58 protein-coding genes (1 of these 58 only partly in view) are annotated in these 55,665 nt (G+C 62.6%); 25 read left to right on the forward strand and 33 right to left on the reverse strand.

From position 1 onward, the window contains the following. Positions 1–88 precede the first annotated feature (88 nt). Genes ACMGE0_RS23085 through ACMGE0_RS23120 form a run of 8 tightly spaced genes read left to right on the forward strand, consistent with a single transcriptional unit; the run spans position 89 to position 7,952 of the window. Positions 89–1,036, forward strand: a complete 948-nt coding sequence (locus ACMGE0_RS23085) for a dihydrodipicolinate synthase family protein (RefSeq protein WP_436818241.1) — start codon at positions 89–91, stop codon at positions 1,034–1,036. Further along, positions 1,033–1,965: an ABC transporter permease gene (locus tag ACMGE0_RS23090; protein ID WP_436818242.1), complete on the forward strand. Its 933-nt coding sequence runs from the start codon at positions 1,033–1,035 to the stop codon at positions 1,963–1,965. Before ACMGE0_RS23085 ends, ACMGE0_RS23090 begins: the two co-directional genes overlap by 4 nt. After that, positions 1,962–2,828 (forward strand): ABC transporter permease, encoded by an 867-nt coding sequence (locus ACMGE0_RS23095; RefSeq protein ID WP_436818243.1) that lies wholly within the window; start codon positions 1,962–1,964, stop codon positions 2,826–2,828. Before ACMGE0_RS23090 ends, ACMGE0_RS23095 begins: the two co-directional genes overlap by 4 nt. A 41-nt stretch (positions 2,829–2,869) precedes the next feature. After that, a complete protein-coding gene (locus ACMGE0_RS23100; protein WP_436818244.1) occupies positions 2,870–4,372 on the forward strand; it encodes an ABC transporter substrate-binding protein in 1,503 nt (500 codons plus the stop codon). Further along, positions 4,369–5,205, forward strand: a complete 837-nt coding sequence (locus ACMGE0_RS23105) for an ABC transporter ATP-binding protein (protein WP_436818245.1) — start codon at positions 4,369–4,371, stop codon at positions 5,203–5,205. Before ACMGE0_RS23100 ends, ACMGE0_RS23105 begins: the two co-directional genes overlap by 4 nt. A gap of 11 nt (positions 5,206–5,216) precedes the next feature. Beyond that, positions 5,217–5,993: an ABC transporter ATP-binding protein gene (locus ACMGE0_RS23110; protein ID WP_436818246.1), complete on the forward strand. Its 777-nt coding sequence runs from the start codon at positions 5,217–5,219 to the stop codon at positions 5,991–5,993. Position 5,994: 1 nt separating this feature from the next. Next, entirely contained in the window at positions 5,995–6,978 is a 984-nt protein-coding gene (locus tag ACMGE0_RS23115) for a Gfo/Idh/MocA family protein (protein WP_436818247.1), read from the forward strand. Then, positions 6,975–7,952 (forward strand): Gfo/Idh/MocA family protein, encoded by a 978-nt coding sequence (locus tag ACMGE0_RS23120; RefSeq protein WP_436818248.1) that lies wholly within the window; start codon positions 6,975–6,977, stop codon positions 7,950–7,952. The genes ACMGE0_RS23115 and ACMGE0_RS23120 overlap by 4 nt, the downstream gene beginning before the upstream one ends. A gap of 121 nt (positions 7,953–8,073) precedes the next feature. Here the strand turns inward: ACMGE0_RS23120 and ACMGE0_RS23125 are convergent, their stop codons facing one another. The 7 genes from ACMGE0_RS23125 to ACMGE0_RS23155 are packed head-to-tail and all read right to left on the reverse strand — an operon-like array spanning position 8,074 to position 14,022. Further along, complete coding sequence (locus ACMGE0_RS23125; protein WP_436818249.1) at positions 8,074–8,727, reverse strand: flavin reductase family protein; 654 nt, start codon at positions 8,725–8,727, stop codon at positions 8,074–8,076. Beyond that, a complete protein-coding gene (locus ACMGE0_RS23130; protein WP_436818250.1) occupies positions 8,724–9,518 on the reverse strand; it encodes a GntR family transcriptional regulator in 795 nt (264 codons plus the stop codon). The genes ACMGE0_RS23125 and ACMGE0_RS23130 overlap by 4 nt, the downstream gene beginning before the upstream one ends. Then, positions 9,518–10,015, reverse strand: a complete 498-nt coding sequence (locus ACMGE0_RS23135) for a nucleoside deaminase (protein ID WP_436818251.1) — start codon at positions 10,013–10,015, stop codon at positions 9,518–9,520. Before ACMGE0_RS23135 ends, ACMGE0_RS23130 begins: the two co-directional genes overlap by 1 nt. Positions 10,016–10,038: 23 nt before the next feature. Then, positions 10,039–11,118, reverse strand: coding sequence for an ABC transporter ATP-binding protein (locus ACMGE0_RS23140; protein ID WP_436818252.1), 1,080 nt, complete (start codon positions 11,116–11,118; stop codon positions 10,039–10,041). Positions 11,119–11,123: 5 nt separating this feature from the next. Continuing rightward, on the reverse strand, positions 11,124–11,936 hold the full coding sequence (locus ACMGE0_RS23145; RefSeq protein WP_436818253.1) for an ABC transporter permease: 813 nt from the start codon (positions 11,934–11,936) through the stop codon (positions 11,124–11,126). Then, on the reverse strand, positions 11,936–12,865 hold the full coding sequence (locus ACMGE0_RS23150; RefSeq protein ID WP_436818254.1) for an ABC transporter permease: 930 nt from the start codon (positions 12,863–12,865) through the stop codon (positions 11,936–11,938). The genes ACMGE0_RS23145 and ACMGE0_RS23150 overlap by 1 nt, the downstream gene beginning before the upstream one ends. Positions 12,866–12,888: 23 nt before the next feature. Further along, a complete protein-coding gene (locus tag ACMGE0_RS23155; protein ID WP_436818255.1) occupies positions 12,889–14,022 on the reverse strand; it encodes an ABC transporter substrate-binding protein in 1,134 nt (377 codons plus the stop codon). A 528-nt stretch (positions 14,023–14,550) separates the two neighbouring features. Here ACMGE0_RS23155 and ACMGE0_RS23160 point away from each other — a divergent pair. Together ACMGE0_RS23160 and ACMGE0_RS23165 are read left to right on the forward strand one after the other, a co-directional pair. Continuing rightward, positions 14,551–15,237, forward strand: coding sequence for a fumarylacetoacetate hydrolase family protein (locus tag ACMGE0_RS23160; RefSeq protein ID WP_436818256.1), 687 nt, complete (start codon positions 14,551–14,553; stop codon positions 15,235–15,237). Positions 15,238–15,260: 23 nt separating this feature from the next. Then, positions 15,261–15,788, forward strand: coding sequence for a gamma carbonic anhydrase family protein (locus ACMGE0_RS23165; protein WP_436818257.1), 528 nt, complete (start codon positions 15,261–15,263; stop codon positions 15,786–15,788). A 12-nt stretch (positions 15,789–15,800) separates the two neighbouring features. Here the strand turns inward: ACMGE0_RS23165 and ACMGE0_RS23170 are convergent, their stop codons facing one another. The 3 genes from ACMGE0_RS23170 to ACMGE0_RS23180 are packed head-to-tail and all read right to left on the reverse strand — an operon-like array spanning position 15,801 to position 17,930. Further along, entirely contained in the window at positions 15,801–16,223 is a 423-nt protein-coding gene (locus ACMGE0_RS23170; RefSeq protein ID WP_436818258.1) for a Fur family transcriptional regulator, read from the reverse strand. Then, the gene (locus ACMGE0_RS23175) at positions 16,220–17,047 is read right to left on the reverse strand and encodes a metal ABC transporter permease (RefSeq protein WP_436818376.1); all 828 of its coding nucleotides are present in this window, start codon (positions 17,045–17,047) and stop codon (positions 16,220–16,222) included. The genes ACMGE0_RS23170 and ACMGE0_RS23175 overlap by 4 nt, the downstream gene beginning before the upstream one ends. Continuing rightward, positions 17,040–17,930, reverse strand: coding sequence for an ATP-binding cassette domain-containing protein (locus ACMGE0_RS23180; protein WP_436818259.1), 891 nt, complete (start codon positions 17,928–17,930; stop codon positions 17,040–17,042). The genes ACMGE0_RS23175 and ACMGE0_RS23180 overlap by 8 nt, the downstream gene beginning before the upstream one ends. 95 nt (positions 17,931–18,025) lie before the next feature. Between ACMGE0_RS23180 and znuA the strand changes: the two genes are divergently transcribed. Then, complete coding sequence (gene znuA, locus ACMGE0_RS23185) at positions 18,026–19,000, forward strand: zinc ABC transporter substrate-binding protein ZnuA (RefSeq protein WP_436818260.1); 975 nt, start codon at positions 18,026–18,028, stop codon at positions 18,998–19,000. Positions 19,001–19,093: 93 nt separating this feature from the next. Here znuA and ACMGE0_RS23190 read toward each other — a convergent pair whose 3' ends face one another. The 10 genes from ACMGE0_RS23190 to ACMGE0_RS23235 all read right to left on the reverse strand — a co-directional run bounded on the left by ACMGE0_RS23190 (position 19,094) and on the right by ACMGE0_RS23235 (position 31,219). Next, a complete protein-coding gene (locus ACMGE0_RS23190; protein WP_436818261.1) occupies positions 19,094–19,435 on the reverse strand; it encodes an RcnB family protein in 342 nt (113 codons plus the stop codon). A 128-nt stretch (positions 19,436–19,563) separates the two neighbouring features. Beyond that, positions 19,564–21,174 (reverse strand): glycoside hydrolase family 43 protein, encoded by a 1,611-nt coding sequence (locus ACMGE0_RS23195; RefSeq protein ID WP_436818262.1) that lies wholly within the window; start codon positions 21,172–21,174, stop codon positions 19,564–19,566. Positions 21,175–21,348: 174 nt separating this feature from the next. Further along, entirely contained in the window at positions 21,349–22,392 is a 1,044-nt protein-coding gene (gene mgrA / locus ACMGE0_RS23200; protein WP_436818263.1) for an L-glyceraldehyde 3-phosphate reductase, read from the reverse strand. Between the two features lie 95 nt (positions 22,393–22,487). Further along, positions 22,488–23,621, reverse strand: a complete 1,134-nt coding sequence (locus ACMGE0_RS23205; protein WP_436818264.1) for a Gfo/Idh/MocA family protein — start codon at positions 23,619–23,621, stop codon at positions 22,488–22,490. Between the two features lie 22 nt (positions 23,622–23,643). After that, a complete protein-coding gene (locus ACMGE0_RS23210; protein ID WP_436818265.1) occupies positions 23,644–24,405 on the reverse strand; it encodes a sugar phosphate isomerase/epimerase family protein in 762 nt (253 codons plus the stop codon). 22 nt (positions 24,406–24,427) lie between these two features. Beyond that, a complete protein-coding gene (locus ACMGE0_RS23215; RefSeq protein ID WP_436818266.1) occupies positions 24,428–26,860 on the reverse strand; it encodes a beta-mannosidase in 2,433 nt (810 codons plus the stop codon). 61 nt (positions 26,861–26,921) lie between these two features. Then, positions 26,922–28,034, reverse strand: a complete 1,113-nt coding sequence (locus ACMGE0_RS23220; protein ID WP_436818267.1) for an ABC transporter ATP-binding protein — start codon at positions 28,032–28,034, stop codon at positions 26,922–26,924. Between the two features lie 6 nt (positions 28,035–28,040). Further along, positions 28,041–28,985: a carbohydrate ABC transporter permease gene (locus ACMGE0_RS23225; RefSeq protein ID WP_436818268.1), complete on the reverse strand. Its 945-nt coding sequence runs from the start codon at positions 28,983–28,985 to the stop codon at positions 28,041–28,043. Beyond that, on the reverse strand, positions 28,978–29,880 hold the full coding sequence (locus tag ACMGE0_RS23230; protein WP_436818269.1) for a carbohydrate ABC transporter permease: 903 nt from the start codon (positions 29,878–29,880) through the stop codon (positions 28,978–28,980). Before ACMGE0_RS23230 ends, ACMGE0_RS23225 begins: the two co-directional genes overlap by 8 nt. A 103-nt stretch (positions 29,881–29,983) precedes the next feature. Next, complete coding sequence (locus tag ACMGE0_RS23235) at positions 29,984–31,219, reverse strand: ABC transporter substrate-binding protein (protein ID WP_436818270.1); 1,236 nt, start codon at positions 31,217–31,219, stop codon at positions 29,984–29,986. Between the two features lie 408 nt (positions 31,220–31,627). On the opposite strand from ACMGE0_RS23235, the gene ACMGE0_RS23240 reads away from it, so the two are divergent. Then, positions 31,628–32,677 carry a LacI family transcriptional regulator gene (locus ACMGE0_RS23240; RefSeq protein ID WP_436818271.1) on the forward strand — a complete coding sequence of 350 codons (1,050 nt, stop codon included), beginning with the start codon at positions 31,628–31,630 and terminating at the stop codon, positions 32,675–32,677. A 74-nt stretch (positions 32,678–32,751) separates the two neighbouring features. Here ACMGE0_RS23240 and gnd read toward each other — a convergent pair whose 3' ends face one another. After that, positions 32,752–34,182, reverse strand: a complete 1,431-nt coding sequence (gene gnd / locus ACMGE0_RS23245; protein WP_436818272.1) for an NADP-dependent phosphogluconate dehydrogenase — start codon at positions 34,180–34,182, stop codon at positions 32,752–32,754. A gap of 187 nt (positions 34,183–34,369) precedes the next feature. On the opposite strand from gnd, the gene ACMGE0_RS23250 reads away from it, so the two are divergent. The 3 genes from ACMGE0_RS23250 to ACMGE0_RS23260 all read left to right on the forward strand — a co-directional run bounded on the left by ACMGE0_RS23250 (position 34,370) and on the right by ACMGE0_RS23260 (position 35,981). Continuing rightward, positions 34,370–35,140: a helix-turn-helix domain-containing protein gene (locus tag ACMGE0_RS23250; protein ID WP_436818273.1), complete on the forward strand. Its 771-nt coding sequence runs from the start codon at positions 34,370–34,372 to the stop codon at positions 35,138–35,140. A gap of 66 nt (positions 35,141–35,206) precedes the next feature. Beyond that, positions 35,207–35,614, forward strand: coding sequence for an SRPBCC family protein (locus tag ACMGE0_RS23255; RefSeq protein WP_436818274.1), 408 nt, complete (start codon positions 35,207–35,209; stop codon positions 35,612–35,614). Positions 35,615–35,624: 10 nt separating this feature from the next. Beyond that, the gene (locus ACMGE0_RS23260) at positions 35,625–35,981 is read left to right on the forward strand and encodes a VOC family protein (protein WP_436818275.1); all 357 of its coding nucleotides are present in this window, start codon (positions 35,625–35,627) and stop codon (positions 35,979–35,981) included. A gap of 3 nt (positions 35,982–35,984) precedes the next feature. On the opposite strand, the gene ACMGE0_RS23265 is transcribed toward ACMGE0_RS23260, so the two are convergent. The 9 genes from ACMGE0_RS23265 to cobU form a co-directional block, all read right to left on the reverse strand. Then, positions 35,985–36,698, reverse strand: coding sequence for a PAS domain-containing protein (locus ACMGE0_RS23265; protein ID WP_436818276.1), 714 nt, complete (start codon positions 36,696–36,698; stop codon positions 35,985–35,987). Between the two features lie 184 nt (positions 36,699–36,882). Further along, positions 36,883–37,812, reverse strand: coding sequence for a lipid A biosynthesis lauroyl acyltransferase (locus tag ACMGE0_RS23270; protein ID WP_436818277.1), 930 nt, complete (start codon positions 37,810–37,812; stop codon positions 36,883–36,885). Between the two features lie 11 nt (positions 37,813–37,823). Beyond that, positions 37,824–38,852, reverse strand: coding sequence for a zinc-binding dehydrogenase (locus ACMGE0_RS23275; RefSeq protein WP_436818278.1), 1,029 nt, complete (start codon positions 38,850–38,852; stop codon positions 37,824–37,826). Positions 38,853–38,911: 59 nt separating this feature from the next. Next, entirely contained in the window at positions 38,912–40,198 is a 1,287-nt protein-coding gene (locus ACMGE0_RS23280; RefSeq protein WP_436818279.1) for a beta-ketoacyl-ACP synthase, read from the reverse strand. Positions 40,199–40,208: 10 nt separating this feature from the next. Next, a complete protein-coding gene (locus ACMGE0_RS23285; protein WP_436818280.1) occupies positions 40,209–41,411 on the reverse strand; it encodes a beta-ketoacyl-ACP synthase in 1,203 nt (400 codons plus the stop codon). Positions 41,412–41,501: 90 nt separating this feature from the next. Next, positions 41,502–41,975 carry a 3-hydroxyacyl-ACP dehydratase FabZ family protein gene (locus tag ACMGE0_RS23290; RefSeq protein ID WP_436818281.1) on the reverse strand — a complete coding sequence of 158 codons (474 nt, stop codon included), beginning with the start codon at positions 41,973–41,975 and terminating at the stop codon, positions 41,502–41,504. A gap of 30 nt (positions 41,976–42,005) precedes the next feature. After that, positions 42,006–42,290, reverse strand: coding sequence for an acyl carrier protein (locus tag ACMGE0_RS23295; protein ID WP_003495848.1), 285 nt, complete (start codon positions 42,288–42,290; stop codon positions 42,006–42,008). A gap of 120 nt (positions 42,291–42,410) precedes the next feature. Continuing rightward, a complete protein-coding gene (locus ACMGE0_RS23300; RefSeq protein ID WP_436818282.1) occupies positions 42,411–43,382 on the reverse strand; it encodes a nucleoside hydrolase in 972 nt (323 codons plus the stop codon). Positions 43,383–43,507: 125 nt separating this feature from the next. Beyond that, positions 43,508–44,029, reverse strand: a complete 522-nt coding sequence (gene cobU / locus ACMGE0_RS23305) for a bifunctional adenosylcobinamide kinase/adenosylcobinamide-phosphate guanylyltransferase (RefSeq protein ID WP_436818283.1) — start codon at positions 44,027–44,029, stop codon at positions 43,508–43,510. A gap of 733 nt (positions 44,030–44,762) precedes the next feature. Between cobU and ACMGE0_RS23310 the strand changes: the two genes are divergently transcribed. From ACMGE0_RS23310 to ACMGE0_RS23325, 4 genes are all read left to right on the forward strand, one after another. Next, the gene (locus ACMGE0_RS23310) at positions 44,763–45,758 is read left to right on the forward strand and encodes an ABC transporter substrate-binding protein (protein WP_436818284.1); all 996 of its coding nucleotides are present in this window, start codon (positions 44,763–44,765) and stop codon (positions 45,756–45,758) included. Between the two features lie 264 nt (positions 45,759–46,022). Further along, positions 46,023–47,075: a quaternary amine ABC transporter ATP-binding protein gene (locus tag ACMGE0_RS23315; RefSeq protein ID WP_436818285.1), complete on the forward strand. Its 1,053-nt coding sequence runs from the start codon at positions 46,023–46,025 to the stop codon at positions 47,073–47,075. Positions 47,076–47,169: 94 nt separating this feature from the next. After that, positions 47,170–48,183: a betaine--homocysteine S-methyltransferase gene (bmt, locus tag ACMGE0_RS23320; protein ID WP_436818286.1), complete on the forward strand. Its 1,014-nt coding sequence runs from the start codon at positions 47,170–47,172 to the stop codon at positions 48,181–48,183. A 17-nt stretch (positions 48,184–48,200) separates the two neighbouring features. Further along, positions 48,201–48,551, forward strand: coding sequence for a hypothetical protein (locus tag ACMGE0_RS23325; RefSeq protein ID WP_436818287.1), 351 nt, complete (start codon positions 48,201–48,203; stop codon positions 48,549–48,551). On the opposite strand, the gene ACMGE0_RS23330 is transcribed toward ACMGE0_RS23325, so the two are convergent. Then, positions 48,548–49,225 (reverse strand): ferredoxin, encoded by a 678-nt coding sequence (locus tag ACMGE0_RS23330; protein WP_436818288.1) that lies wholly within the window; start codon positions 49,223–49,225, stop codon positions 48,548–48,550. The two genes, ACMGE0_RS23325 and ACMGE0_RS23330, sit on opposite strands and share 4 nt — an antisense overlap. A gap of 101 nt (positions 49,226–49,326) precedes the next feature. Beyond that, positions 49,327–50,901: a trimethylamine methyltransferase family protein gene (locus ACMGE0_RS23335; protein WP_436818289.1), complete on the reverse strand. Its 1,575-nt coding sequence runs from the start codon at positions 50,899–50,901 to the stop codon at positions 49,327–49,329. Between the two features lie 255 nt (positions 50,902–51,156). Between ACMGE0_RS23335 and ACMGE0_RS23340 the strand changes: the two genes are divergently transcribed. After that, the gene (locus ACMGE0_RS23340) at positions 51,157–51,855 is read left to right on the forward strand and encodes a corrinoid protein (RefSeq protein ID WP_436818290.1); all 699 of its coding nucleotides are present in this window, start codon (positions 51,157–51,159) and stop codon (positions 51,853–51,855) included. Between the two features lie 97 nt (positions 51,856–51,952). Here ACMGE0_RS23340 and ACMGE0_RS23345 read toward each other — a convergent pair whose 3' ends face one another. Beyond that, entirely contained in the window at positions 51,953–52,066 is a 114-nt protein-coding gene (locus tag ACMGE0_RS23345; protein WP_436818377.1) for an entericidin domain-containing protein, read from the reverse strand. A gap of 59 nt (positions 52,067–52,125) precedes the next feature. Between ACMGE0_RS23345 and ACMGE0_RS23350 the strand changes: the two genes are divergently transcribed. From ACMGE0_RS23350 to ACMGE0_RS23370, 5 genes are all read left to right on the forward strand, one after another. Beyond that, on the forward strand, positions 52,126–52,767 hold the full coding sequence (locus ACMGE0_RS23350; protein WP_436818291.1) for a DUF1638 domain-containing protein: 642 nt from the start codon (positions 52,126–52,128) through the stop codon (positions 52,765–52,767). Positions 52,768–52,823: 56 nt separating this feature from the next. After that, on the forward strand, positions 52,824–53,597 hold the full coding sequence (locus tag ACMGE0_RS23355; RefSeq protein ID WP_436818292.1) for a formyl transferase: 774 nt from the start codon (positions 52,824–52,826) through the stop codon (positions 53,595–53,597). An 89-nt stretch (positions 53,598–53,686) separates the two neighbouring features. Next, a complete protein-coding gene (locus ACMGE0_RS23360) occupies positions 53,687–53,992 on the forward strand; it encodes a virulence factor (RefSeq protein ID WP_436818293.1) in 306 nt (101 codons plus the stop codon). A 64-nt stretch (positions 53,993–54,056) separates the two neighbouring features. After that, positions 54,057–55,016 carry a methyltetrahydrofolate cobalamin methyltransferase gene (locus tag ACMGE0_RS23365; protein ID WP_436818294.1) on the forward strand — a complete coding sequence of 320 codons (960 nt, stop codon included), beginning with the start codon at positions 54,057–54,059 and terminating at the stop codon, positions 55,014–55,016. Between the two features lie 34 nt (positions 55,017–55,050). Further along, a protein-coding gene (locus tag ACMGE0_RS23370) for an ASKHA domain-containing protein (RefSeq protein WP_436818295.1) crosses the window boundary here: on the forward strand, positions 55,051–55,665 show its beginning. It continues 1,422 nt past the right edge of the window; 615 of the gene's 2,037 nt are visible here — the first part of the coding sequence; it begins with the start codon at positions 55,051–55,053; the stop codon falls past the right edge of the window.

The raw sequence follows: 55,665 nt of genomic DNA on the forward strand, positions 1-55,665 counted from the left end.
CCCATCTCGACGACTTCCAGCGACAACTCACCCGGCAGGGCATCGAAATCCGCTGGCCAAATATCGAAGCTTATTGAGGGTCGCGATCATGCAAACAGAGAAATTTCCGCATGTTCTCGACGGCGTCACTGTCCCGCTCGTCACGCCCATGGCCGAAGGCGGCCGCCCAAGCGCGGACAACGAAGCCCTGCTGCGACACATGCATCGTGCAGGTATCGATACGATCATGCTGCTCGGCAGCAATGGCGAGGGCGCAATCATCCCGTCCCGGGACGCTGCCGCGTTCGCGGAGCATACCGCAAGCCTGTGGCGGTCGATCCGAGGGAAAAGCGCCAGGGTTTTTGTGACCGTGTTCGGCGCGGGCACATCGATCGCCTTGGACAACGCCGAAAGCCTGATGGTCGCCCGTCCGGATGCGGTGGTCGTCGCGCCGCCCCTCTACTTCGTCCACACGGAAGACGAACTCGCCGACCATTTCCAGAGCTTTTCCGGGTTCGGCGTGCCGGTCATCGCCTATAACATTCCGCGCTATAGCGGCAATCCGATCACCCCTTCTCTCCTCGAACGCCTGGCGGCGATGGATCATATCGCCGGCATCAAGGACAGCGGCGGCTCCGACGAATTCCTCCTCAAGGCACTGGACGTACAAAACCGCCTGCCGAGGTTCGGTGTCAGCCAGGGCAACGAGAAGCGCCTCGGCTGGGCGCTTCAGCAGGGCGCCCGCGGCATCACGCCGGGCGTCGGCAATCTGGCGCCGAAACTGTGCGTCGATCTCGTGGAAGCAGTCCGGAGAAACGATTCCGCCAGGGTCGAGGCGCTCCAGGAGATGTTGACGAAACTTACCGCCATTCATTCCGTCAGACCGGGCGTGGCGGCCATGAAGGCGGCGTTGAGCCTGCTCGGCCTTGTGCCGGCCACGCCGGGTCGGCCCTTCAGATCCTATACTGCGGAGGAGATGGAGAAACTGCGAGCCGTGCTTCACGATACGGACGTGAACCTCGATGCCGGCATTCCTGCAGCAGGAGGGCGGACTTGAACACCCCCTCTATCCTGAAGAATCTCGGCAGGACGCTGCTGGTCGTCCTCGGCGCCGTCACTCTCATCTTTCTGCTCATTCGGCTGGCGCCGGGCGACCCTGCCCTTGTCATGCTCGGGCCGACTGCGACCGCCGACCAGCTTGCGGCGCTGCGGTCGCGGCTGGGATTGGACGAGCCGCTGATCAGCCAGTACCTGATTTTCCTCCGAGACCTCGTGCAGCTCGAGTTCGGCACGTCGATCCGCATGGGCAAGCCGGCGATGGCCGTGGTGCTGGAGCGGCTGCCGGCGACGCTGGAACTGACCGCCTGGGCGACATTGATCTCCGTCGTGCTGGGCGTGCCGCTCGGCACGCTCGCCGGACGCCGTCCAGGCAGCCTGGTGGACAAACTGATTTCAGGCATGGCTCTCGTCGGCAAGTCCCTGCCCGGCTTCTGGCTGGGCGTCATTTTGATCCTGGTCTTTTCCCGTCAGTTGCGGTGGCTTCCGAGTTTCGGTTCCGGCACGCCTGCCCATATCATCCTGCCGGTGGTTGCGGTCACCCTTCCCTTTCTCGCCATCGTCATCCGCCTGACGCGTTCAACCGTGGTCGATACACTGCGCGAGCCGTTCGTCAGGACGGCCTATGCGAAGGGCCTGACCGAGCGCCAGGTCCTGGCCGCCCATGTTGTCCGCAATTCCATGCTGCCCGTCGTGACCATCACGGGGCTGCAGTTGACCACCCTGGTCGGCGGCGCGGTCATCACCGAAACGGTCTTCTCCTGGCCCGGTATCGGATCGCTGCTCGTCGATAGCGTATCGGCCCGCGACTATTCGGTCGTGCAGGCGATTTCGGTCGTCGTGGCGATCCTCGTGGTGCTGATCAACGCCATCGTCGACATGCTCTACGCGCGGCTGGATCCTCGAATCCGCCTGGGAGGCCAGCAATGAGCGCGCCGAGCTATCGCGTATCCGCCCGGCCCCTTCAGGTCGACTGGGGATTGTGGATCGCGGGGACCTTGTTGACGCTCTTCGTCCTGATCGCCGTTTTTGGTCCGCTTCTCCTGCCTTATAGCGCGGCATCGGGGTCCTTGATCGACCGCTTGAAGCCGCCGGGCACGGTCCTCCGCAACGGCAGTCTCGCCCTTTTCGGCACCGATGCGCTCGGGCGCGACCTGCTGACGCTGATGGCGCACGGTTTCCGGACTTCCGTCGTCGTGGCTGCGGTCGCGACGCTCATCTCATGCGTCGTGGGCACCGTAATCGGTGTCGCGGCAGGCTACCTCGGCGGCTGGACCGACACGGCCATTTCGCGGGTCATCGATATCGTGCTCGTCTTTCCGGCGATCCTGCTTGCGATCGTCATCGCGGGCCTGCTGGGCCCAAGCCTGCCGAACCTGATCATCGTCCTGGTCGCGACGCGCTGGGTGGTTTTTGCACGCGTTGCCAGGGCTTCGACGCTCAGCCTGCGTGAAAGGGATTGGGTACGCGGCGCTTTCGTGCTGGGCGTGCCTCGCCCCCTCATCGTCGCAAGGCATATCCTGCCGTTTCTCGTCGGCCCGATTGCATCGGTCGCCACGATCGAATTTGCCGCATTCGTCATGACCGAGGCCAGCCTGAGCTTCCTTGGAATCGGCCTTCCCGCGTCGACGCTGTCGCTTGGCAAGACCATTTCCGAGGGACGCGATCACCTCGCCCAGGCCTATTGGATCACCACTTACCCCGGGCTTCTGCTCGTTCTTCTGGTCGTGTCCGTCGGTCTGATCGGCGACCAGATGTCCGAGCGGTTCATGGGCGCGCGGGAGAGAACGTAAAGCACAAAGACGTCATGTGTAGCGAGAAATAGGAGGATAACTTGCTAAACATCCACACTCGAAAGAACTGCAGGAACATTTTCAACGGCTTGGCTCTCGCGTCGGGAATGCTGGCTTCTTCGCTGACCGTCGCCTATGCCGCGCAGGATCTGGTGATCGGGGTGCCGGTGGCATCGATAGCAAATCTCGATCCGCACGGCGCCAATTCCAACATCCAGGGAAATCTGCAGGTCAACGCGCAGATCTTCGACACGCTGGTCGGCTTCCAGGACGGCAAATATGTGCCAGGCCTCGCGTCGGAATGGACGTCCAGCGAGGACGCCACCCGCTGGACCTTCAAGCTGCGGGAAGGCGTCAAGTTCTCTGACGGATCGGAGTTCGATGCCGGAGACGTCAAGGCGTCCGTTGAACGCGTCGTCAAGCTGGCTGGCCCGCTTGCCGGCCTTTTCAAGCCGCTCAAGGTAGAAGCCGCGAGCCCAAATGAGGTGAGGATCTCCTCCGATGCGGGGCAAGGCGCGCTTCTGGGCAAGCTGTTCATGCTCGCCATCGCCCCATCGGAGAAGCTGGCCGATGATTTCGGCCTACACCCGGTCGGAAGCGGTCCCTTCGTCGTCGAATCCTTCGATCCGAAACAGGGCGTCAAGCTTCGGGCCAACAAGGACTATTGGGCGGGTGCGCCCAAGCTCGACACCGTGACGTTCCGCATGATCCCGGAACAGGCCGCCCGCATGACGGCGCTGGAGACGGGAGAAATTCAGCTGACCTGGACGGTTCCCGATGACCAGGTCGATGCGCTACGTGAAGATTCAAACCTCAAGCTCGACACGGTGCCGACGCTCGCCAATGTCGTGCTCTGGTTCAATACCACGCGAATGTTCCAGGATGTCGAGGTGCGCAAGGCATTGTGGTCAGCCGTCGACTTCGATGCGATCGTCGAGGCTCTCTACCCGAATACGGGACAGAAGATGATCGGGCCGCTTCCCAAGGCCGTGTTCGGTTCGAGCGAACAGACGCCCTACGCCTATGATCCGGAAAAGGCCAAGGCCACGCTCGAAAAGAAGGGGTGGAACTTCGACACCACGGTGCGCATCCTGATGAACAACACGACCTACAAGCCGCTGGTCGACGCCATCATCGCCGACTGGGCAAGGATCGGTGTCAAGGCGGAAGTCGATCTGCAGGAGCCGGCCGTGGGAACCCAGCGCCTGCTCGCGCTCGACTGGGATATCTCGATCATCCAGCCGGTGATCACCAGCACCGGCGACGCCGACTACACTCTTGGCCGGCTCTATACGTGTGCGGCCAAGCGGACGACCTACTGCAATCCCGAACTGGACAAGCTGCTCGTCGAAGCCGGATCGATTTCCGACCAGGCAAAACGGGCTGAGCTCTACGCCGCGGCAGGAAAGATCGTCTGGGACAACGCCATTGGCATGTTTCCCATCGACGTGAAGCAGGTCTGGGCCTGGCGCTCGAACCTCGACGGCGTCACGCTCGATCCGGTCTACAAGCCGGACCTCACCCAGGTTCAGTTCGCCCAATGACGGATCCACGCTCGACACGGGATGCGCCTTCGGGCGCATCCGACCTCCTGGCGATCGACAATCTCTCCGTCGCCGTCGGCAGCCTCTCCATTCTCGACGGCATATCGCTATCCGTCGAAGCCGGTGCCACGACCGGCGTCGTGGGGGAGTCCGGAAGCGGAAAGAGCATGACGGCGCTATCGGTGCTCGGCATGCTTCCCGGAGGCCTGCACGTGACGGGCGGAAGCATACGCTATGCCGGCCGTGACCTGCTCGCGCTCGATCGGGAAGCGTGGCGCCTGCTGCGCGGCACCGAGATCGCCATGGTGTTCCAGGACCCGCTGGCGGCTCTCGACCCTGTCATGCGCATCGACGATCAGGTCGGCGAAGTGCTCAGTAAGAGGCAGGGTTTCACACGGCGCCAGGCCCGCGCCGCGGCGGTTGAACTTCTCGCGCGGGTCGACCTGCCGGAGCCGGATGTAAAGGCCAGAATGTATCCGCATCAGCTTTCCGGCGGCCAGCGTCAGCGTGCGGTGATTGCCATGGCGCTTGCGGGAAAACCCAAACTCATTCTTGCAGACGAGCCGACGACCGCCCTGGATGTGAGCGTGCAGGCGAAGGTCCTCGATCTGCTGCGGCGGGTGCAGGCGGAGGATGATCTAGGCATGGTTTTGATCAGTCACGACCTCCGCGTCATGACGCATTATTCCGACAAGCTTGTCGTCATGCGCAATGGTCAGGTGGTGGAGACCGGCGAAACGAAGGCGGTGCTCGGCCATCCGCAGCATGAATATACCCGCCATCTCGTCGCCAATGTACCGACCGTCGGCCGGCGGATGAGGGAGTTTTCTTGATGGACTCACCCTTGCTGAAAGTCGAGGCGCTGAACTTTTCCTACTCTCGTGGCGGGCATCGCACGCATGCCGTCAAGTCCGTTGATCTGACCGTCAGGCGGGGCGAGGTCCTCGGGATCGTCGGCGAATCCGGCTGCGGAAAGTCCAGCCTCGCGCGATGCCTCGTCGGCTTGGTCCAGCCCGAGAGCGGATCGATTGCGCTGAATGCACAGGAACTCGGACGCCGCTGGCGTCGCGAACAGCATCGCGCGGTCCAGATGGTGTTCCAGGATCCCCGTTCGTCGCTCAATCCGCGCATGACGGTCTTCCAGCAGATTAACGAAGGCTGGAAGACCCATCCCGAAATCAAGCCGCCGGACGCCCGCCGGGCAGCCGCGGATTTGCTGGCACGGGTCGGGTTGCTGCCGGAGCATCTCGACCGGCGGCCGGAAGCGCTGTCCGGGGGCCAGGCGCAGCGCGTCAGCATCGCGCGGGCTCTGGCCGTATCCCCGCAATTGCTGATCTGCGACGAGGCCGTGTCGGCGCTGGACGTCTCGGTGCAGACGCAGGTGCTTTCGCTGCTCGCGGAAATTCGCCGCGAACTCAATCTCGCGATCATCTTCATCTCGCATGACCTCGGGGTCGTGCGGCAGATATCTGATCGGGTCGCCGTCATGTATTTCGGCGAGATCGTCGAGACGGGGGAGACTGAAACCGTGTTCGAGCGGCCATCCCATGACTATACCCGGCAACTACTGAGCGCCGCGCTCGATTTGGCCGACGAACCAGTTGCTGCGCGAGGGCGATGACATGGCACATCGTGTGGCGATCGTCGGCACAGGCGCCTTTGCGAAGATCCATGCCGACGCGCTCCTGCGGCATGAGAAGCTGGCTCTCGCCGGTTTTGCCGGTGCGCGGCCGGATAGTTCGAAGGAGCTTGCCGCAGCCTACGGCGTTCGCCCCTACCGCAATCTGGCGGAGGTGCTGGACGACAATTCGGTTACCGGCGTAATCATTGCGACGCCACACGACACGCATCTTGCGATAGGCCGGGCCGTGCTGGAGGCCGGGAAATGCATCCTTATCGAAAAGCCCCTGGCGATCACTGTCGCCGAATGCGACCTGCTGATCGAGGCGGAGCGCCAAAGCGCCGGCCGCGCAATGGTTGGCCACCTGATGGGACTGGCGCCCGCGCATGTCCAAGCACGGATACTCATCGAAAAGGGCGTCATAGGGGACATCGTGACGGTTGATAGCCGGCGAATGCTGTTCTGGAACGGTGAAGAACGTCGGCCCTGGCAGAAATCCAGCCGCGAGGGTGGCGGCATGTGGCTGATCCAGGGTGTTCACGTGATCGACCAGGTATCCTTTCTCCTGAGCCGCCGGGCCGAGGCCGCCTACGGCGTATCCGAGACGCGATTCAATCCGGAGCAGAGCGCCGACGATTTCGGTCTCGCCCATCTGAGGATGGGAGACGTCCACGTCAACATCACGATCGCCGGCACCGGCAGGCGTGAGGAGGAAGTCCATACGCAACTCTACGGCACCCGAGGGAATCTGAGGGTCTCGCATCGCGGCGAACTGCGGGTCGATACCGGCAACGGCTGGGAAGACCGGCTGGAACCGGTCACGGATCACTGGAAGGATATGATCGATGCCGAAATGGACTGTTACGTTGATCTGATCGAGGGGCGCTCCGTTTCCGCGACACTGGACTACGGACGGTATATCGTCGCGGTGCTCGAAGCGGTCCGTCGCTCCGCTGCGAGCAGACGGGAGGAAGCCGTCCTATGAACCCGAAACCATTCATCATCATCGGCGCATCCCACTGGCACGCGCCCTGGCACTTCGCAGCCCTTCTCGGCGCGGGGCAAACCGTCGCCGCCGTCGGCGACATATCGGGGGCGGCCGGACACCGGCTCGTCGGCGACCGAACCATTCCCGTCCACGAGAACTGGCGCGAACTCATTCGGGAGCATCCGGATGCGATCGCCTTCGTGCTCACCCCGCCGAACGAAACGCCGGAGGTGTTGGCGGCGCTCGTCGAGAACGACATGCCCATCGTTCTGGAAAAACCCGGAACCCTCGATGCCCCGAGCCTTCGACCGATCGTCGCCGCGGCAGAGCGAAAGGGGCTGCCCACCGCCGTGCCTTTCGTCAACCGCTACATGTCGTTCTGGCGGGAGCTGGAACTCCGGGATCCGAAATTCCAAGACTGGACCCATGCCCACTTCCGGATATTGGCCGGCCCTCCGGAGCGATACATCAGGGATGGCGTGCCCTGGGTCTTGAGCCGGAAACGGTATGGCGGCGGCGCCTTGAGGAACCTCGGCATCCACACGGCCGATGCGGCGCTGGCGCTTACGGGCGGCAAAAAGCCGGTCGTCGAACGCGCTCTCCTATCCAACGCCCTGCACGGGCTCGAAGTCGAAGATTTTGCCACGGCGATGCTCAGGACCGGGAATGGCGCGCGTACCATCACGATCGAGGCAGGGTATTGCATGCCGACCGAGACCACGGCCGACAAGCAGTGGCGAATCCACGGGCCGGGTTGGGCCGTGTCGGAGGAGAGAGCTGAATTGACCATCCGCTCCCTGACGGGTCTGGAAAAGCGCCCCACGCTCGCCTCCGCCGATCATTACGATCTGTTCGGATCGGAAATGCGCAGGATGTCGCTCGGGATCGACCACGGAATGGCGACCCTCGGAGATCTTCTGGCGGCGCAGGTTCTGATCGACGACATCTACGCGGCGGCACGCTCCTCCTAGCGTCCGATGACAATCGGGATGCCATATTCATCACTGCCAAGCCTTTGACGGCGGAAGCGATTTCCCCGTTCGCCACGGCCCGCATGCAGGCCTTCCAGAAGTCGCACGGGGATGATTTCAATCAGGCAAGCCGTTGGAGTTGCGGCGTCAGCATTTCGAATCGATCGCGGATCGTCGAGCAGGTATCGCCGCCAAGCCGGGCGATCGCGTCCACGCCTGCCGGATCGACGTGCAGCCGCTCGTCCACCACGCCTTCGCGATAATGGGCGTAGACGATTTCGCCCATGATGATTTGCCGCGATTTTCCAAGCTCCAGCGTCAGATGCCGGCGACATTCGAAAGCGGCCGGCGCCTCGCGGATCCACGGGGCCGCGATCTTCTCGCCCCGCATGGCGGTGAGCCCCGCCTCCTTCAGCTCGTCCACGCCGCGCGGATATTTCGCGGCGCAGACATGCATCGCTTCGGCGATCTCGTGGGACACGATATTGACGGTGAAGACCTCCGTCATGCGGATATTGCGGCCCGTGTCCTTGAAAGACATGTCCGGATTGTTCTCCACCCCGAGCGCCAGGATAGGCGGATCGGCGGAGAGGCAGTTGAAGAAGCTGAACGGGGCGGCGTTGATCCGTCCCTCCTCGTCCACCGTGGTCACGAGGGCGATGGGGCGCGGCACGATGGTGCCGATCATCAACTTGTATTTGTCACGCGCCGAAAGCGCGGTGAAGTCGAAGCCCGTTCGCGGCGCTTCGGGCCTCTGGCGGTCGTGCAGGGTCATTCGAATTGCTCCCGGACTTTCGCGGCATAGGGCGCGAGCAGGTCGCGGATGTCGTTTTCCGGCTTGGCCTCGAGCAGCGCCCGGCCGGCGACGGATTCCAGGTGGCGGTCCATCAGAAGGAGCGCGCGAGCGGCGTCTCCCTTTTCCAGCGCGCCGATGATCTCGGCGTGCTCGTCCACCCCGCAATCGGCCGAGTGGGGCCGTCCGTACATGGCGAGAATGAGCGAGCAGCGGGACACGACCTCGGTCACGTAGCGGATCAGGAGCTGGTTTCCGGTCATGCGCGCCAGAATCAGATGAAACTCGCCGGCAAGCCGGATCGATTCCCGCTCGTCGATGCCGGAGGCGGCGCGTTCCCTCTCATTGAAGGCCCGCAGCTCCGCAAGCTGGGCGGATGTCAGACGACCTGCGATGAGGCCCGCCACGGTCTGCTCCAGACCACGCCGGACAGTGAAGATGTCGCGCCCCTCCTCCAGCGTCGGATTTGCGACGTAAGCGCCTTTGTTCGGTTTCAACTCGACCAGTCCTTCCACGGCAAGGCGGCCCAGCGCCTCCCTTGCAATGGTGCGGCTGGTGCCGAAGGTTTCTCCGATCGCGTCCTCCGGCAAACGGGCGCCGGGACGCAGCTTCTGCTCGATGATCGCCTGGCGCAGCGCCTCCTGGACGGCTTCGGTGCGCGAGGCGGGTGCGGGCTTGCGCAGGGCGTCCGTGCCCTGGGGCGGGCCTTTTCCCTTCGCGGTCGGGTCGTTCACGGAGCGCATGGTGGCCCCGCTCTGTGCATTCCTCGTCATCAGTTACCCTTTTTCATCTTTACCCAGGCTTCGAGAACCTCGACCGCCTCGCGATCCATATGCTGCTCCGAGGACATGTCGCGATCCTCGATCAGCGAGCCTGCGAGAGCGCGCACCCGGTCGACGTCAATGGGATGCCGTTCGGCCCTGGTCAGCGTCGCGAACGCATGACCGGCCTGCCCCATGGAAGAGGCGTAGTAGAGTCGTGAAATCCCGGCAACTTCCATCGTTGCGACGCACATGGCGCACGGTTCGCAGGACGTGTACATGTCGCACCCCGTCAGATCGACGCATTTCAGCGTGCGGCAGGCGTCCTTGATGGCCTCGACCTCGCCGTGCGACGTCGGGTCGAAGTTCGCCAGCGAGTGGTTAAGCCCCTCCCCTACGATCTTGCCGTCCTTGACGACCACGGCGCCGAACGGCTCCGTCCCCGGTTCGACCAGCGCACGGCGGGAAATATCCACTGCGCGTTTCATGAAGGCCTCGTTGTAGGTCATGTTTACTCCCTATCCGTCGTTTGTCAGGCGGCCTGCGGCAGAACCCAGGCGTGAGCAGGCTGCCAGTTTAGATGAACGTCGCGGCCCGGCTGTAGGTCGAGCGCATCGATCTCGTGCTGTTGCTTCTGGACACGAAACTCGTGCCCCGCCACATCGATGAACACCGTCTGGGTCGAGCCGAAGAATTCGATACCGATCACCGAGCCGTGTACCCGATTGGTGGCGCCGCTCCCTTCTCCGGCCAGCGAAATGCGGTCGGCGGAGACGACGAAGCTCGCCGGGCCGGAATTGCCGAGCCGTCCGCCCGGCACCTCGAAGCGCCCGAGCGGCGTTTCGATCACCGCGAATTCGCCGCTGCGACCGGAGACAGTTCCGGAAATGATGTTGTTCATGCCCATGAACTCGGCGACGAAGGCGTTTTCCGGCTCGCGATACACGTCCTGCGGCCGGCCGCTCTGCTGGATCGTGCCGCCGTTCATCAGCATGATCCGGTCGGCGAGCGCGAAGGCTTCCGACTGGGCGTGGGTGACATAGATGAAGGTGATGCCGAGCTCCTTGTGGAGACGGGAAAGCTCCGTCTGCATCCGCACGCGAAGATGAGCATCCAGAGCGGAGAGCGGTTCGTCGAGAAGCAGGATCGGCGGCTGGGTGACGAGCGCCCGGGCAATCGCCACGCGCTGGCGCTGACCGCCTGAGAGCTGGGCGACGTTGCGCTCCGCCATGGCGGAAAGTCCCATGCGGTCGAGCCATTCCATGGCGCGCTTCTTTCGCTCGATGGGGCCGATCTTCTTCATGCGCAATGGAAACTCTACATTTTCCATCACCGAAAGGAAGGGAAAGAGCGCAAGGCTCTGCCATACCATCGGCGTGTCGCGCTCGAAAGCCGGAACGCCGTTCATCGATCGGCCGGCAATGAAGATCTCGCCGGAGGTCGGCTCTTCAAGCCCGGCGATCAGCCGGAGCGTCGTGGACTTGCCGCAGCCCGAAGGACCCATCAGGGCGATGAACTCGCCGGCGCGGATGTCGAGATCGATGCCGCGCACGGCGTGGTGGCAGGGATATTTCTTTTCGAGCTTCCGGAGAGAGACGAGGGCATTTTTCACGATGCTTATTCCTCCTGGAGTGCCGGGCGCCGCGTTGCACGCGCACCGATGAAGTTCTGGGCGAGAAGAACCAGTGTGACGCTGATGGCGAGCACGATGGTGCCGATGGCGTTGATCTTCGGGCTTACCTGCCCCTGCAGCAGGTTGAGAATGCGCACGGGAAGCGTCTCCGTGGTGCCCCCGACAAACCAGGCGATCAGGAATTCGTCGAAGGAGACCGCAGCCGTCAGGAAGAACGAGGCGATCAAGGCCGGCTTGCAGAAGGGGATCACGATGCGCATCAGCGTCGTAAAGGGCGGCGCGCCGAGATTGTATGCCGCCGGTTCCAGTTCCGGCGGGAAGTCGCGCAACCTGAGCCTGACGATCGCCATGGCGAAGGACGAAGCGATGGCGACATGGCAGGCGACGATGGCGCCGGTCGAACCGAAAAGGCCGATGCGCGAGAGAAAGGCAAGCATGGCCATGCCCAGAATGCTCGCCGGCACGGCGGGCGGAATGGCCACGGAAAGTCCCAGCAGCGACCTGCCGCGGAAGACGTAGCGATAGTCGATATAGGCAGCGGCAAAGCCGATCATGGTCGCGATCACCGCCGTCGAGCCGGCGACGACGAGGCTGTTTGCGAAGGCCCGGCGGATCATGCCGTCTTCCAGCACCGCCCTGTGCCACTCGAGGCTGTAGCCGCCCCAGGGGATGGTCGGGAAACGGTTCGCGTCGAAGGAAAAGACGACGATGACGATCATCGGCGTTGCGATGAACAGGAAGACGAGAGCGAGGAAGGCATATTGAGCAATGCGGGAAACGAGGGTCGATGGACGCATCATTTGCCTCCTTTGGTAAAATGGCGCTCGCGGCCGAGCCAGCCGACGACGACGAGAACGAGTGTGAGGATGATGAGCATGCTCACGCCGATCACCGAGGCGCGCGGCCATTGGGAGCCGGATTTGACAGTGTCGACGATGAGGATCGACAACGTCGGCGGTTTGCTGCCGGTCAGGAAGACCGGGCTGATATAGTCGCCGAAGGACATGAGGAAGGCCGTGGAGCCTGCGAGAAGAATGGCACCGCGAATGGATGGGAAGAGGACATGCCATACCACCCGGGCGCGCCGGGCGCCGAGATTGGCAGCCGCTTCGACCAACGTACGATCCACGCCGGACAATGCCAGGACGAGGATCAGCACGGCGACAGGAAGGGTTAGCGTCAAAAGGCCAACCTGAAGCGAGAACGGCCCGCCGAGCAGTTGCAGTTCCAGGTCGAAGAGCCAGCGCGTGATGCTGTTGACGATGCCGCCGGGGCTCAAGACGATCTGCCAGGCGTAGATCCTGAGCAGATAGCTCGAGAAGACCGGCACCACGAGTGCTGCGACCGCCAGTTCCCGCAGCCGGGGCGAGAGGCGGAATGCGATCGTATAGGCAGCAGGAAGCGCGACGGCGAGCGTGAGGATCGCCGAGAGCGCCGAGACCTGCAGCGTGTAGACGAGAGCCTTCTGGAACGGGCCGGAATTCAGGACCTTGGCCCAGTTGTCGAGGACGAAAGCCGGTTCCAGCTTGAAGGAACGGACCCTCCAGAAGGTGACGACGACGAGGAAGATGAGCGGTGCCGCGAAGAACACCGCCTGCCAGAAGACGACGGGAGCGCCCAGGATGACCGGCACGGCTGCCGGTGAGCCGCCTGTTCGACGTGAGACGAACAGGCGGCTCAATACATTGCGCGCAGATCGTGTATGCAATGTGCAGGTGCCGGTCATGGGAATCTTCCTTTTCGTTCGGATCAGAGGGTCTTGAACTCGCTCCAGACGTCGTTCCAGTCCTCGATGGACTGCCCGCTCGGAAGCTGACGGAAGGCGATCTTGCCGGCCTTGTACTCGTCCATGACGTTCGGCTTGTCGAGCTGCATGCGCAGGATCTCCGCCTCGTTCGCCAGGGTCTTGTTGAGCAGTTCCCAGCCCTTGACGGAGGGGATCGACTTCTTGTTGTCGACCTTGGTCGCCATCTTCACCTGGCCTTCCGGCGAGGTCGTGTACTGGATGAACTTGCGGGCCAGATCCTTCTTCGGCGTGCCTTTCACGATGGAGAGCGATTCCGTCCACTGCAGGCCGCCCTCCTCCGGAATGATCGTGTCGACCGGAACGCCGTTCATGCGCAGGCCGAGCGTGATCCATTCGCCGATACCCGGGACGAGCTGGGCGCGACCGTTGGTGAGCGAGGAGAAGATGTCGGCGATGGTATAGAAGCCCGATGCCTGCGGCTTCAGCGAGAAGAGCCTTTCCTTCACCTTCTCGAAGCCCTCCTCGGAAAGGTCGAACGGGGGGCGATTGCCGTCTGCGAGGCTGACGGAGCCCATGGAGGGCAGGTACCAGTCGAAGAAGCCCACCTTGCCTTTCGCCTTGTCCGACCACATCGCGGCATAGGACTTCACTTCGTCGGCCGTGAATTCCTTGGTGTTGTAGGAAAGGCCGAGATAACCGAAGTCGGTCATGACGCCATAGAGCTTGCCGTCGAACCAGTGCAGCGGGAATTTCTGGAATTCCGGCCAGAAGTCCTTGATCGGATAATCTTCCGGATCGAGCTCTTCGATGAAATCCGCCTCGTGCAGGAGGTGCATGTATTCGGCATCGGCGAGCACCATGTCGAAAGAGCCGGGCGGGGACTGGTTGATGACGGCCAGCATCTGGTCGCCGCCGACATATTCCTTGATCTGGACCTTGACGTTATTCTCCTTCTCGAAGTCGGCGATCAGGTAGGGATCGGCATTGCCGGGCCAGGACAGGTAGTTCAGCACCTGCGGATCGCTCGCGCGGGCGATCGACCATGAATCTGTTGCCGCGAGTGCGGCACCGGCGGCACCAGCCTTGAGGAAACCGCGGCGGCTGATGTCGCGAGACATGAAGTTCGGTATGCGCATTTCCTTCTCTCCTTATTGCATGCGATTAGTGCACGCAATAAACGAAGCAAGCGCCGTGCCAAACAACAGACCATCAGATAAGCCGCTGATTCAAAAATATTCTTTCTTCGGCAATTACGATGCATAAAAGATGGTCGCAAGGATGATGTAAATAATTTGTGCAATTTCGCAGAAAGATGCATGCACAAAGTGCATACTTATGGAATTCAGATGTCCGCTACAATGGCCGCTGCAAATTCCGGATGACGGCCGCGGACCGCTCGCGGGGTTCCAATTGTACGAGCCCGGCCCGCCTGAGCCGCCGCGGACCACGCAACTAGGAGGTCTGTCCGAGAGGAACCAGCTGTGCTCATAGCTTCGTGATCGGCGTCAAGGTGGTCTGCACCGATCATGGGGAGCGGTTCTCATGCAGGAGTGATAAGTTTTTTGCCTGTTTCCGCCTGGCGAAAGGATTGGGACTAGGATTGTCGGGTGAATTGAGGGACAAAGACGGGGCTTATCTTTCGCCACCTTCTTAGGATGTCTCCCATGCTCGCGACCGTGATCCCCGCCCCCGAAACCGTGCTTCTTGACGTGGAGGGCGTGACGGAGCGTTTTCCGGTGCGGCGGGTCTATTGCGTCGGCCGCAACTATGCCGACCACGCGCTCGAAATGGGTGGCGATCCGTCGCGCGAGCCGCCTTTCTTCTTCCAGAAGAATGCCGACAATCTCTATAACGGCGAGACCTTCCCCTACCCGCCGCTTTCGAGCAGCGTCCATCACGAGGTGGAACTGGTCGTGGCACTGTCGGCCGGTGGCGCCGATATAGCGGTCGGGGATGCGCTTTCCAAAATCTATGGCTATGCCGTCGGCATCGACTTCACCCGCCGCGACCTGCAGGATGTCGCGAAGAAGATGAGCCGCCCCTGGGAAGCGGCAAAGGCCTTCGAGAAGTCGGCGCCCGTCTCCGCCCTCGTCCCGGCCTCGAAGATCGGCCATCCGCAGGCGGGTAGCGTCTGGCTCGATGTCAACGGCCAGCGCAAGCAGTCCGGCGATCTGAACCAGCTTATCTGGAAGCTGCCGGAAATCATCGCCGAACTGTCGAAGCTCTTCGTGCTGGCGCCGGGCGATGTCATCATGACAGGCACGCCGGCCGGCGTCGGTCCGGTCGTCAAGGGCGACACGGTCGCCTGCGGCATCGAGAGTGTCGGAAAACTGTCGCTGACGGTCGCCTGATCCGGGACCAGGGAGGAGGAACCATGCCGCTTTACGCTCTCGGGGAATTCGAACCGAAGCTCCCTGCCCCGAATCGCTACTGGTTGGCGCCGGATGCCGCCGTCATCGGCAAGGTGGAGCTCGGCGAGGATGTCGGCATCTGGTTCGGCTCGGTGCTGCGCGGCGACAACGAACCCATCGTGATCGGCTCCGGCTCGAACATCCAGGAAGGCGTGATGATCCACACCGACCCGCGCTATCCGGTCAGGATCGGCAGGGATTGCACGATCGGCCACCACGCCATCATCCATGGCTGCATCATCGGCGACAATTCGCTGGTCGGCATGGGCGCGACGATCCTGAACGGCGCCAAGATCGGCAACAACTGCTTGGTCGGCGCCAATGCGCTGGTCACCGAAGGCAAGGAATTTCCGGACAATTCGCTGATCGTCGGTTCGCCCGCCAAGGCCATCCGCACGCTGGATGAGGAGGCGGCCGAGAAGCTGCGACAGTCGGCGGTGCGTTACGTCGAGAACTGGAAGCGTTTCGCCCGCGATCTTCGCCCGCTTTAGGCCGCGCTAAATTCAAGCGGCACAAGAGCTGCAGAGGCCCCGAATTTCGATCGTCGTCTTGGCCGGCTTGAAGCCTTTGCCCTTCGCCCAGTCGCCGAGGCGATGGTCGACCGCATGATCGTGGAATTCGGAAACGTGGCCGCAGCTCTCGCAGATCGCAAACGCGACCGTGCCGTGACCGTGCCCCTTGGCGCAGCAGTCGCTTTCCGGATGGGCGCAGGCGACGAAGGCATTCAGGCTTTCCAGCCGATGCACCATGCCGAATTCTAGGAGCTTGTCGAGCGCGCGGTAGACCTGCAGCGGCGCCCGGAATCCGTGGTCGCGCAGCTTGTCGAGGATCGTATAGGCGCTCATCGGCGCATCCGAACGGGTCAGCACGTCGAAGACGAGCGACTGGTTCTTGGTGAGCGCCGGTGAAGATACTGGTGCGTTCATGATCGCACTCCCGTGTTGCCGGCCCTGTCGGCCGTGTTTTTCCCCGCCGCGGGGATGAGGCTCAGAATGAAAAGTAAGAGCGCTGCGACCACGATGGAAGGGCCGGACGGCGTATCGTAGGTGAGCGAACCGACGAGACCGCCGATGACGGCGACAGCGCCGATCAGCGACGCGGCGACCGCCATGACTTCCGGGCTGGCGGAAAAGCGTCGCGCCGTGGCGGCGGGAATGATCAGCAGCGCGGTGATCAGCATGATGCCGACGATCTTCATGGCAATCGCGATGACTAGCGCCATCAGGAGCATGAAGAGGAGCCGCGCCTGGGCCGGCTTCATGCCTTCGGCTTCCGCCACGTCCTCGCTGACGGTGGAGGCGATCAGCGGCCGCCAGAGGAAGGCGAGTGCGGCGATCACCAGCGCGCCGCCACCCCAGATGAGCGCGATATCGGTGCGGGTGACGGCAAGGATGTCGCCGAACAGGAAAGCGACGAGATCGATGCGCACCCAGGTCATGAAGGCGACGAGCACGAGACCGATCGCCAGGGCCGAATGGGAAAGGATGCCGAGAAGCGCATCCGCCGAGAGCGACTGCCGCCGCTGCAGCATCAGCAGCAGCAGGGAGACGGCAACCGCGACGCCGAAGACGGAAATCAACAGATTGATCTGGAAAAAGAGCGACAGCGCCACGCCGAGCAGCGCCGAATGGGCCATGGTGTCGCCGAGATAGGCCATGCGCCGCCAGACGACGAAGCAGCCGAGCGGACCCGCCGTCAGCGCCACACCGACCCCGGCGACGAGTGCGCGGGTGAAGAAATCGTCAAGCACGGTCGCCTCCCTGAGCCCGCGCGTTGTCGCCATGGTGGTGGCCATGGTCATGATGGTCGTGCCCATCATGATGGTGATGCCCGTCGTCGGGATGGCAATGATCCGTGATCGAGCCGTCGCCGTGCAGCACCCGGCCGTCCGGCAGATGGGTATGGTCGTGGTGATGGCTGTACACGGCGAGCGAGCGGGTATTGCCGAAGAGTTTCAGGTAGTCGGCACTCTGGCTGACGGTTTCGGGCGTGCCGCGGCAGCAGATATGGCCGTTGAGGCAGATGACGGTATCCGTGCCGGCCATGACCATATGCAGGTCGTGCGAGATCATCAGGATGCCGCAGCCGGTCGAATTGCGGATCGAGCGGATGAGGTCGTAGAGTGCGCTCTCGCCGGCGAAATCGACGCCCTGCACCGGCTCGTCGAGCACCATGAGGTCCGGCTTGCGGGCGATCGCCCGGGCGAGCAAGGCGCGCTGGAACTCGCCGCCGGACAGATGCCGCACCTCCGCATCCACGAGATGCGTTATGCCGGTCGCCTTAAGCGCATCCGTCAACTCCGCATCGGGAAGCGGACCGGTGAGCCGCATCAGCCGCCGCACGGAAAGCGGCATGGTCCAGTCGATCGCGAGCTTCTGCGGCACATAGCCGATACGCATGCCGGAAGCCCTGGTAACCGCACCCTCGTCCGGGCGCAGCACGCCGATCGCCAGCTTCGCGGTCGTCGACTTGCCGGCGCCGTTCGGACCGATCAGCGTCACCACTTCGCCACGGCGGATCGAAAAGTCTACGCCGCGCACCAGCCAACGGCCATCGCGGCGGATGCCGGCATTTTCGAGCGACACAAGTTGGCTTTCGCTCTGAAGGGCCGCGGCCCGGTTGGTCATCAGCATGTTTTTCCGGAATCCCTGTTGTCACTGGCTATGACACACGTTATAGCATAACGCAATTGATGTAATAACATTACAATCCAAAGCAAGGACACATCATGAAACTCGCCGCTCTCTCCCTCCTGTCTGCCACCGCCCTCTTCACCGGCGCCGGCGCGGCTTCGGCAGCACCGGACGTCGTGGTTTCCATCAAGCCGATCCATTCGCTGGTAGCCTCGATCATGAAGGGCGTCAGCGAGCCGAAGCTGATCGTCGAGGGCGCCGCCTCGCCCCACACATTCTCGCTCAAGCCCTCCAACGCGGCTGCGATCGAAAGCGCCAATATCGTCTTCTGGGTCGGGCCCGGAATGGAAGCCTTTCTGGAAAAACCCCTGGAAGCCCTGGGCTCCAAGGCCACGGTGGTGGAACTTGAAGACGCGCCCGGTCTCGAAAAACTCCCCTTCCGCGAAGGCGGGGCCTTCGAGGCACATGACCATGGCGACCACGAGCATGAACATGCCGAGGGCGAAGAGCATGCGCATGAGGGTCACGAGCACGAACATGAGCACGGCGCCTTCGACACGCATCTCTGGCTCGATCCGTTGAACGCCAAGGCGATCGCCGCCGAGATCGAGAAGACGCTGGTCTCCGCCGATCCGGCGAATGCCTCGACCTATCAGGCCAATGCGGCGGCGCTGATGCAGAAGATCGACGCTCTGGACACGGAACTGAAGGCGATCGTGGAGCCGGTCAAGGACAAGCCCTTCATCGTCTTCCACGATGCCTACCAATATTTCGAAAAGCGCTACGGCGTGACCGTCGCCGGCTCGATCACGGTGAGCCCGGAAACCATGCCCGGTGCCGATCGGATCAGCCAGATCCACAAGAAGGTGACGGAGATCGGCGCCACTTGCGTCTTTGCCGAACCGCAGTTCGAGCCGAAACTGGTAGCCGTGGTGACGGAAGGAACGCCGGCCCGCTCGGGAACGCTCGATCCGGAAGCGGCAACGCTGAAGGAAGGTCCGGACCTTTATTTCGAGCTGATGCGCGGGCTTGCAAGCTCGATGAAGAATTGCCTGTCTCAGGGAACGTGAGAGGCGAAGGAAAGCACGATCGCCGATCACATAGCAGCGATTGATGCTAGGTCTGCGGGCGCTTGAAGGCGGCACCCGCAGGCCCACCTGTCTTTAGCGGGAGGCGATGATGCTGGAGATCACGCCGGTGGCGATGCCGACCAGCAGGAAGTCGTTGTCGACCCGGACCCAGTGGTAACCGCGCGGCGGAGCCGACAGGCGGTAACGGCGATAGTCGCGGATCTCGGCCATGCGGCGCCGTTCGGCAGGGCTCATGCGGTGACCCTTCACCCAGCGATGCTTGTGGACGACAACCTTCTTCTGGACATGGACACGCTTATCGACCCGCTTTTCCACGTGCCGGGAACGGTCGGGGCCGTTGCGCCAATCCTGCGCCTGCGCCATGGGAGCGGCAAGAACGGTTGCGGAAAGAAGGATGGCGAAGAACTTTTTCATCGGGGTGTCTCCTCGTGTTGACCACGCCTGGAAACTAGGCCCCGAATGATGAACCGTATCTGAACTGCGGAATTACATTTCTGTAATGAAATTATGACGTTCTGTTAATTTTTTGAAGTTGAACGTTGCTATTTTAACGCCTCATAAACGAAGCGGTCGAAATCGGCATGATTCGCCCTTCCCGACGTGTCGAAGGCGAAGACGCCGGCAAAGGCGCCGGTGAACGAACCGTGCTCGCCGCGCCCGCCTTCATCGGAAATCACGCCGGCGTCGAGCACGGGGCCGAGCGCCTGCCAGCCGTTCGAGCCGCCCGAGCGCCAGAAGAACCGCAGATCGTTGTCGCGGATCTCCATCGCCAGATGGACCGGACCGTCCGGAACGGAGACGCCGCTGCCTGCGGGAAAGCTCATGCGGCCGTGCGGAAAATCGCCGGGGCATGAGAAGATCGTCACCACCCGGCCGATCTTCTCATGCAGCGTGACGACGACCGCATGGAATTTGTGGCGGTTGTAATAATGCGTCAGCCCGGCGACCTGCTGGTAGGTGTCGGGCGAGAATTCCACCACCGTTTCGGCGCGGAAGGAATGGTGTTCCTGTCGGCGCGCGACCAGCGACTGCTCGAACCATGAGCCGATGCTCTCGCGGCCGAAGAGACGCAGATGACCGGGGCGCGCCGAAAGGCTGAAAATCCGCTCCGGATAGGGCGTCCTCAGCCACTGGAATTCCGGCGGCAGCGTTGAGCCGTCAAATGTGCTTTCGATGCGTGCCGGTTCCCCGATCGGCTCCAGGTCGGCCGGCGCGGGTACGTCAACGTCCGGCACCACGCCGCCCTGGGCGAGGTAGAGCCAGTCGTCCTCCCAGATGCATTTCTGGATCGCCGTTTCGCGGCCGAGCGTGCAACGCCGCATGGGCGCCAGCGGACGTCCGCAGAGATGCGTATGATAGGCCTCGCCCTCCGGCGTCTCGACATATTGCCCATGGCCGGCACGCTGGAGCGCGGCCTTCGGATGGTCCTTCGACGTGATGAGATGCGTCTGCGGATGCATCTCGTATGGACCGTCGATCGTTCGCGAACGCGCCATGGTGACGGCATGGTCGTAGCCCGTCCCGCCTTCGGCGGTCGTCAGATAGTACCAGCCGTTCCGTTTGAAGAGATGCGGACCCTCGACGAGGCCAAGCGGGCTGCCGGCGAAAATGTTCTTGATCGGGCCTTTCAAGGCCTTCATTTTTGGGTCCCATTCCTGCAGCAGTATGCCGTCGAAAGCCGGATGTTTCGGAGCCCCGCCAAAACTCTCGGTGCGGTGGTTCCACTGCATGTTGAGGAACCATTTCCGGCCGTCGTCGTCATGGAAGAGCGACGGATCGAAGCCGGAGGAATTGACGTAGACCGGGTCGGACCATTCGCCCTCGATTGTCGGGGAGGTAACAATGTAGTTGTGGGCGTCCTTGAAATTGCCGTCCAACCGCTTGACGTCCGTATAGACGAGAAAGAACAGCCCGTCCGCATGGGAAAGGCACGGTGCCCAGATGCCGCAGCTGTCGGGATTGCCGCGCATGTCGAGCTGGCTCGCGCGCTCCAGCGGCCGGCGCACCAGCGTCCAGTTCACCAGGTCACGCGAGTGGTGGATCTGCACGCCCGGATACCATTCGAAGGTCGAGGTGGCGATGTAATAATCCTCGCCGACACGGCAGATGGACGGATCGGGGTTGAAGCCCGGCAGGATCGGGTTGCGGATCATGTCTCCTCCCAAAACAAATGTATTCCAATGCCCCTCATCCGGCTGCCGCCACCTCTCCCCGCATGCGGGGAAAAGGATGCTGGAGCGCCGGCCGTGCCGCACATCCCTTCTCCCCGTTAAAATCGGAGAAGGTCCGGGGATGAGCGGGTAGGCTCCGAACTCTCCGTTGATCGCTTACCGCTGCGGCCCCTTCCGCTCGGCCGAAGCGGCCCAGAGATTGATGTCGGCATCCTTCGCGTAAGTATCGATCTCCGCCAGCTCCTCGGCCGTGAAATCGGGTTTTTCGAGCGCCTTCACACAATCCTCCACCTGTTCCGGCCGGCTGGCGCCGATCAGCGCCGTCGTGACGCGATCGCCGCGCAGCACCCATGCAATCGCCATCTGCGCCAGCGTCTGGCCGCGCCTTTCCGCGATCGCGTTGAGCGCACGCAAGTTCGCGATATTCTTCTCGTTGAGGAATTCCGAACGAAGCGATTTGGCCTTCGCCGCGCGGCTGTCCTCCGGAATGCCGCCGAGATATTTCGAGGTCAGCATGCCCTGCGCCAGCGGCGAGAAGACGATCGAACCGATTCCGAGATCGTCGAGCGTGTCGAGAAGGCCATCCTCCTCGACCCAGTGGTTGATCATCGAATAGCTCGGCTGGTGGATGAGGATCGGCGTGCCGAGCTCCTTCAGGATCGCCGCAGCTTCGCGGGTGCGCTTCGAACTGTAGGACGAGATGCCGACATAGAGCGCCCTGCCCGAACGGACGATGTGGTCGAGCGCGCCGCAGGTCTCTTCGAGCGGCGTCTCCGGGTCGAAACGGTGCGAATAGAAGATGTCGACATAGTCGAGGCCCATGCGCTTGAGGCTCTGGTCGCACGAGGCGATCAGATATTTGCGGCTGCCCCACTCGCCGTAAGGACCTGGCCACATATTGTAGCCGGCCTTGGACGAGATGATCAGCTCGTCGCGGTACCCGCGGAGATCCTCGCGCAGGATCTGGCCGAAGGCGAGTTCGGCGCTGCCGGGCTTGGGACCGTAATTGTTGGCGAGGTCGAAATGGGTGATGCCGAGATCGAAGGCTTTGCGGGCGATCGCGACCTTCCGCTCATGGGGCGTGTCGTCGCCGAAATTGTGCCAGAGGCCGAGCGAGATCGCCGGAAGCTTGAGCCCCGAACGGCCGCAGCGGTTGTATTTCATGGTTTCGTAGCGGTTTGCCGCCGGTTGCCAGGTCATGATCGAAGTCCTCCGGATGAAATGCGGCGCTAAGAAGCGCGCCGCATTCATAGAGCAATTCCGGGAAAAGTGGGAACCGGTTTTCCCCTCCGGGATCAGCGCAGCAGCGCCAGCGCCTCGTCTATGCCAAGCGCGGCGGGCTGGGTGCAGGTCGTGGTGAGTTCGATGAACCGGTGCTCTTCGCCGGATTTCAGGATCGAGGCCATGACATCCACGCCGTGCAGCGTGCGCTCCAGCGAGCAGCGTGCATCGCGTCCCTCGATCAGCGCCATCGCCATGTCCGCGAGACCGGCGGTGCGATAGTTGGCGCGCGGCCCCTGCGGACTTTCCTGGTTGAGGATGCCGAAGGGATGCTCCCAGGGCTCCAGCGGCTCGATGGTCTTGTTGCGGCCGCTCGCCTCCACCACACCGCCGAAGAAGTTCGGATCCGGCACGAAGAGCGAGCCTTCGGTGCCGTAGAGCTCCATGTTCGCATGGCGGTGCGACCAGACATCCCAGCTTGCCGACAGCGTGATGGTGGCCCCATTCGCGAATTCGAGCAGCGCATGGATATTGGTCGGCGTCTCGACCGGGATCACCTGTCCTTTGAGCGGCTCGCTGGTAACGGTCCGGGTCTTGTTCGCCATGGATGTGAGCGCCGCCACGCGCTTCACCGGTCCGAGGAAGTTGATGAGGTTGGCGATGTAATAGGGTCCGAGGTCGAGGATCGGCCCGCCGCCTTCCAGGAAGAAGAAGCCGGGGTTCGGATGCCACATCTCCATGCCGGGGCTCATGACATGGCAGGTGCCGGAGGTGATACGGCCCACGCCTCCCTCGTCGATATACTTGCGGGCGAGCTGATGGGCGCCGCCGAGGAAGGTATCGGGCGCACAGCCGACGGAAAGCCCCTTCTCTTTCGCGAGCTTCTGCAGCGCCTTGCCCTCTTCGAGCGTGATCGTCAGCGGCTTTTCCGAGTAGACGTGCTTTCCCGCTTCGAGGATCGCCCTGGAGACGGAGAAATGCGCCGCCGGAATGGTCAGGTTGACGATCACGTCCAGCTCGTCATTGTCGAGCAGCTCGGCGATCGACTGCGCCTTGACGCCGTATTCCTCGGCGCGCATCTCGGCCGCCTCCTTGTTGAGGTCGGCGCAGGCAAGCACTTTGAGCCCCTTGAAAAGGGGCGCCAGCTTGAAATAGGTGGTGGAAATATTGCCGCATCCGATGATGCCGACACCAAGTTCCCTGGGCATGAAAAACTCCGGAATCTTCTGATCAATAGGTCTTGAAGGAGGCGATCGAGCGGGTCAGCAGCCGCTCGACATCCTTCGGATTGTCGTGTTCGAGCACGTAATGTCTTGCCGGCGTTTTTCTCAGCGCCGCCATCAGGTCCTTCCACGGCACGGTGCCGTGGCCGACATCCGCCCAGCCGTCCTCGTCGATATTCTCGCCGGCCGGCGCGATATCCTTCACATGCACGGCCGAGATGCGCCTGCCGTAGCTTTCGATCCAGGCATAGGGGTCGGCGCCGCCGCGGATGAGCCAGGCGATATCCGCTTCCCAGGCGAGATCGGGGCCACCGGCCAGGATCTGCTCCTGCGGCGTCGAACCGTCGGCAAGCGCCTTGAACTCGAAATCATGGTTGTGCCAGCCGAACGTATAGCCGGCATCCTGATAGCGTTTGCCAGCTTCCTGCAGGCGCCGGCCGAAGGCGAACCAGCCGGCGGCGTCGCCCGGCCGCTGGTCAGGCATGAGGAAGGGGCAATAGATCGCCTCGATGCCGAGGATTTTCGCGATCAGCAGCGCCTGTTCCGGCTCCTTTTCGAGAAGATCGAGGCCGAAATGGCCGGTCGGCATGGTCAGCCCGTTGGCGTCGAGATCAGCGCGCAGCGCTTTCAGACCGGCCTCGTCGAGCGTCGCGTAGATGCCGCCGTAACCCTCGACTTCCGAATAGCCGGCACGGGCGACGAGTTTCAGGATGTCGGAAAGCGGCGGGAAATTGCGGGCGCAATAGAGCTGGAAACCGAGCTTCGTCATGTGCTTCTCCTCGAAATGGACCTCAGCCTGCCGCCTGGCAGGAATAGAGGTCGTAGATGCGGAATTGCGGAGCCGTGCCGCCCGGCGCGGCGGGAGTGAAGGTGATGCGCCGGCTCTCGCCGGCGGCCAGATCGAAAGCGTTGTCGGAATAGCGGCCGGGCGTGGTGCTCTCGATCAGCACGAAGAGCGCCAGTCCCCTCGCCTGCACGAGCAGGTCGAAAGCGCCGCCATCTGCAGGTGACACGAAGAGTTCGAGGCCCGGCGGTTCAAGTTCCAGCGCCTTGTAGGTGCCAGGAACATAATGCCCCTCGCCGCCCGTGCCGTTGGAAGCGGTGAAGCTCCAGGCGAGGATTGCTTGATCGGGAATATGCGTCGTGGGCAAGGTCAGGGCCGTGATCGCGGCGTTCGGCGTGCAGACGACTTCGACGCTTCGCAGCGACGTACGTTCGCCCTTGAGCGTGAGCAGCGAGAGGTTGATGGTGACCGCGACGTCCGCGGGCGTGTCGTTGACCAGTGACAGGCGGATTTCCCGTCCGTCCTCCGACGGGATGGCCGCCACGGCGACCGGCTGGAAGAAACGCCACGCCAGGTAATGCAGCACCTTCCAGCTTCCGCCGTAATCGAGGCTGGACCAGGAGGCGACCGGCCAGGTGTCGTTGAGCTGCCAATAGAGCGTGCCCATGCAATGAGGCTTCAGAGAGCGCCAGTAGTCGACGGCCGTCCTGATCGCGATCCCCTGCTGCACCTGGCTCAAATAGACGAAATTCGGGAAATCCCTGGGAAAGCGGAAATTGCGGAACATCGTGCCGGCGATGCGCTCGTTGCCGCCGGCATTCTTCTGGTGATGCTCCATCACCGGCGAAGCGATGTTCATGTCTCTCGGGTTCGCATATGTCTCGATGACCGGCAGCGACGTATAGGACTGGAAACCGAATTCCGAGCAGAAGCGCGGCCGGACCGAACGGTAATCGTCGAACGGCTTGTTCTCGTGCCAGACAGACCAGTAATGCATGTCGCCGGAACCGTCCGCATGCCACGCATCGCCGTAGTCGAGGTATCCGGAGGCCGGGCTCGACGGCCACCAGATCGCGTCGGGCGCGGCTTTCTTCACAGCCTGTTCGATCGTGCGGTTCAGCCGGTCGTAGTTGACGAGGTAACGGTCGCGGTTTTCCCTCGATTCCGGAAACCAGTTGAGCGCGCCGACGAGCTCGTTATCGCCGCACCAGAGGACGATCGAGGGATGGGAACTCAGCCGGCGGACCTGATAGTCTACCTCAGCCTCGACGTTTTCGAGGAAATCCGGCGTCGAAGGATAGAGGTTGCAGGCGAACTGGAAATCCTGCCAGACCATCAGGCCGAGCCGGTCGCAAAGGTCGTAGAACCAGTCCGCCTCGTAAAAGCCTCCGCCCCAGACACGGATCATGTTCATATGCGCATCGACGGCAGAGCGCAGCAGGTCCTCGGTCTTTTCCCGGCTTGTCAGCGAGAAGAGCGCATCCTCCGGAATCCAGTTGGCGCCGCGGCAGAAGATCTCGCGGCCATTGATGCGGAAGGCGAAACGGCTGCCTGCCTCGTCCGGATCGGTCAGGAGTTCGACCGTGCGCAGGCCGATCTGGCGGACGACCGTCTCGGATGGAATTTCGACCTCCAGCCGATATAATGTCTGCTCGCCGCTACCCGCCGGCCACCAGAGTTTCGGCTCTTCGATATGGAAGACGTGAGTGATCACCGTTTCGCCAGGTCGCACGCCACAATCGAGTCTGACGCGCTCGTCGCCGAGCAAGACGTGAACCGGCAACACACCCGGCTCCTCGGCATGGAACGTCACGGTCACATGGAGGTCGACCGCACCGCCATCATGTCTCTGACTGGTGACGACATGTTCGATGCGGGCGGTTTCGAGCTTCTTCAGCGCAATCCCGCCATAGAGGCCGAGCGGCGCCAGCGCGATATTCCAGTCCCAACCGAAATGGCATTGCGGCTTGCGTAGCATGTTTCCGTTCGGGATCGGGGAATTTGCGGTGGAATAGGGAATGTAGAAGGGCTGCCGCGCCTGGCGTTCCGCCCCTGCCGTGATGCTGGAGCGGAAAAGGATACGGATCGTATTCCTGCCTGGCTTCAGTGCCTTCGACACGTCCGGCCGGTAGCGGCGGAAGCAGTTGTCGGCTCCCAGAACCATGACATCGTTGACGAAGACGGTCGCAACGGTATCGAGATAGGTGATGTCGAGATACCAGGAGCCGTCCGGATCATCGAGAGTGAACTGCCGCTCGACCACCCAGTCCTCATGAGCGACCCATTGCACCTCGTTTTCGTTGCGGCCGAAATACGGGTCGGGGATGATCCCGGCGGATTTCAGCGCGCCGTGCACATCGCCGGGCACGGGCATCTTGGTGCGATGCGTTCCGTTTGCGGAAGAAAGCTGCCATGTGCCGGAGAGGTCGATGGATATCATTGCATCTGTCCGAAAAAGCTATGGCGTGCCGATCCGGCCCCCCTTTGACCTGACTGCAGCATCAGATGCGCTCTTCCGTCTCGGCATCGAACAACGAGGCCATGGTCATGTCGAAGGCGAGCCGGACCTTGGCCCCGACCGCATAGCGCCGGGCGCCGCCGATGCGCACCGACAACGTATGGCCGGCATGTTTGAGCCAGATGAGATTGTCGGCGCCCATCGGCTCTTCGATATCGACCACCGCCTCGTGCACTTCGCCGCCGGAAATGTCGCCGTCCACCTTGATATGCTCCGGCCGGACGCCCAGGATGACCTTGCCGCCCGGGGCAAGCGGCCGCGCGGCGTCGTAGCCGTCGAGCGAGAAACTGATGCCGTTGGTCCTGAACACCACGCGGCCGCCCTCCTCCGCCAGTTCGCCCGTCAGAAAATTCATCGACGGCGAGCCGATGAAGCCCGCGACGAACCGGTTCTTCGGCCGGTTGTAGATCGTCACCGGATCGTCGAGCTGCTGGATGACGCCGCTTTTCATGATGGCGATGCGGTCGGCGAGCGTCAGCGCCTCGATCTGGTCGTGGGTGACGTAGATCATCGTGTTCTTAAGCGCCTGATGCAGCCGCTTGATCTCGACGCGCAGTTCCGAGCGCAGCTTGGCGTCGAGGTTCGAGAGCGGCTCGTCGAACAGGAAGACGTCCACGTCGCGCACCAGCGCGCGGCCGATCGCGACGCGCTGGCGCTGGCCGCCGGAAAGTTCGGCAGGCTTGCGTTTGAGGAGCGGCTCGATCTGCAGGATGCCCGCGGCGCGCGCCACGCGGCGGTCGATCTCCTCCCTCGCCATCTTGGCGACGCGCAGGCCGAAGGAGAGATTCTTCTCAACCGTCATCTGCGGATAGAGCGCATAGGACTGGAAGACCATGCCGATGCCGCGGTCCTTGGGCTCCTCCCAGGTGACGTTCCTGTCCTTGATGAAGATCTGCCCCTCGGTCGGCTCGAGCAGTCCGGCGATGCAGTTGAGCAGCGTGGACTTTCCGCAGCCGGACGAGCCGAGCAGCACCAGGAATTCGCCGTCGCGGATGTCGAGGTTCAGGTTTTCCAGCACCTTCACCGAGCCGAAGGAAAGCGACAGCTCACGGATGGAAACGCTGCTCTTCGGGCGGATGGAAACAGTGTCGTGCATCAGGCTTTACCCTTTGACTGCGCCGGCGGCGATGCCGCGGACGAAAAGCCGGCCGGAGATGAAATAGACGATCAGTGGAACGGCGCCTGTCAGCAGCGTCGCCGCCATGTTGACGTTGTATTCCTTCACGCCCTGAACCGAGTTGACGATGTTGTTGAGCTGCACGGTCATCGGATAGGTATCCGGCCGGGTGAACACGACGCCGAACAGGAAGTCGTTCCAGATGCCGGTCACCTGCAGGATCATCGCGACCACGAAGATCGGCAGCGACATGGGCAGCATGATCCGGAAATAGATCTGCCAGAAGCCTGCTCCGTCGATGCGCGCCGCCTTGAAAAGCTCGACCGGAAGCGAGGCGAAATAGTTGCGGAAGAGCAGCGTCAGGATCGGCATGCCGAAGATCGTGTGCACGACGACCAAGCCGGTGAGCGTGCCGTAGATGCCCATTTCCCGCAGCACGATGACGATCGGATAGATCATCACCTGATAGGGAATGAAGGCGCCGACGATGAGGATCGAGAAGAAGAGTTCGGCGCCCTTGAACCGCCAGTTGGCGAGCGCATAGCCGCTCACCGACGCCACCGCGATCGACACGACGACCGACGGCACAAGGATGCGCACGGAATTCCAGAAGCCGCGTGAAAGTCCGTCGCAGTTGAGCCCCGTGCAGGCCTCAGCCCAGGCCTTGACCCAGGGCTCGAAGGTGATCTCCAGCGGCGGCGAGAAGATGTTGCCGAGCCGGATTTCCGGCATTCCCTTGAGCGATGTGACGACCATTACATAGAGCGGCAGGAGGTAATAGAGTGCCGCGACGATCAGCGTGCCGTAAAGCATGACGTTGCGGCGCGAGAGGACCCGTCGCGGCTTGCGGCCGCTGGGGCCGGAAGCAAGGCGCGAGGAAACGGCATCGATGCTTGCTGCAGTCGTGTTGAGGGTGGAAATATTAGCCACGCTTGCGCCCTCCGAACTCCAGATAGGCCCACGGAATGATGATGATCGCGACGGTCAGCAGCATCATCGTGGAGGCGGCGAACCCCTGGCCGAGATTCTGGGCCTGGAACATGTAATCGTAGACGTATTTCGCCGGCACTTCGGAGGCATTGCCGGGGCCGCCGCTCGTCTGGGCCACGACGAGATCGTAGACCTTCACGATGCCGCTCGCGATCAGCACGAGCGTGGTGATGAAGACCGGGCGCATCATCGGAATGACGATGAGAAGATAGGTCTTCCACATCGGGATGCCGTCGACCCGCGCGGCCTTCCAGATGTCCTCGTCGATGCCGCGCAGGCCCGCGAGCATCAGGCACATGACGAGGCCGGTGCCCTGCCAGAGCGCCGCGATCAGGATGCCGTAGATGACGATATCGGGGTCATAGAGCGGATCGAAGCTGAAGCCGGTCCAGCCGAGCGAGCGGACCACCGACTGGACGCCGAACTCCGGATTGAGCACCCATTGCCAGACAAGCCCGGTGACGATGAAGGAGAGCGCGAACGGATAGAGGAAGATGGTGCGGAAGGCGTTTTCGAAGCGGATCTTCTGGTCCATCAGGGCGGCCAGCACGAAGCCGATGACCAGACTGAAGATCAGCGAGAGAATGCCGTAGATCGCCAGATTCTGGATCGAGATGATCCAGCGGGAAGAGGCCCAGAGCCGCTCATATTGGTCCAGGCCGACGAAATTCAGCCGCGGCAGGAGCCTTGAATTGGTGAAGGAATAGATCACCGTCCAGATCGTGCCGCCGAGAAAGATCACGCTGGCGACCAGGATCATCGGAATGGAAGCGATCTTGGAATTGAGATTGCGGAACAGATGGTTCGGCCGTCCGGCCGCTGCCTGTTTGACCATGCTGGGCCATCCTCCGTTGAAAAAAGAAGCTTGGAAGGAGCCGGCCGCCGCCGGTTATGGGGCAGCCGTCACGAAGACGGCCGCCCCCGCGCTGCGGGAAAGATCAATCGGCGGAGCCGATGATATCCGCGAAGCGCTTCTGCGCGTCTTCCGGCGTGATCGAGGCACTCGCGAAGAACTCGGACATCAGGTCCTCCTTCTGCTTCTGCGTATCCTGCGACAGCAGTTGGTCCGTGCTGATCACGACGTTCCCTTTGGCGAGAATATCCAGCCCCTTCTTCATGCAGTCATTGGCAGCGGCGATATCGACGTCACCCCGGATAGGAACCGATCCCTTCTTCAGGTTGAAGGCAACCTGAACCTTGGGATCGACGATGGTTTCGGCCAGGATATCCTGCGCCTTCGACTTCGCCTCATCCTTCAGAACCGGGAAATAGAAGGCATCGCCGCCGGTCGCCAGGAACTGATTGAGGCCGAGGCCCGGCAGGCAGGAATAGTCCGTTCCGGCCGTCTTTCCGGCAATCTGGAACTCGCCCTGCGCCCAATCGCCCATGATCTGGCCTCCGGCCTTGCCGGTAATCACCATATTGGTCGCCTGGTTCCAATCCTGGACATTGCTGCCCTTGGCCATCTGACGGGCCTGGTCTGCGGCGGCGAATATCTTCGCCATCTCGGGACCGGCGGCAACCTCCTCGTCCTTGTCCTTGTAGACCTTCTCGTAAAGCTCCTTGCCGCCGATCGAGATGGTCAGGGTGTCGAAGAGGCCGTTTGCCTGCCAGGGCTGGCCGCCCATCGCAAGCGGCTGGATGCCTGCCTTCTGCAGCGCCGGCGCGGCGGCAGCGAATTCATTCCAATTCTTCGGCACGGGTACGCCAGCCGCCTTGAACGCGTCGTTCGAAAGCCACAGCCACTGCCAGGAGTGGATGTTGATCGGCGCGCAATAGATCTTGCCGTCGATGGTGCAGGAATCGAGCAGGCTCGATGGACGGATGATTTCCTTCCACTTGCCCTTTTCCGCCACGTCGGTGAGGTCGCGCATCAGGCCTTCCTGCACCAGTTCCTCGGCCTGCCGGCCGTGGTTGAACTGCGTCGCACCCATCGGGTCGCCGCCCGTGATGCGGCTGATCATGATCGGCCGCGCCGTGCTGCCGGCACCGGCAATCGCGCCGTCGATCCACTTATTGCCAGTCGCGTCGAATGCCTTGGCGAGCTCCGCGACCGCCGCGGCCTCGCCTCCGGACGTCCACCAATGGGTGACCTCGAGATCGGTGGCATGAGCGGCGCCAAACGGAAACACTGCAGTTGCGGCCAGAAAAGCCGTCGTTGCACGAATATTCATGAGTCTCCTCCCTCACTGAAACGTTGCCGTAAAAACGTAGGCCAATCGCAAAAGTCACGCAACCGATTTTATTCGAAAAAATTCGGGATTCGAGAAAATACAATCATAGAGAGAAAAACCGACTAATGGGAGCGATAAAATAAACGCATAAACTTTGAAATTTATGGAATAATCGATGTTTTCTCCAATGTATGGCTTCCGCGCATTCGCGATTGCACAAAACAATCTCGCACTTGCGTTGTACAACTTATGGATAATATGTTTTGCAAAGATCTGAAATTCCCCTCGACATTTTTCCTGTATCGTTACAGTAAATATTCTCTGGAATGGATCTCGGGAGGAATCGCGCCGTTTTCAGGCAAGCTTGGTCTCACTATAGTGACGGCCTGACTCGGGCGGTGGTGGCGAATGGACGACAGCGGAAGACCAAGGATGGGTGCAATAACCCCGGGAGGCGTTCGGGAGCGTCCCACCTTGAAGACGATCGCCTATGTGACGGGGCTTGGCATTACCACCGTCTCGCGGGCATTGAAGGATGCGCCTGATATCGGCGCGGAAACCAAGGAGCGCGTGCGGCTCGTCGCCAATCAGCTCGGTTACCAGCCGAACCGCGCCGGCGTGCGCCTGCGCACCGGCAAGACCAATGTCATCGCCCTCGTCCTGAGCATTGACGAGGAGCTGATGGGCTTCACCAGCCAGATGGTGCATGGCATTACGGAGGTGCTGGGCGGCACGCAATATCACCTGGTGGTGACGCCGCACTCCTTCGAGAAGGACCCGATGGTGCCGGTGCGCTATATCCTCGACACCGGTTCGGCGGACGGCGTGATCATCTCGCGCATCGAGCCCGAGGATGCGCGGGTGCGGCTGATGACGGAGCGGAACCTGCCCTTCGCCACGCATGGCCGCACCGACATGGGCATCGCGCATCCTTATCACGACTACGACAACGAGGCTTACGCCTACCAGGCCGTCCGGAAGCTGGTCGAGAAGGGCCGCCGGCGCATCGCGCTTCTGTCGCCTCAGAGCCGCTTCTCCTTCTATCTCCACAGCCGCATCGGCTTCGAACGCGGCCTTGCGGATTTCGGCGCGACGGAAGTGCCCATGGGCCGCGTGACGAGCGAAACGCCGCTCGAGGAAACCCGTGCCTATGCGGAGCGGCTGATGCGCTCGGCGGAACCGCCGGACGGCATTATCTCGATCAGCGGCTCCGCCACCATCGCGCTCGTCGCCGGTCTCGAGGCCGCCGGCAGGAAACTCGGTGTCGATGTCGACCTGGTGTCGAAACAGTCGGCCGAGTTCCTCAACTGGATCCGGCCGGAAATCTATACGGTCAACGAGGATGTCCGCCAGGCCGGACGGGAACTTGCCAAGGCGGTGATGGCGCGCATAGACGGCGTGGCGCCCGAACTCCTGCAGAGCATCAGCCAGCCGGTCTGGTCGAAGATGGCGCCGTAGACCTTAAGCAGTCGGGACTGAAACGAATACGCCCGCCGGAGAGGCGGGCGTATTTTTCACGAGGGATCGACGGATCAGGCGTTGTTGCCGAGGCCGCTGCCCCACGGGCCATGATGCCTGTCGACACCGTCAAGGCGGTCGAAGCCATGAGCGCCGAAGAAATCGCGCTGCGCCTGGATGAGATTCGCCGTGCCGCGGCCGCGGCGATAGGCGTCGAAATAGGAAAGCGCCGATGCGAGCGCCGGAACCGGCAGGCCGGAAAGCGCCGCATAGGAGACGACGCGGCGCAGTGCGCCGTCGGTTTCCTTGACCATTTTCGAGAAGGCCGGGGTGACGATGAGGTTCGCCACATGCGGATCCTTGGTGAAGGCCGAGGTGATCTCGTCGAGGAACTGCGAGCGGATGATGCAGCCGGCGCGCCAGATCTTGGCGATCGTCGGCATCGGCAGGTTCCAGTTGTATTCGGCGGACGCGGCGGCCATGACCGCGAACCCCTGCGCATAGGCGCCGATCTTGGCGGCCAGCAGCGCGTTTTCGAGATCGGCCAGGAAGGCCATGCCGTCCTTCTTCTCCGCGACCTTCGGCAGGCCGAAGATCTTCTCCGCGGCAACGCGCTCTTCGCGCTGCGACGACAGGATGCGGCCCGCGACGGCGGCTTCGATGGCGGTTGCGGCAACGCCGAGATTCTGCGCTTCGATGACCGACCACTTGCCGGTGCCCTTCTGGCCGGCACTGTCGACGATGACGTCGACCATCGGCTTGCCGGAAATCGGATCGGTCGCCTTCAGAACCTTCTCGGTGATCTCGATCAGGTAGGAATTGAGGCGGCCGGTATTCCAGCGGCCGAAGACGTTGCCGATCTCGGATGCGCTCATGCCGAGGCCGTCGCGAAGGATGCCGTAGATTTCGGCGATCATCTGCATGTCGGCATATTCGATGCCGTTATGGATGGTCTTGACGAAATGGCCGGCGCCGTTTTCGCCGAGCCAGGCGACGCAGGGCTCGCCATTGAATTTGGCGGAAATCGAGGTCATCACCTTCTCGACGCGCTTCCAGCTCTCCTCCGTGCCGCCGACCATGATCGACGGGCCGTGGCGAGCACCCTCTTCGCCGCCGGAAACACCCATGCCGATGAAGGTCAGGCCGCTGTCCTTCAGATTGTCGAAACGGCGCATCGTGTCGCGGAAATTCGCGTTGCCGGCATCGATCATGATGTCGCCGGCCGAAAGGTAGGGCTTCAGGAGCTCCATCTGCTGGTCGACGGGATCGCCGGCCTTGATCATGATGATGATCGGCCGCGGCGGGCGGATGGCGGCGACGAATTCTTCTAGGGTCTCGCAGGGCACGAGCTGGCCCTGCAGTTCGCCGGCCTCGGCATAGAACTTGCGGGTCGCTTCCGGAGTGCGGTTGAAGACGGCGATCCTGTTGCCTTTTTCGGCAATGTTGAGCGAAAGATTCGAGCCCATGACGCCAAGCCCGATAAGGCCGATTTCTGCCTGTTCCACGGATGTGCCTCCATTTGAAGATTCGACGGTGTTGTCGCACTCATATAGTTCGACGGCAAGGCGGCGGCCACATTAAACGATTAAATTTCCATGACACTCCGTCTCCGTCATGAGGACGGCCGGCGCCATTTGGCTTGACCGGGACAATGCCTTGCCTGTGCCCATATCGGATGCGACAAGGCCTCTCATGAGTGCCGCCGCCAAGACAGATATGCCGGTGCTGGCCATGTGCGCCGGCAGCTATCGCGAGCAGCCGCTGACAGGCCCGCTCGCAAGACTTTTCCGCTGCGTCTGGTCGCACAGACTGCCTCAGGATTTCGCAGGACAGGCAGCAGTCGTCCCGGACGGCTGTTCGGACCTGATATGGACCGGCGGCCGGTTGATGGTGATCGGCCCCGACCGCATCGCCGCCTTCCCGGCCCTACCCTCCGGAGAGACGATCCTCGGGCTGCGCTTTAGGCCCGGCGCCGCCTTGCGCTGGCTCGACGTTCCGCTGAGCGAACTCGTCGGGCAAGCGGTGCCGTTACGGGAGGTGCGGAGCGACGTAAGCGCAATCGAGGAACAGCTCGCAGCCGAAAAGGACCCAGGGCACAGGCTGAAGCGTCTTTGCGCGTGGGCATACGGAGAGGCCGCGGCAGCCGCTGATCCGCGAGACGACATGGAAGCGCTTTTCGACCGCCTGAGCTGCGGTACGCTACGCGAATTATCGGGAGATGCGGCACTCGGCGAACGCACCCTGCGGAGGCGAAGCCGGGATCATTTCGGTTACGGACCGAAGACGCTCGAACGCATTCTCCGCCTCCAGCGTTTTTTGCGCCTCCTGCGCAGGCCGGCATCGGACAATCTGGCGGTTCTCGCCTATGAAGCCGGCTATGCCGATCAGGCTCACATGACCCGGGACGTGAAGGAACTTACGACGCTGACGCCGCAGGACATTCGCCGGCAGCTCTTTGCCTGATTGTCCGTTTTGTTCAAGAAGCGTGGGACCTTTTCCGATAGGCCTGCGGCAAATGGAGGAACGACCATGACGACCTTGCCCGCCCGTATCATTCACATGAGCATCGAAAGACCCTGGCAGGAGGTTTACGCCTTTGCCGCCAATCCCGAGAACATGCCGCTCTGGGCATCGGGACTATCCGCCGGCCTTACCCGCGATGGCGAGGATTGGATCGGCGACGGCGGACCGATCGGCAAGGTGCGCGTGCGGTTCACGCCCAGCAATCCCTTCGGCATCCTCGACCATACGGTGACGATGGAAAACGGCCTCGTCGTGGAAAATCCGCTGCGGGTGATGCGAAACGGCGACGGCGCGGAAGTCATGTTCACGCTGCTGCAGCGCCCGGACCTCGACGATGCGGCTTTCGAATCGGACGCCGCTCATGTTCTCAAGGACCTGAGAACGCTGAAAGACCTGATGGAACGGAAGAAATAGGAGGCAACTCATGGGAGCCAGAGGAGCGGATCGCAAGATCGACTATATCGAATTCAACGTTGGCGACATCGGCAGGGCCAAGGCGTTCTACGGCTCGGCCTTCGGCTGGACCTTCACCGATTACGGACCGGACTATTGCGAATTCCAGGACGGGCGGCTGACCGGCGGCTTTGCGAAAGCCGGGAATGTGAATGCCAAAGGCGGCGCGCTGGTCATCCTCTTCGCGGACGATCTCGAAGCCATCCAGGCCAAGGTCGAGGAAGCCGGCGGCAGGATCGTCAAGCCGATCTTCTCCTTCCCCGGCGGACGGCGATTCCAGTTCGCCGATCCGGAAGGATATGAGCTCGCCGTTTGGTCGGATAAATAGAGGTTATGCCGCCGGACGCCGGCGGCGGTCGGCGGTCTCCTGCATGACGAGAAGCGCGCCGATGAGTTGCGACGACCCCGAAACGCAGGGCGACATGCGGCAGCGGATCACCACCGTCTGTCCGTCGACCTGGTCCGCATAGGTGAGCGAGATGCTTTCGCCCTCGAAGCAACGGTCGAGAGCCGGCTTGAATTCGTTCTGGAAGCGGTGGATGCCGACGAATTCGGCAATATGCCGGCCGATCAGCGCATCACGCGGGAGATCGAGACGACGGGCATTCGTTTCGTTCGAATAGAAGATGCGGTAGCCCGGAGCGATCACCACGATGCGGTCGGAAATACGGTTGAGGAGAGCGTCGTCGAGAAAGCCGTCGGCCGTGGCATCGGCGATAACCGACGTTTCCGTCGGTTCCGGAACAGGCCGGCGGTTGGGCGAAAGGCCGGTTTCGGGAACCACGTAACGCTCGACCAGCATCTGCAGCAGATGCCCGTTGCGGCGCACGCAACCGCCGTCGTCGGCCTCTTCGTTCAGGAGATCGAGAGCGAACCGGAACTGTGCCTGGATACTGGCCGGGTCCTTCCCCTGGCTCGAAAAGATCGCGAGCAGGAGCGGATCGAGCTCACGGTCGAGCGCGGCGGTCGCCTGTGTGTCGTTATGGTCGATCGCCTGCCGCAGATCGGCATATTTGAACCAGAAAAGATCGATCAAGGCCTGCAAAAAACACCCCTCTCCCCTGTCCGGAGACACGCTCGACCTTTCGCGAGATCGACACCTCCGTTATTTGATGCGATTCAGATTAATTCTTTTCTTAAAAATCAGACCCAATTTGTGGCCGATGACTTAATTCAGAATATCCGGCCGTGCAATCCCAAGATGTAATCAGATTTTGCGCATCCGCAGATTACAGTTGGCGCTTGATGTGCCAGCGATCGTGGTACCAGAGCCATTGCTCGGGATATTCCCGCACCCAGCTTTCCACCTTGTCGTTCAACACCTGCGCCGTGCCCTGGACATCGAGGTTTCCTTTCGCGTCCCGGGGCAGTTCGATCTTCGGTTCGATCTCCAGCCGGTAGCGATTGTCAGGCAGGCGGATGCAGCGCGCCGGATATACGTCCGCATTGAATTGCCGTACGAGCTTGGCGAGCAGCGGATTGGTCTGCACCGGCCGGCCGAAGAACGTCGTCTTGAGCCCCTTCCGGAATTTCTGGTCCACCAGAACGCCGACGCCGCCGCCCGCCTCAAGCCTGCGGGCGAGCGCGAAGGACGAACCGGCATGCGACGGCACCAGCTGACCCATGCGGCTGGCGCGGAAGGCAAAGACCTTTTCAGCGATATAGGGGTTGTTCGGCGGCCGGAAGAGCACCATTACCTCCAGGCCGAATGCCTTGCCTGCGACCGGCAGGAGCTCGAAATTGCCCGTATGGGCGGTGAAGACGATGAAAGGGCGCGGATTGTCGCGCAGATCGACGAAGATCGGGATGCCCGACACCTCCACCCTGCCCGGCTTTTCCTGGTCGGGATCGAAATCGAACAGGCGGTCCAGGAAGACGTATTCGGCCGCAAGCCGGCCCATATGTCCCCAGCTCGCGATGGCGATCTGCTCGAGCTCCTCGTCTGTCTTCTCCGGATAGGCGTTGCGCAGGTTGACGCGCATCAGCTTGTGGCGGCCGAGCTTCGGACCGACGCGGCGCGCCACGCGATCGGCGAAACGGATCGCCGGATCGGCCGGAAAAACCTTGAGAAGATTGAGGAACCCGAATGCGAGCTGCGCCACCAGCCATTGCTGGAGGTTTCTCAGCGCAATCGCGATCCGGACGACGAACATCTTCACGGGCAGGCGCCTCAATCCATCCTGAGCACGATCTTGCCGAACACCTGGCGGGTTTCCATGCGCTCCAGCGCCTTGTCGATCTCGTCGAAGGTGACTTCCGTGTCGATGACCGGATGGACGATGCCCTGGGCCATCTTCTGCATGGCATCCGCCATGTTCTCCATGCGGCAGCCGAAGGAGCCGAGCAGCTTCAACTGCTGCTGGAAGAGCATCATCAGGTTCATCTCGGTCGAGACGCCGGAGGTCGAGCCGCAGGTGACGAGCCGGCCGCCGCGCTTGAGGCACAGCATCGACCCCGCCCACGTATCCTTGCCGACATGTTCGAAGACCACGTCGACGCCCTTCTTCTTCGTAAGCTTGCGGACAACGCCTTCGAAGCGGTCGGTACGGTAGTTGATGACGTGATCGGCGCCGAGCGCCCTGGCGCGCTCGATCTTGTCGTCGGAACCGACGGTGGTGATCACCGTGCAGCCCATCTTCTTGGCGAGCTGGATCGCCGCAGTTCCGATTCCCGAGCCGCCGGCATGCACGAGGATCGTCTCGCCCGGCTGGAGCTTGGCATTGTCGAACAGCATGTGCTCCACCGTGCCGAAGGTCACCGGCGCGAGTGCCGCGCCGACCGCATCGACGCCGGGAGGCGCCGGCACCAGAAGGCGTGCCGGCAGGTTGGTCTTTTCCTGCGCGAAGCCGTCGAGATGGAAGCCGTGCACCCCGGAGACGTTTTCGCAGAGATTGTCGCGCTTCTCACGGCAGGCCTTGCAGAGACCGCAGGTGCGCGCACCGTAGATCGACACGAGCTGGCCGGGCAGGACGTTCGAGACGCCCGGGCCGATCGCTTCCACGACGCCGGAGGCTTCCGCGCCGATCGTCAGCGGCATCTTGCGCTTGGCGAACGCCATGCCGCGCCAGCCCCAGACGTCGATATGGTTGAGCGCGACCGCCTTGACGCGAAGGGTCACCTCGCCAGGGCCCGGCGCTTCGGGCTCGGGAATGTCCACGGCCTCGAGCTTGCGGTCGTCGATCAGTTGCAGAGCGCGCATAATAGGTCTTCCTTCGCCCGGAGGCGTCAAAGCTTGTCGAAATTGATTGCGGACGGTCTCTAAGCCGGTTCCAGCGTCATGACAAGGCTGGCGTTCTGGCCGCCGAAGCCGAAGGAGTTGGAAAGTACGGCCCTCGGCTGCCCATCCCGCTTCTTGTTCGGCACCACGTCGAGCACGATCGTCGGATCGGGATTGGTGTAGTTGATGGTCGGCGGCAGCGTACCCGTCAGCATCGTCTGGATGGAGAAGACGGCCTCCACGGCCCCGGCGGCGGTCAGCGTATGGCCGATCATCGACTTGTTAGACGAAACCGGGATGTCCTTGAGGCTATCGCCGAAGACGGCGAGCATGGAGCCGTATTCCATCTTGTCGTTTTCCGGCGTCGACGTGCCGTGCGCGTTGATATAGCCGATGCCGCTCTCGTCCATGCCGGCATCCGCAAGGGCTGCACGGATCGTCGCGATCGCCGGGCCGCCGTCCGGCGAGGACCGGGTGCGGTGGAAATGGTCGGCCTTCTCGCCGCACCCTTTCAGGATGCCGAGAACCTTGGCACCGCGGGCGATCGCCGATTCCAGCGATTCGAGCACGAGCGTCGCAGCCCCTTCGGCGATCACGAAGCCGTCGCGATCCTTGCTGAAGGGCTTGGACGCCTTTTCCGGCGGGTCGTTCTGAGTGGAGAGCGCGGAAAGCAGCGAGAAGCGGATGAGCGCCTCGGCACTGACCGAACCGTCCGTCGCGACCGTCAGAGCGCGATCGGTGCGGCCCTGGCGGATCGCCTCGACGCCGAGCTGGATGGCGGTGGCGCCCGATGCGCAGGCGGTCGACAGCGTCACGGGAAGTCCGCGCGTGCCGAACGTGTCGGCCAGGCGCTCGGAAATCGAGCCGAACTGCACGGCTTCGAGGAAGACCGGATCGGGACGCTCACGCATGGCGGTGAGGAAGCGGTCATAGGCGTCGCCCTCCGCCTTGGACGGCGGGGCGCGGTCGGCAAGCGCGAAACGGTCGCTCCATTCGGGCTCCACCGGGGGCGCGGCGAGGAAGAGCGGGCCGTCGAAATCGCCGGAAAGCCCTGCCTGGGCCAGCGCCTCGGCGGTGGTGTCGCGCGCAAAGGCGAAGGAGCGTTCGACGGAATTCTCCGCCGGCACCTTGATGAAATCGACCGTGCCGCTGATCCTGGTCGAAAGTCCTTCCGTCGGAAAGCGGCTGACCTTGTGGATGCCTGACGTGCCGGAGGTCAGCGCCGCCCAATTGTCGGCAAGTCCCTGGCCAAGCGAGGTCATGACACCCATGCCGGTGACCGCCACGATCGGGCGGCCGATATGATCCTTGAAGCGATTGTCGCTCATGATTGCTCCTTTACGCCGCAGAGAGGACCGCGAGGCCCTCGCCGCGCGTGTAACCGATCGTCGTCACCACCGCATGCTTTGCAGGAGCCGCCATCGGCTTTTCGTTCCGGGCATCGAATGTAGGAACGCGGACCGCGCCATCCAAGCTGAGTGCGGCGAGCGCAAGACCGAGCGGAAACTGCGCCTCCATGCCGTGGCCGGTGACGCCGCCGTAACCGCGTATCGGTGCGCCGGCAAACTCCTGCTCCAGCACCGCCTTTTCGCGCGATGCGAGCTCCACCACCCCGCTCGTGCCTGAAAAGACGACCGTGTCGTCTTTCGAGAGGCCGGAGGCATGGTGAGCGAGACGGGTGAGCCGCTTTTCGAGCCGGCCGTCCTCGCGGTTGCCCCGATCGCCTTCGATTTCGTCGATCGCCGCATAGACATGCGCGCCGCGAGCCTCGGCATGAGCCCGCGATTCGAGCACCAGGAAGGCGCCGACCGATCCCATGATCATGCCGCCGCCATCCTCGGCCGAGCGCGACCAGAGCGGATGCCAACCGCCGGTCGCATGCGCCCGGATGCCCTCGACGAGCAGGATGATGTCGGCACGCTCGGCGACAAAGGCGCCGCCGACCAGGCAATGGGTCGATTGGCCGGCCCTTATGCGGTGGAACGCCGTCTCGACGGCGGAAATGCCGGCCGACTCCTCGCCCATGAAGGTGCGGGACGAGCCCGTGACCTTGTGGACGATCGAGATATTGCCGGCGACGAGATTGGAAAGCTGTGCCAGGAACAGCGTTGGCCTGAGCTCGGTCGTCAGCTTCTCGTTCAAGAGCATCTCGCGGTCGTTGCGCTTCAACGCCTCGTCGACGATCAGGGAATCGACCTTGATGTCGCGCTCGCCGCCACCGGCCGCCACGATCATGTCCATGGAAGCGCAGGCTTCCGCATCGGTCTTGAGGCCCGCATCGTCGAGCGCCAGGCCGGCGGAAAAGACCCCGAGCCTCTGCCAGTTCTCCATCTGGCGTTGGTCGCCGCGTTTCGGAATCTGCGCCGACCAGTCGATTTCCGGCATGGGATGAACCGGATAGGGCGCGAAACGCTCGGTCTCGACCTTGGGCGCCCCCACCTCCGCCGCCGACAGGAGAGCCACATGCGCCTCCTTGCCGACGCCCTGGCTGGTGACGATCCCGATCCCGGTAATCACGACATCATTGTCAGACTTCATCATATCCTCTTTGCCCACCGGCCTCGATGGGAGAGCTTTTAGGCAATTCCGGGAAAAGCGGGAACCGGTTTTCCGTCAGAAACTGCGTCAGATCTAGGCGCTTGCGGCAAGCGCGTCCAGGAGGCCGACCTCTTCCGCCCGCTTGCGGACGACCGGCGCCAGCGGGATTTCGCTGAAATTCATGGTGCGCAGCTTGAGCTGCGCATCGCAGATCCGCTTGCCGGCGCTCGAAATCTTCGCCTTGGTGACGGCATAGCCCGATCCCTCATGCTCCAGAAACGCCTCTATATCGAGCACGGCATCCGGTTCGACGAAAGTGCGCATCTTGGCGCCGTCGACCGACATCAGGAAAGGCATGGCGGCGAAATCCGTGGCGGCGAGCACCAGGAAGCCGGAGGCCTGCGCCATGGTTTCGATCAGCAGAACGCCCGGCACCAGCGGCATTCCCGGGAAATGGCCCTCGAAGACGGGGCTTTTCGCCGGCACGACCGAACGCGCCTTGAGGGTTTTCGCCTTGAGATCGACCGCTTCGACACGATCGATCATCTGGAAATATTCGAGCAGCATGAGATTGCCGGCCCGGGAGATCGGTGACGATCAGCCCTTTGCCGCCCTCAGCTCGTCGATCTTGGCGCAGAGATTCTTGAGAACGAAATATTCCTCGGTCGAAACCTTGCCTTCGTTCACTTCCTGCGTCCACTGTTCCAGCGGGATCTTGATGCCGAACTCCTTGTCGATGGCGAAGACGATATCCAGAAAGTCGAGGCTGTCGATGCCGAGGTCATCGATCGTGTGGCTTTCCGGCGTGATCGTTTCGCGATCGATTTCGCTGGTCTCAGCGATGATGTCGGCAACTTTGTCGAATGTAGCAGTCACGCCCATGTCCTCTGAAAAATAAGAAATCAAAGTTCCACATAGGGAAATCGATCCCAAATGCCAATGGCCTCGTTTTCCCGCGTGAAAATTTGCGCGGGAACTGTTGCCTAAACAGCAATTGCCCGATCAGGCAACCGAATGACGGCCGTCCACCAGCCCCGCGCGGATAACCTCGAGCACTTCCTCCGATCGGACGTCCGTGCAGACCCACTGGCTCGGCTGCCCGTCCCACGGACTGCCGGTGAATTTGCGGCCGTGGTCGGGCGCCTGGATCGTCGCGCCGTCTGCAATGCCGCCGCAGACGACGCGCACGGCGCCGCCGCGCAGCGTGAAGAGGTCCGGCCGCACCAGATAGACGCAGGCCGTGCTGTCGTGCACCGCCATGCCGGCGATGCCGACGCGGCTTTTGTAGAAGTCGATGTAGTATTGCGACAGGTCGGACAGGAGCTTCACGGACCGGTCGCCCGATTTCACCATCACTTCCAGATATTCCGCGGTCATGATCGTCTTCATGGTCACGTCGAGGCCGACGATGGTGACCTTCCACGGGGTCGTGAAGATGATGTCGGCGGCTTCCGGATCGCCGTGGATATTGGCTTCGGCGGCCGGCGTCACATTGCCGATAACGTCGAAGGCGCCGCCCATGACGATGACTTCCTTGACCAAGCCGGCAATCTCCGGATCGGCGCGAAGCGCCAGCGCCAGATTGGTCATGCGGCCGACGGCGACGAGCGTCACCTCGCCGGGATTGGCGCGTACCGTGTCGATGATGAACTGATGGGCCGGGCGCGGATCGAGCCGCCAGTCCACCGTCTCCGGCACGCCGATATTTCCGAGACCGTCGGCGCCATGCACGACCGAAGCTGCGCGGTCGTCGCGGCGGGACGGATCGACGGTCTGGGCAGCCCCCTTGGCGATCGGTGCGGAAATCCCCCATTCCCGATGCAGGAACTGTGCATTGCGGGTCGTCAGATCGACGCCGACATTGCCGAAGACCGTGGTCACGCCGAGAAGGTCGATTTCCGGATGCCGGTGCAGGAAGAGCAGCGCCATGGCGTCGTCGACGCCGGGATCCGTATCGAAAATGACCTTGTGCATAGCTTCATCCCGTATTCGACCGCTTTCAAGGTCGCGCACAATAGCGGCAAACGCTTGGAGCGCAATCCCGGAAGTGCATGGCTGCCTCCCGGGGGGGGGTCGGGTTGCAGGCGTCTGTCTCGGTTCTAGCCCTTCATCTTCAGGGGAAGACCGGCGGCGATGAAGAAAACCTCGTCGGCGACGGCCGCTATGCGCTGATGCAGCCGGCCGGCATGATCGCGGAATTCCCGCGCCATCCTGTTTTCCGGCACGATGCCGAGCCCGACCTCGTTGGAGACGAGAATGAGACGGCCGGAGAGAGATTCGAACGCGCGGACAAGCGCGGCGCCTTCGGCATCGACGTCGTGCCCCTCCATCATCAGATTGGTGATCCACAGCGTCAGGCAGTCGACCAGGATGACGCTGCCCGGCGCATCTATTTTGGTGAGATGCGCCGCGAGATCGAGCGGCACCTCATGCGTCACCCAGCCCTCGCCGCGATCGGCCCGGTGGCGGGCGATGCGCTCGCGCATCTCGTCGTCATAAGCGCGGCCGGTCGCGATATAGTGCCGTTCCAGGCCGCTTTCCCTCGCCAGCTTTTCCGAGAAACCGGATTTGCCCGAGCGAGCGCCGCCGAGGACGAGCGTGAGATGACCGGAGCGTGTCATGAGAGGAAGTGGCCTGCTCCAGAGGGGACCGGACGATTCGTAGACAAGAGAGGCGTCCGGCCCTGTTGGTGATGGCTCTGGATTCGCATTGCCTGGAAATGGTGCAGGCTTTGCAGGCGAGAGTCAACCGACACGTGCCGCGCCGCAGCCGGACATTTCCTCGCGGCATCCGGAACCGCGGCGCGAATCGACACAATCGGAAGGTGAAATTGTCCCGGAGCCGAAACATGGAGGCCCGACATCGGACACAAGGGCAACCGGTACGCACTACCTGATCCGGTGCCAAGGGCGAGCTTACCGCCCGCACGAAAATCAATAGCGCGACATTCTTACCGGATGGTTATTGCGGGCCATAAGTCACGCGGATTTCTCTCTTTTCATGTTTCCCGAGAATTCCGCCAGGCCGGAACGGCGCCGAGCGGTTGCAGGATACCGCATCTCGCGCAACACCTCGCCGGCGCCATGACCGGCCTCTCCCGCACGTTGCAATTGGCGTGGAGATTGGCAAAGAGCGGAGCGACGGGGACCGGGATTTGCGCAAGGCGCGTTTGCCGGCGGCGGCAGATTGATTTCCGGTGGTGAAACCGTACCTTGGCATCAGGCTGACATATAAATGCGCGGTATCTGTGCAAGAGAGTTTCGCATCTGCGGAAAGACGCGTCGCGCCTTGTTACGGATGACCGAGCGGAACATCTGCCGAGGCACCGCAACGATGAGACTGGGAGGTCTTAAGATGAAAAAACTCCTTGCTTCCGCCGCCCTCGCAGCCGGTCTTTACACCTTTGCGGGCTCCGCGCAGGCCGATTGCGGTTCAGTCTCGATTGCGGAGATGAACTGGGCGTCGGCAGGCGTGGCCGCCCATGTGGACAAGATCGTCCTCGAAAAAGGCTATGGCTGCGCCGTAACACTTGTCGCCGGCGACACGATGCCGACCTTCCTCTCCATGAATCAGAAGGGACAGCCGGACGTCGCGCCGGAATTCTGGGTCAACTCCGTACGCACGCTGCTCGACAGGGCGGTCTCGGCAGGCCGGCTGATCGTCGGAGCCGAGATCCTCGCCGACGGCGCGGTCGAGGGCTGGTGGATTCCGAAATTCGTGGCCGACGCCCACCGCGACATCAGGACCGTGCAGCAGGCTCTCGCCCATCCCGAACTCTTCCCCGCTCCGGACAATCCTTCCAAAGGCGCCATCTACAACTGCCCGACGGGCTGGAGCTGTCAGGTTTCGACCGCCAATCTCTACAAGGCGCTCGCGGCTGAGGACAAGAATTTCGAGCTGATCGACACGGGCACGGCCGCCGGTCTCGACGCCTCGATCGCCAAGGCCTTCGAAAAGAGGACAGGCTGGCTCGGCTATTATTGGGCACCGACCGCCTTCCTCGGCAAATACGAGATGGTGAAGCTCTCCTTCGACGTACCGCACGACAAGGCAGACTGGGATGCCTGCACCGCCGTGCCGGATTGCCCGAGCCCGAAGGTCAACTCCTATCCCACCTCGCAGGCCTTTACGCTCGTCACCAAGGAGTTCGCCGAGAAGGCGGACGTGGCGATGGACTATGTCAGGAAGCGCAAGTGGACCAACGCGACGGTCAACAGCATCCTTGCCTGGCAGGAGAAGAACAAGAGCACGAACGAGGATGCCGCCCGGCACTTCCTGAAAACCATGCCGGACATCTGGACCCCCTGGGTCACGCCGGACATCGCCGAGAAGGTCAAGGCGTCACTCTGAGGCAAGGTCTTGAAGGCGAACCTGCCCGTCCGTGTCGCAGCTACGCCTCCTACGTGTCGCCCGAGGTGGCGTCGCCCGTCTGCCGCTACGCGATACTTCCGGCGCGGATTCTGCTAGGATTTGCCTCTCGCGCCCGGAAAGCCATGCCGGGCAAGGGCGATGAACCAGAAATAGATAAAGGGGAAATCATGGCGAATTGCAGCTTGATGCCGGACGTTCGACGCCGTTCCGGCCAGCGCCCGCGCAGGCATCCGGAGGTGATCCATGGCTAGTCAAGGCATCGAGATCAAAGGCCTCTACAAGATTTTCGGCGACCGCGCAGGCGACTATGTCGATGCGGTCAAAGCCGGCATGACGAAGGCGGAGCTCAACGAAAAGCACGGCCACGTGCTCGGGTTGAAGGACATCAACATCTCCATGCCCGCCGGCGGCATCACGGTGGTGATGGGGCTTTCCGGCTCGGGAAAGTCGACCCTCATCCGTCACATCAACCGCCTGATCGAGCCGACCACCGGCGAGGTCGTCTATGCCGGCGCCGATGTCTGTCGCATGAACGAAAGGGACCTGCGCGAATTCCGGCGCCACAGGACGGCGATGGTGTTTCAGAAGTTTGCACTTCTGCCGCACCGCACGGTTATCGAAAACACCCTCTACGGCCTGGATATCCAGGGCGTGCCACGCTCCGAAAGCGTCAAGCGCGGCCAATACTGGATCGAACGCGTCGGGCTTGCCGGCTTCGAGAAGCACTATCCCAACCAGCTTTCCGGCGGCATGCAGCAGCGCGTCGGGCTTGCCCGGGCGCTCACCAATAATGCCGATATCCTTCTGATGGACGAGGCCTATTCGGCGCTCGACCCCCTGATCCGCGTCGACATGCAGACCGTGCTGCTCGACCTGCAGGCGGAGCTCAAGAAGACCGTCGTCTTCATCACCCACGATCTCGACGAGGCGCTGAGATTGGGCGACAAGATCGCCATCCTGCGCGACGGCCAGGTCGTGCAGCAGGGCACCGGTCAGGAAATCGTGCTGTCTCCGGCCGACGATTACATCACTGCCTTCGTCAAGGAGGTGAACCGCGGTCGCGTCATCCGGGCGCAAACGGTGATGCGTCCGCTCGAGGGAGCCACGGACGGCCTGCGGCTTTCCGGCGATGCAACGTTGGAGACGGTCGCCAGGCAGATGACCGAGGCCAACCAGTCTCGGGCGGTCATCGTTGACGAGAAAGGCGCGCCGGTCGGCATCCTCGATCTTCAGACGATCATCGCCGCCATGGTCACGCCGGCCGGTCACGAGACGGAGAAGATGGCGGCGGAATGAGAGCCATCGGTGTCGCGTGGAGGCGGTCGGTCATTGAGTTGCAATCATATAAGGCAATCTTTATATGATCGACCATACCGCAAGGAGCGCGTGAATGCCGACCGCCGACGCACTGACCGAACTTCTCCGAGAAAAGGGCGTGCTGCTGGCCGACGGCGCGACCGGCACCAACCTCTTTGCCATGGGGCTCGAAGCCGGTGAAGCACCCGAGCTCTGGAACGAGGCCGCGCCGGACAAGATCGAGAAGCTGCATCAGGATTTCGTCGATGCGGGTGCCGATATCATCCTCACCAATTCCTTCGGCGGCACGCGCCACAGGCTGAAGCTGCACAAGGCGGAAGGCCGTGTGCACGAACTCAACAGGCGCGCCGCCGAGATCGCCCGCAAGGTCGCGGATAACGCCGGCCGCAAGGTAATCGTCGCAGGCTCCGTCGGCCCGACAGGTGAACTGCTCATCCCGCTCGGCGCGCTTTCCTACGAGGATGCGGTTGCGGCTTTCGCCGAACAGATCGAAGGCCTGAAGGCCGGCGGCGCCGATCTTGCCTGGATCGAGACCATGTCGTCTGCCGATGAAATCCGCGCGGCCGCCGAAGCGGCTGCCAGGATCGGCCTGCCCTATACCTATACCGGCTCCTTCGACACGGCCGGAAGGACGATGATGGGGCTCGATCCCAAGAATATCCATGGTGTGGCGAAGAATGTAGGGAGCGGTCCGGTTGCCGTCGGGGCCAATTGCGGCGTCGGCGCTTCGGATATCCTGTCGAGCCTGCTCGACATGACGGCTGCCGATCCGGATGCAATCACCATCGTCAAGGGCAATTGCGGCATTCCGGAATATCGCGGCGCCGAGATCTTCTACTCCGGCACGCCGCCGCTGATGGCCGAATATGCGAGGTTAGCCCGCGATGCCGGCGCGAAGATCATCGGCGGCTGCTGCGGCACGTCCTGCGAACATCTTGCCGCCATGCGCAAGGCCCTCGACGACTACACGCCCCGCCCACGCCCGACGATCGAGGAAATCGTCGACAAGATCGGCCCGCTGCGCAATAAGACCGCCAGTGAATCGGGCGGCGATTCCGGTCGGGAAAGACGCCGCCGGCGAGGATAACGCCGAGGACGAAAGATATGGCGAGCATTTCCCCGATCGGCAGCCGCGAGACGGTGGCGGAAAGCCTTGCCGGGCTTTCGGCCGAACACCGGAGCTGGCTCACGCTTCTCATGGAGAACCCCACCTCCGACGATCTGCTGCTCGACGGCCTGCATCTCTACCTCGACCAGGCATCGGAAGCGCGGTTCCTCAACGCCCTGAAACTGCAGCAATGCGGGGAGTGGATCGGCAATGCCGCCCCTGCCCGGCTGCAGATCCGGCTGATGGAAGCGGCGAAATCCAGCCAGCATTCCGCCTATCTCGCCTTCCGCGAAGGGCTGGCGAAGTCCGGCGGACTGGAGCGAGCCTATCCGAAGGCGAATATCTAGGACACCAGCGCCGCCATGTGGAACTGGAGCTGCTCCGGCGGGTAGCGGAATTTTTCGCCGACCGGACAGGCATTGCGGGCCAGACAGCCGGAGATCATGCAGGTTTTCTCAGCACTCTCGCTTGCGAGATAGGTCCGGCAGGCCGGGACGTCGAAGCCGGTCAGGTTGATCGCACCGGCGGGACAAGCTGTCAGGCAGGGTTTGCCGTGGCAGTGATCGCAGGGATGAGTGGCCTTCGTGACCGGGGCGTCGATCTCGAACGGAAAGGCCAACGCACCGCGATAGCCATGCCAGAGCCCATATTCCGGATGGATGAGGATGCCGAGCGGAGATGGCTTTAGACCTTCCGCCTGCATCGCCCATCGCTGGAACGGCTGCCAGGGCGGATCGGACGGGAAATAGGCGGTCGCGCCGAGTGCTTCCGCCAGCGGCCGGATCAACTGTTTCGACCATGTGTCGAGCGGATCGGGACCGTCATATGTCTTCTGCCATCGCGTGAAGACAGGCCATATCGAGCCGCCGACATTGCCGAGCAGGATGACGGACAGGGCGCAGGAACCGCCCGTCAGCGAAGGTCCCTCGCCGGCTTTGAAATTCACCACCCCGCGAACAAGAATGCCGTGCGGTTCGAGCGCCGCCGCAATCTGCCTCAGGATGGTCGAGAGGGCGTTCACCGTTGTCCTTCGTATTTATAGTGCGGCCGCCAGACCCCTTCCTGGATGAAGTCGGCGACCCGCCTGGCGCCGCCTTGCTCCCTGGCGGCCTCGGGCTCTCTTCATGTGAACGCGTCCGGCATGGAATCCTTGCGATCCTTGACAAAGGCGAGAAGCGCCTCGTCGATCGCCGGATCGAGCGGTGGCGCCTCGTAGGAATCGAGCCAGGCGCGGCAGAGCGCGTTGGCACGCTGCTCGATCCGCTTCTCGCCCTCGATCTCCCACTGCTCGAACGAGTTGTTGTCGGCGAGCGGCGAACGGTAGAAGGCCGTCTGGAAATGCGCCTGCGTGTGACTGCAGCCGAGATAGTGGCTGCCCGGCCCGACTTCGCGGATAGCGGAAAGCGCCTGGCCTTCCTCGGAAAGATCGACGCCCGCGGCCATTTTCTGCATCATGCCGAGCTGGTCCTGGTCGATCATGAATTTCTCATAAGAAGAGACAAGGCCGCCTTCCAGCCAACCGGCCGCGTGCAGCACGAAATTCGTGCCGGCAAGCAGCGTCGTGTTGAGCGTATTGGAGGATTCGTGCGCCGCCTGCGCATCCGGAACTTTCGAGCCGCAGAGCGAGCCGCCGGTACGGAACGGCAGGCCGAGGCGGCGCGCGAGCTGCGCGGCGCCGTAGGAGACGAGCGACGGCTCCGGCGTGCCGAAGGTCGGCGCGCCCGACTGCATGGAAATCGACGCGGCGAAGGTGCCGAAGAGAACCGGCGAGCCCTTGCGGATAAGCTGCGTGAAGGAGGCGCCGGCAAGCACCTCGGCGAGGATCTGTGCCAGAGTGCCGGCAACGGTGACCGGGCTCATGGCGCCCGACAGGATGAAGGGCGAGACGACCGAGGCCTGGTTGTGCCGCGCATAGACCTTCAGCGCGCCGAGCATGGTGCCGTCGAAGACCATCGGCGAATTGGCGTTGATGAGGTTCAGCGTCACGCAATTGTTCTCGACGAACTCGTCGCCGAAGACGATCTTCGCCATGGCGATCGTATCTTCGGCCCGTTCCGGCGCGGTTACCGAGCCCATGAACGGTTTGTCGGAATACTTGATATGGCTGTAGACCATATCGAGATGCCGCTTGTTGACCGGCACGTCGACGGGCTCGCAGACCGTGCCGCCGGACGAGTGCATGGACGGCGCCATGTAGGAGAGCTTCACGAAATTGCGGAAATCCTCGATCGTCGCATAGCGGCGCTTGCCGTCGAGGTCGCGCACGAAGGGCGGACCGTAGACCGGCGCGAAGACGGTCGCATTGCCGCCGATATGGACGTTGCGCTCGGGATTGCGGGCATGCCAGGTGAATTCCCTGGGCGCGGTTTTCAGGATCTCGCGGCAAAGCCCCTTCGGGAAATGCACGCGGTGGCCCTGAACGTCCGCGCCGGCCTTTTTCCAGAGGTCGAGCGCCTCGTCGTCTTCGCGGAACTCGATGCCGATTTCTTCCAGAATGAGGTCGGCGTTGCGCTCGATGAGCTGCAGGCCCTCCTCGTCCAGAACCTCGTACACGCCGATCTTGCGGGTGATATAGGGAAGCGAAGGACCCGGCCCGCTGCCCGCGCGCGCCGCGCGGCGGCCTGCCGCGCCCCGTTCGCCGCGTCCGCGTCGTCCCGCGCCGCCTGCCGGTTCCGTCTCTGGGGTCAAATCGTCCATGATGCTCCTCGCCTTCACGCCGCCCTATGGGCACTTCTTCTGATGCGCCATGCTAGGCTCATGCGCAAGCCGAACCCTGCCTCTCTGCGTCACGGGTTTGCGCAGGACAGACATTCAAGCCCAAGTCGCTCCGTCGTTTTTCCGACGCGCCGCTGTCGCATACGAAGGAAATCGCGAAACAATTTGCAGGTACAGATATTCGAAGACGGTGAGCGTCTGATTTGCCGATCCCCGGAACGTGAAGGGAAGCATTCCATGTCCGATGACGAAATCATCCTTTCGGAACTTTCCGACGAGGAACTCGTGCAGCAGATGCATGACGACCTCTATGACGGATTGAAGGAGGAAATCGAGGAGGCGACCAACATCCTGCTCGAGCGCGGCTGGACGCCCTACGACATCCTGACCCAGGCGCTGGTCGAAGGCATGCGCATCGTCGGCATCGATTTCCGCGACGGCATCCTTTTCGTGCCGGAAGTGCTGCTCTCGGCCAATGCGATGAAGGCCGGCATGGCGATTCTCCGCCCGCTGCTTGTCGAAACCGGCGCGCCCAAGCTCGGCAAGATGGTGATCGGCACCGTGAAGGGTGACATTCACGACATCGGCAAAAACCTCGTCGGGATGATGATGGAAGGCGCCGGCTTCGACGTGATCGACCTCGGCATCAACAACCCGGTCGAAAACTATCTCGATGCGATCGAAAGGGAGAAGCCGGACATCGTCGGCATGTCGGCGCTGCTCACCACTACCATGCCCTATATGAAGGTCGTCATCGACACGATGAAGGAAAAGGGCATCCGCGACGACTATATCGTGCTGGTCGGCGGCGCGCCGCTCAACGAGGAATTCGGCAAGGCGGTCGGCGCCGATGCCTATTGCCGCGATGCCGCGGTCACCGTCGAAACGGCGAAGGACTTCATCCGCCGCAGGCACAACAGCCTCGCCCCCGGCTGATTGTCGTCAGCAGCAGATAGCCGCCCGGGCGAACCATACCGCAGGCCGGTCGCATCGTCCTCGACCGGCCGGCTCCTCACGGGCAAAAAGGAGCTTTTTACTGCGCTGCGCGATCGACACGGCGGCCGGCATCCTGGGTGGCGTCGACGGCATTCGCCGTGTCCTGCCCCATGCCGCGAATCGTATTCCCGCAGGAACTAAGCGAAAGCATGCTGGCGAAAAGAGCGGCGATCACGGTGACTGTTTTGACCGTCATGATAGAATACTCCGATGGATATGGACCAAATTGTGCCGGAAAATGAATTTCCGGCTATGGAACGTTCGACCAGCCAAAAGGTTCACGTGATCGCATGCGGAGCGATCGCGCGGGAAATCCTCGCCGTCTGCCGCCAGCACGGCCTCGATCATATCGACCTCAATTGTCTGCCCGCCATCTGGCATGCATACCCGCAGAAGATCGTGCCGGGGCTGGAGAAGGCGGTCGCGGAGGCCCGCGAAAACGGCTTCGAGAAGATCTTCTTCGCCTATGCGGATTGCGGCACCGGCGGCGATATCGACCGGCTTTGCGAGCGGGAAGGCATCGCCCGCATCGAAGGGCCGCATTGCTATTCCTTCTTCGCCGGCAACGAGGCCTTCGCGGAAAGGGCCGAGGAGGACCTGTTTTCCTTCTTCCTGACCGATTTCCTGGCCCGCCAGTTCGAGGCCTTCGTGATCGAACCGCTCGGCCTCGACAAACACCCCGAGCTGAAGGCCCTCTATTTCGGCAATTATCGCAAGCTCGTCTATCTCAGCCAGGAGGAGGACGAGGCCCTGCAGGAAAAGGCCCGGGCGGCGGCGGCTTATCTCGGCCTCGACTACGAATACCGCTTCACCGGCTACGGCGACCTCACGCAAGCGTTACGCTCCGCTTAACCGTTTCTTTGGGCTTCCGGCGAAGAGTGCGGCCCTGCGCTTAAGCGAGGAATCACATGCAGGACCGGTACTCTCGGATCGTGGTGATGACATCGGGCGGGACCAACCCGCAGGTGATGATCAACGCGCTGGCGAAACATTTTCCCGACCTGCATGTCATCGAGGAAGAGCCGGAATCGAAGGGTACGCTGCTCAGGCGCCGGGCAAAACGCTTCGGCTGGTTCGTCGCCCTCGGCCAGCTTGCGACCATGATCGCCTCCAGGCTCGGCAAGAGCGCCGCGGCCAGACGCTCCGAAGAGATCATCCGCGAGTACGGCCTGTCCGCCGAGCCGAACCCGGCTATCCCGGTCGTCCATGTATTGTCGCTCAACGATCCGGCCTGTCACGCCGCGGTGACAAAGCTGCAGCCGGCGGCGGTCTTCACCATTTCCTGCCGTATTCTGTCACCGGCGACGCTCGCCGCCATCTCCTGCCCGGTCATCAATTTCCATGCCGGCATCAACCCCATGTATCGTGGCCAGATGGGCGGTTACTGGTCGCGCGTCGGGCGTGACGAGAAGAATTTCGGTGCGACCGTGCATCTGGTCGACAAGGGCATCGATACGGGCGGCACGCTTTACGAGAAGCGGCTGACGCCCTCGCGCGCCGATGGCCTTGCCACCTATCCGCTGCTGATGACGGCCGCATGCGTCGATATCAGCGTCCAGTCGCTCGAGGATGCGATCGGCGGCACGTTGAAGCCCTATCAGCCGCAGGGGCCGTCCGTGCTCCGTTTCCCGCCGCCGATCTGGACCTGGATCTATCACGGTCTCACCAGGCGCATCTGGTAGACACGTCGTTTTTGCTCAGTGCGACGTCGTGGCAAGCGCAGTCCCCTCGGCGCTCTCCGTGCATGCTTGCCTGCAACACGGAGGAATTCATGGCCGACCGCATCGTCGTCTACTGGCGGGATATTCCGGCGCAGGTGATCGTCAAAAAGGGCCGCCAGACCGCCAAGCGGGAACTCACACTGCGCTTCACCGAAGCGATCGACATGTGCGCCATGCGGACCGGCGCTTCCGAGACTGACAACTACCTCGCGGAATGGCGCAAGGCCGATCCGGTGCCCGTGTCCGACGATCTGGAAGCCGAGGCGGACAGGGCGGCTGCCGAGCTGGAGGCAGCCTATGACAAGGAGCGGCTTATCGCTCTGGTGAAGGCCGGCGGCCGCGAGACTGCCTTATAGACGCATGAGAACAACCATATCGGCGGCGCAGAGAGCGCCCAACGACTAGGGAGCCAGGAACTCAATGACCCGCACCATCGTCGCATCCGCAACCCGCGAGGTCGTGATCGGCTTCGACCAGCCCTTCTGCGTGATCGGCGAGCGCATCAACCCCACCGGCCGCAAAAAGCTCGCGGCGGAAATGGTGGAAGGCAATTTCGACACGGTCATCAAGGATGCCCTGGAACAGGTCGCCGCCGGCGCCACCATGCTCGACGTCAATGCCGGCGTGACCGCCGTCAATCCGAACGAAACCGAACCGCCGCTCCTCGTCCAGACGCTGGAGATCGTCCAGAACCTCGTCGACGTGCCTCTCTCCATCGACTCGTCCGTCACGGCGGCGATCGAGGCGGCGCTCAAGATCGCCAAGGGGCGGCCGCTCGTCAATTCCGTGACCGGCGAGGAGGAGAAGCTCGAGGCGATCCTGCCGCTCTGCAGGAAATACGACGTGCCGGTTGTGGCGATCTCCAACGACGAGACCGGTATTTCCATGGACCCGGACGTACGCTTCGCGGTTGCCAAGAAGATCGTCGAGCGCGCTGCCGACCACGGCATCAAGGCGCATGACATCGTTGTCGATCCGCTGGTCATGCCGATTGGGGCCCTCGGCTCCGCGGGCCTGCAGGTCTTCGCCCTGCTGCGGCGGCTCCGCGAGGAGCTGAAGGTCAACACGACCTGCGGACTTTCCAACATCTCCTTCGGTCTGCCGCATCGGCATGGCATCAACGCCGGCTTCATTCCGATGGTGATCGGCGCGGGCATGACCTCGGCCATCATGAACCCCTGCCGGCCACAGGAAATGGAAGCCGTCCGCGCCGCAAACGTGCTGAACGGCACGGACCAGAACTGCGGCAACTGGATCATGACCTATCGCGACTACAAGCCGGCCGAGAACGGCGCTGCTGCAGCCGCTCCTGCCCTGGTCAATGGCGGTCGCCGCGGCGGGCGTGCGGCGAGGGCTGGCGCTGCGGCACGGATGGAGTAGAACGCGGCCCACACCGCGCGAATGAAGTAACCAAATGAACGACACCCGCATCCACCCTCTCGTCCTCTTCATGCCGTCGGGCAAGCGCGGCCGGTTTCCGGTCGGCACGCCGGTGCTGGATGCCGCACGCCAGCTCGGCGTCTATGTGGAGAGCGTCTGCGGCGGACGGGCGACCTGCGGGCGCTGTCAGGTCTCGGTGCAGGAAGGCAACTTCGCCAAGCATGGCATTACGTCATCCGACGATCACCTGTCGCCGGTCGGGCCGAAGGAGGAACGTTACGATCGCGTGCGCGGGCTGCCGGAAGGCCGCCGCCTCTCCTGCTCCTCCCTGATCCAGGGCGATCTCGTCATCGACGTGCCGCAGGATACGGTGATCAACGCGCAGGTGGTGCGCAAGGCCGCCGACGAGCGCGTCTTCGACCGCAATGCGGCGATCCGCATGTGTTACGTCGAGGTCGAAGAGCCGGACATGGAAAAGCCGCTCGGCGATCTCGACCGGTTGAAGGCGGCGCTTGCCTCCGATTGGCATTTCGGCGAACTGGATGTGGACTTCCACCTGATCCCCAAGGTTCAATCGATCCTGCGCAAGGGCGAGTGGAAGGTCACGGCGGCGATCCATAAGGACCGCGACGACGGCCGCCCTCGCCTG

It is taken from the genome of Neorhizobium descurainiae, assembly GCF_051400715.1.
Lineage (GTDB): Bacteria > Pseudomonadota > Alphaproteobacteria > Rhizobiales > Rhizobiaceae > Neorhizobium.

What these genes read in the sequence shown, in the direction of transcription:
- ACMGE0_RS23315 (WP_436818285.1), top strand. Translation starts at nt 46,023, where the DNA reads ATGGCTAGTCAAGGCATCGAGATCAAAGGCCTCTACAAGATTTTCGGC.
- mgrA (WP_436818263.1), bottom strand. Translation starts at nt 22,392, where the DNA reads ATGACCTGGCAACCGGCGGCAAACCGCTACGAAACCATGAAATACAAC.
- ACMGE0_RS23115 (WP_436818247.1), top strand. Translation starts at nt 5,995, where the DNA reads ATGGCACATCGTGTGGCGATCGTCGGCACAGGCGCCTTTGCGAAGATC.
- ACMGE0_RS23295 (WP_003495848.1), bottom strand. Translation starts at nt 42,290, where the DNA reads ATGGGCGTGACTGCTACATTCGACAAAGTTGCCGACATCATCGCTGAG.
- ACMGE0_RS23360 (WP_436818293.1), top strand. Translation starts at nt 53,687, where the DNA reads ATGGCCGACCGCATCGTCGTCTACTGGCGGGATATTCCGGCGCAGGTG.
- cobU (WP_436818283.1), bottom strand. Translation starts at nt 44,029, where the DNA reads ATGACACGCTCCGGTCATCTCACGCTCGTCCTCGGCGGCGCTCGCTCG.
- ACMGE0_RS23285 (WP_436818280.1), bottom strand. Translation starts at nt 41,411, where the DNA reads ATGATGAAGTCTGACAATGATGTCGTGATTACCGGGATCGGGATCGTC.
- ACMGE0_RS23160 (WP_436818256.1), top strand. Translation starts at nt 14,551, where the DNA reads ATGCTCGCGACCGTGATCCCCGCCCCCGAAACCGTGCTTCTTGACGTG.
- ACMGE0_RS23095 (WP_436818243.1), top strand. Translation starts at nt 1,962, where the DNA reads ATGAGCGCGCCGAGCTATCGCGTATCCGCCCGGCCCCTTCAGGTCGAC.
- ACMGE0_RS23105 (WP_436818245.1), top strand. Translation starts at nt 4,369, where the DNA reads ATGACGGATCCACGCTCGACACGGGATGCGCCTTCGGGCGCATCCGAC.
- ACMGE0_RS23345 (WP_436818377.1), bottom strand. Translation starts at nt 52,066, where the DNA reads ATGCTTTCGCTTAGTTCCTGCGGGAATACGATTCGCGGCATGGGGCAG.
- ACMGE0_RS23125 (WP_436818249.1), bottom strand. Translation starts at nt 8,727, where the DNA reads ATGACCCTGCACGACCGCCAGAGGCCCGAAGCGCCGCGAACGGGCTTC.
- ACMGE0_RS23250 (WP_436818273.1), top strand. Translation starts at nt 34,370, where the DNA reads ATGAGTGCCGCCGCCAAGACAGATATGCCGGTGCTGGCCATGTGCGCC.
- ACMGE0_RS23230 (WP_436818269.1), bottom strand. Translation starts at nt 29,880, where the DNA reads ATGGTCAAACAGGCAGCGGCCGGACGGCCGAACCATCTGTTCCGCAAT.
- ACMGE0_RS23300 (WP_436818282.1), bottom strand. Translation starts at nt 43,382, where the DNA reads ATGCACAAGGTCATTTTCGATACGGATCCCGGCGTCGACGACGCCATG.
- ACMGE0_RS23165 (WP_436818257.1), top strand. Translation starts at nt 15,261, where the DNA reads ATGCCGCTTTACGCTCTCGGGGAATTCGAACCGAAGCTCCCTGCCCCG.
- ACMGE0_RS23155 (WP_436818255.1), bottom strand. Translation starts at nt 14,022, where the DNA reads ATGCGCATACCGAACTTCATGTCTCGCGACATCAGCCGCCGCGGTTTC.
- ACMGE0_RS23170 (WP_436818258.1), bottom strand. Translation starts at nt 16,223, where the DNA reads ATGAACGCACCAGTATCTTCACCGGCGCTCACCAAGAACCAGTCGCTC.
- ACMGE0_RS23210 (WP_436818265.1), bottom strand. Translation starts at nt 24,405, where the DNA reads ATGACGAAGCTCGGTTTCCAGCTCTATTGCGCCCGCAATTTCCCGCCG.
- ACMGE0_RS23280 (WP_436818279.1), bottom strand. Translation starts at nt 40,198, where the DNA reads ATGAGCGACAATCGCTTCAAGGATCATATCGGCCGCCCGATCGTGGCG.
- ACMGE0_RS23340 (WP_436818290.1), top strand. Translation starts at nt 51,157, where the DNA reads ATGTCCGATGACGAAATCATCCTTTCGGAACTTTCCGACGAGGAACTC.
- ACMGE0_RS23180 (WP_436818259.1), bottom strand. Translation starts at nt 17,930, where the DNA reads ATGCTGATGACCAACCGGGCCGCGGCCCTTCAGAGCGAAAGCCAACTT.
- ACMGE0_RS23130 (WP_436818250.1), bottom strand. Translation starts at nt 9,518, where the DNA reads ATGACGAGGAATGCACAGAGCGGGGCCACCATGCGCTCCGTGAACGAC.
- bmt (WP_436818286.1), top strand. Translation starts at nt 47,170, where the DNA reads ATGCCGACCGCCGACGCACTGACCGAACTTCTCCGAGAAAAGGGCGTG.
- ACMGE0_RS23275 (WP_436818278.1), bottom strand. Translation starts at nt 38,852, where the DNA reads ATGCGCGCTCTGCAACTGATCGACGACCGCAAGCTCGAGGCCGTGGAC.
- ACMGE0_RS23260 (WP_436818275.1), top strand. Translation starts at nt 35,625, where the DNA reads ATGGGAGCCAGAGGAGCGGATCGCAAGATCGACTATATCGAATTCAAC.
- ACMGE0_RS23150 (WP_436818254.1), bottom strand. Translation starts at nt 12,865, where the DNA reads ATGACCGGCACCTGCACATTGCATACACGATCTGCGCGCAATGTATTG.
- ACMGE0_RS23135 (WP_436818251.1), bottom strand. Translation starts at nt 10,015, where the DNA reads ATGACCTACAACGAGGCCTTCATGAAACGCGCAGTGGATATTTCCCGC.
- znuA (WP_436818260.1), top strand. Translation starts at nt 18,026, where the DNA reads ATGAAACTCGCCGCTCTCTCCCTCCTGTCTGCCACCGCCCTCTTCACC.
- ACMGE0_RS23235 (WP_436818270.1), bottom strand. Translation starts at nt 31,219, where the DNA reads ATGAATATTCGTGCAACGACGGCTTTTCTGGCCGCAACTGCAGTGTTT.
- ACMGE0_RS23240 (WP_436818271.1), top strand. Translation starts at nt 31,628, where the DNA reads ATGGACGACAGCGGAAGACCAAGGATGGGTGCAATAACCCCGGGAGGC.
- ACMGE0_RS23190 (WP_436818261.1), bottom strand. Translation starts at nt 19,435, where the DNA reads ATGAAAAAGTTCTTCGCCATCCTTCTTTCCGCAACCGTTCTTGCCGCT.
- ACMGE0_RS23335 (WP_436818289.1), bottom strand. Translation starts at nt 50,901, where the DNA reads ATGGACGATTTGACCCCAGAGACGGAACCGGCAGGCGGCGCGGGACGA.
- ACMGE0_RS23350 (WP_436818291.1), top strand. Translation starts at nt 52,126, where the DNA reads ATGGATATGGACCAAATTGTGCCGGAAAATGAATTTCCGGCTATGGAA.
- ACMGE0_RS23355 (WP_436818292.1), top strand. Translation starts at nt 52,824, where the DNA reads ATGCAGGACCGGTACTCTCGGATCGTGGTGATGACATCGGGCGGGACC.
- ACMGE0_RS23085 (WP_436818241.1), top strand. Translation starts at nt 89, where the DNA reads ATGCAAACAGAGAAATTTCCGCATGTTCTCGACGGCGTCACTGTCCCG.
- ACMGE0_RS23220 (WP_436818267.1), bottom strand. Translation starts at nt 28,034, where the DNA reads ATGCACGACACTGTTTCCATCCGCCCGAAGAGCAGCGTTTCCATCCGT.
- ACMGE0_RS23365 (WP_436818294.1), top strand. Translation starts at nt 54,057, where the DNA reads ATGACCCGCACCATCGTCGCATCCGCAACCCGCGAGGTCGTGATCGGC.
- ACMGE0_RS23120 (WP_436818248.1), top strand. Translation starts at nt 6,975, where the DNA reads ATGAACCCGAAACCATTCATCATCATCGGCGCATCCCACTGGCACGCG.
- ACMGE0_RS23215 (WP_436818266.1), bottom strand. Translation starts at nt 26,860, where the DNA reads ATGATATCCATCGACCTCTCCGGCACATGGCAGCTTTCTTCCGCAAAC.
- ACMGE0_RS23205 (WP_436818264.1), bottom strand. Translation starts at nt 23,621, where the DNA reads ATGCCCAGGGAACTTGGTGTCGGCATCATCGGATGCGGCAATATTTCC.
- ACMGE0_RS23325 (WP_436818287.1), top strand. Translation starts at nt 48,201, where the DNA reads ATGGCGAGCATTTCCCCGATCGGCAGCCGCGAGACGGTGGCGGAAAGC.
- ACMGE0_RS23310 (WP_436818284.1), top strand. Translation starts at nt 44,763, where the DNA reads ATGAAAAAACTCCTTGCTTCCGCCGCCCTCGCAGCCGGTCTTTACACC.
- ACMGE0_RS23290 (WP_436818281.1), bottom strand. Translation starts at nt 41,975, where the DNA reads ATGCTGCTCGAATATTTCCAGATGATCGATCGTGTCGAAGCGGTCGAT.
- ACMGE0_RS23255 (WP_436818274.1), top strand. Translation starts at nt 35,207, where the DNA reads ATGACGACCTTGCCCGCCCGTATCATTCACATGAGCATCGAAAGACCC.
- ACMGE0_RS23145 (WP_436818253.1), bottom strand. Translation starts at nt 11,936, where the DNA reads ATGCGTCCATCGACCCTCGTTTCCCGCATTGCTCAATATGCCTTCCTC.
- ACMGE0_RS23195 (WP_436818262.1), bottom strand. Translation starts at nt 21,174, where the DNA reads ATGATCCGCAACCCGATCCTGCCGGGCTTCAACCCCGATCCGTCCATC.